The following is a 45,111-nucleotide window of genomic DNA, read 5'->3' on the forward strand; positions in this document are numbered from 1 at the left end:
GAGTCTGCGATTCGGGGTGCGCGGGCTCCGGCGCCGGCGTGGTCGGCCGGTCGCCGCCGGGCTTCGCCTCCGCCGGCGTCTTGCCCTGGTCGTCGGACGGCGTGCCCTGGAGCGGCTGCGTCGCCTGCGCCAGTTCCGACCGGCCCTGCGCGCGGATTTGCGCCAGCGACAGGCCCGACACCACCACGCCTGCCGCGAACAGCGACCCGGCGATCATCAGATCGAGCTTCAGTCTGCGCTTGTCATCTTGGCCGGGCATATCGATCACCGCCTTTGTCCGCGGAATCAACGAAACCGAGGCGCGCCGGTTCCGAACCGAAGACGCGGGAACCCATCCCTTGCGCGCCAAAACGGCGCACTCACTCGGTCGTGCTGACTTCCCACGTGGCGTGGCGCACGCCCGGCAGATGCTGAAGGTCGGTCGCCACCGTGTTCAGTTCGTTCGGATCGACAGCGGTCGCCACCAGCTTTGCGGCAATCTCCAGAATGTCGTCACCGATTTCGACCACATCGATATCGGCCACCGAATATTTCGCAGTCTCGAGCTTCTCGACCAGCCGGTCGCGCATATCCGGCAGAGCGTCGGCCGCAACCGCCAGCTTGAAATAATAGGTCGCCTCCAGTGCCTTCTCGTTCAGGGGAATGCGGTTGATGGCATTGACCAGCGGGCGCAGCATGGTGTTGCCGGCGATGACGAACACAGTCAGCGCGGCGGCCTGCGCGATCATGTCGGCCCCGGCGCAGGAGCCAACCGCAGCCGAGGCCCACAGCGTCGCGGCGGTGTTGAGCCCGCGCACGTCCATGCCCTGCTTCATGATGACGCCGGCCCCCAGGAAGCCGATGCCAGACACGACGTAGGCGATCACACGCACCGCACCGTCCGCGTCTGCCAAATTCATGGCGAGATCGACGAAGGCGGCAGCGCCGACCGCGACCAGCACGTTGGTGCGCAGGCCCGCAGTGCGCTGACGGTATTGCCGCTCGGCGCCGATCAGCGTGCCCAGCACGAAGGCTGTGGTCAGGCTGACCAGCGTGTCGGCGAAATCCGCAAGCTGGAAGGTCGTCAGAAGCCGCATGGCTCCCTATACGGCCGGAACCATGACAGATTAAAGCTCCAGCAGACCGCCGTCCCCATTTTCATCGGCAAAGGCCAGCAGCGTGCCCTTGGCGTTCCAGCCGAGCGCGGCCACGGCCGGAGTGCCGTTACGGCGCACCAGGATCTCCGCGCCGTCCTCCAGCCGCACCATCAGCACAGTGCCGTCGCTGTAACCGGCGGCGAGGATGTCGTTCTTCGGATGGCAGGCGACGACCGACACGCGGGCCTGGAGCGGCGCCAGCATCGCGGGCTCCTTGCCCATCGGACCGTCCTTGCTGCCGAACGGCCAAATGATGACGGTGTCGGCGCCTGAGGTCGCCAGACCCTTGCCGCCCGCGCTCCAGGACATCGAGCGGACACGGCCGGGGTAGCCGGTCATGCGCATGTGCCTGTTGTCGGCAAGCCGCCAGCCATGCAGCGCCGGCTCGTGCATCGCGGTGACCAGGAACTTGTTGTCCGGGCTGAAGGTGACGCCGTGATGCGAACCGGCCCAGGGCAGGAATTCGGCCGATCCCGCCATGTTCGGAAACCACAGCGTCACGCCGTTGTAATGCGCGATCGCGAGCCGCAGGCCCTTCGGCGCGAACGCAAGTCCACCGACGGTCGAGGGCGCCTCGATCGACTTCTCCTCGGCCTTGCCGCTTTTGACGGTGGCCGTCTTGCCGGCCGACCAAGCGAAGGCGCCGTCGGCGTGCAGCGCCACCGCATCGATCCAGCGCCGCTTCGGGTCGGTGGCGAGCAGCGTCACCTCGCCCTTGGCATCGAGCGACACGACCTTGCCGTCGTCGCCGCCCGTCACGAGGCGCTTGCCGTCGGAAGCGGCGGAAAGAATGCCGCCGCCATGCACGGCGACGGTGGCGGTCTCGCCCTTGCCATCGACGAACGCGACGTTTTCCTCGCCACCGACGAAGACAGCACGGGGGCCAAGGAAATGCACCGAGGTCACGGGCATGCCGAGCGCAACAGGCTTGACGCGGTCGGTGACGGAGACGATCGAGGCGGAATCGGGAGGCGGCGTAAACTCTTTCATCACGAGACGATGCAGCTCTCGAAGCCCTTGCGGATGGCCTCTTCCGGCAATTCGCGGCCGATGAACACGAGACGACTCTCGCGCGGCTCACCCTCCTTCCACTTCCGCTGGTGATTGCCCTCCAGCATCATGTGGACGCCCTGGAAGACGTAGCGGTCGTCGTCGTCATGGAACGCGAGGATACCTTTGGAGCGCAGGATCTTGCCGCCCTCGACCTGCACCAGGTTCTGGAGCCAGGGCATGAACACGTTCGGATCGAGCGGCTTGTCGGTCTTGAGCGAGAGCGACTGCATTTCCTCGTCGTGATAGTGCTTCAGGCCGTGGCCGTGATCATGGTGATGATGGTCGTGGCCGTGATGGTGGTGATGATCATGGTCGTGGTCATGATCGTCGGCCTCCAGGAAATCCGGCTCGATGTCGAGGATGCGGTCGAGATCGAACGCGCCGCGATCGAGCACGTCGGCCAGCGCCACCGAACAGCGCTCGGTGCGGTGGAGTTTCGCATAGGGGTTGATGCCGCGGATCCGGGCCTCGACCTCGGCGAGCTCGCCCTTGTTGACGAGATCGGTCTTGTTCAGAACGATGACGTCGGCGAAGGCGATCTGGTTCTTGGCCTCGGGTGCATCCTTCAAACGGTCGGACAGCCACTTTGCGTCGGCCACCGTGACCACCGCATCGAGGCGTGCGTTCTTCTGCACGTCCTCGTCGACGAAGAAGGTCTGTGCGACGGGTGCCGGATCGGCGAGGCCGGTGGTCTCGACGATGATGGCGTCGAACTTGCCCTTGCGCTTCATCAGGCCGTCCATGATGCGGACGAGGTCGCCGCGCACGGTGCAGCAGATGCAGCCATTGTTCATCTCGAAGACTTCCTCATCGGCGCCGATGATGAGGTCGTTGTCGATGCCGATCTCGCCGAATTCGTTGACGATGACGGCGTACTTCTTGCCGTGGTTTTCGGACAGGATGCGGTTCAAGAGCGTGGTTTTGCCGGCACCGAGATAGCCGGTCAGGACAGTCACGGGAATCTTTTGGGAGGTCGCTTCAGACATAACAACTCCGAACTTTAAGGCTTATTCGCGCGACGCGAGGCGGGGTGGCCCCTGCCCTAATGGTCAAGCGCGCTGGTCAGGGCCTTTATATTGTGCCTGACCATGTCAATGTAAGTGGGTGCAGTCCCCTTTTCGCCGGTCAAACTGTCCGAAATCAGGGTCCCGCCGACCCTTGCCCCGGTCTCGGCCGCGATCCGCCGGATTAGCCGGTCGTCGCTGATATTTTCCAGGAATACGGCCGGGATTTTCTGGGCCTTGATCTGGCCGATAATGGCCGCAATGTCGCGCGCGCTGGGTTCGGTTTCCGTGGAGACGCCCAGGGGAGCGATGAAGCGGATACCGTATTCGGCTGCGAAATAGCCGAAGGCGTCGTGGGTGGAGATCACCTTGCGCCGCTCCGGCGGGATTTTCGCCACGGCGTCGCGGACCTCGCGGTCCAGCGTTTCGAGCTTTTCCAGATAGGCCTCGGCCTGGGTGCGGAAGTAGTCCGCCTCACTCGGGACGGCGCCGGCCAACGCTTTGGCGATGTCGGTCACGTAGATCTTGGCGTTGGGGATGGACTGCCAGGCGTGGGGATCGGCCCCTGAGCCGAGTTTCAACGGCGCAATGCCGGCGCTTGCCGTGATCACCTGCGCCTTGCTGCCCGCGGACTGCACGAGGCGCGGCAGCCAGCCCTCGAGCCCGAGCCCGTTGACGATGACGAGCTTTGCATCGGCGATCCGCTTCGCATCGGCCGGCGCCGGCGTATAGACGTGGACGTCGCTGTCGGCGCCGACCAGCGTCGTCAGATTGACGCGGTCACCGCCAACGTTGTGGACGAAATCGCCGAGAATCGAGAAGCTTGCGACGACGTTGAGCCGTTCCGCGGCATGCAGCGGCGGGGCGATCAGCAACAGCGCACAAAGCAGGATGAGCCGCATCGTCACGCTTCCAGATGCCGGCCGGGAAACAATTGCCGGACGATACCGCCGATGCGGCCGAACAGGACGGAGACGATGTAGAGCACCGTCGCCACGAGAATGATCGCGGGACCTGACGGCACACGGGTCTGGAACGACAGCACGAGGCCTGCATAGCCCGAGACAGCAGCAGCAACGACGGCGATGCAGATCATCGCGGTGAGATCGCGCGACCAGAACCGGGCAATGCCCGCGGGCAGGATCATGAGGCCGACCGCAAGCAGCGTGCCGAGCGCCTGAAAGCCGTTGACGAGGTTGATCACGACGAGCGCGAGGAAGGCGAGATGCGCAGGGCCCCCGGCGCGGCTCACCGTGCGCAGGAACAGCGGATCGACGCTCTCGATCACCAGCGGACGGTAGATCACCGCGAGCACCAGCAGCGTGATTGTGGCGTTGAAGGCCACCACCAGCAACGTCTGGTCGTCCATCGCGAGGATATTGCCGAACAGCACGTGCAGCAGGTCGATATTGGTGCCCTTGATCGAGACGATGGTGACGCCGAGCGCCAGCGAGGCCAGATAGAAGGTCGCCAGCGAAGCATCCTCCTTCAGCCCGGTCGACCGAGCGACCACACCAGCGAGGATCGCGACGGCAAAGCCGGCGATCAGGCCGCCCGCCGTCATCGCGAACAGATTGAGGCCCGACAGCAGGAATCCGACGGCCGCACCGGGCAGGATCGCGTGCGCCATGGCATCGCCGACGAGGCTCATCCGCCGCAGCATCAGGAATACGCCGATCGGCGCGCCCGCCAGCGCCAGCGCGATCACGGCGGCGAGCGCCCGCCGCATGAACTCGAATTCGGTGAACGGGCCGATCAGTGCGTCATGGAGCATCTGAGATCAAGCCGCCCGCGAGCCGATGTCATCGGCCGCGCAGGCCGCGGCGGTGTCGTCGAAGGCCTCGCACATCCGCATCGCAACGATCAGATTTTCCGGCGTGAGCACCTCCGCCGTGGGCCCCCACGCCACCGGGCCGCGCGCCAGCACCAGCGTCTCGCTGAAATGGTTGCGCACCATCTCCATGTCGTGCAGCGCGGCGAGCACGGTGCGGCCCTCGGCGTGCCAGCGCTTCACCAGCGCGAGCAGATCGGCCGTGGTCTTGCTGTCGATGGCGTTGAAGGGCTCGTCGAGCACGATCAGGCTGGCGTCCTGAAGCAGCACACGCGCGAACAGTACGCGCTGCATCTGACCGCCCGAGAGCGTGCCGATCGGGCGGTTCTCGAATCCATTGAGGCCAACGGAGGCGATCGCACGGAGTATCCTTTCGCGAGCGGCCTTGCCGATGCCGCCGAACAGGCCGGCACCGCGCCACAGCCCGGTGCCGACGAAGTCGAACACCGAGATCGGAAAGCTGCGGTCTATCTCCGCGCTCTGCGGCAGATAGGCGATGTCCCTACTGTCGAGCCCGCCGAGATGGATGCTGCCGTCGAGCGGCTTCAGGATGCCGACGATGCCGCGCAGCAGCGTCGACTTGCCGGCGCCGTTCGGGCCGATCACAGCGACCAGCGCCCCTCGCGTGATCTCGCCATTGAGATGATGCACGGCCGGATGCCGATCATAGCCCAGCGTGACGTTGTGGAAATGCAGCGCCGCCATGGTCACCCCATCGCCAGGAAGACGATTCCCCAGAGCACGGCGCAGACGGCGAGCGCGGCCGCGAGACGGCCCGCCATGGTCATGCGCAAAATCGACCAGGGCGCCGCCTGGGCCGGATGCGGCGAGGCCGCATCGTGGACATGGGCGTGGGTGTGGTCGTGCCCATGCGAATGCCCGTGGCCATGGGAGTGGCCGTGGGCATGGTCGTGACGGTGGGCGTGGGACGCGGCGGGAACCATTCCGGAATGTTATATTATAACATACCCCCTGTCCACACCCCAGTTGTCATTCCGGGGCGGCTCGAAGAGCCGAACCCGGAATCTCGAGATTCCGGGTTCGATGCTCCGCATCGCCCCGGAATGACGTCCGAAACATCGGCCGGGCTCAGGGCTTGCCGATCACCATCGCGATGGCGGCCGCCACGAACGGAAACGGCACCGAAACGGCGCAGCGGAACCAGACGAAACGGGCCGGCATGAACGGGATCTCCCACAAGATCACCCGCTGGAAGGCGAACAGTGCCCAGGCAACGACATAGGCCACCACCTGGGGCACGCCCCCGCCGGACTTGAGCGCCACGGTGCCAATGGAGAAGCCGATCACGGGTCCTCCGGGCGTGGCGGCGCCGGCGATCACGGCGCTGGCAACCCCGAGCCAGCCGCTGTCCGGGCCGAGCCAGCCAGTGATCACCTCCTGCGGGATGATCGCGGCGATGTAGCCGGAGCCGATCACGCCGAGCGCAATCCGAGGCACGATGTTGATGAAGTCCATCGAACCTTCGCGCAGGGATGCCTTGAACACGGGAGGGCCGCGACGGAACGCGATCAGGCCGACGCCGAGTACCGAGCTCCATAACAGGATGTCGATGAGAAGTGCGGCGCTCAATTCTCGTCGTCCCTCGCGAACGGCTTCGGATAGAGCCTGACATAAACGAAGCGGCCGAGGGCGCCTGCGAGCACCGGCAGCGGCAGCGAGATCACGATCCGCCACAACGTGAAATCGGTGCCCATGATCGGGATTTCCCAGGCGACCGCCCGGCCGTAGCCGATCAGGGTCCAGCTCACGACCATGGCGATGGTGGCGCCGAAATCGGCGCCGACCGCGAGCAGCGCGCTCGCCACCGGATAGGCGGTGAAGGGACCGCCGGGAAGGATCGCACCGAAGGCAGTGCCGATCAGAAGGCCCATCAGGCCGGATTTCGGCCCGAGCGAGCGCGAGACCCTTTCGTGCGGCAGGATCTCGGAGATGAAGGCCCCGAGCAGGCAGCCGGCCAGCACACGCGGCAGGATGCCGCCGAACAACGAGAGATCGTGGGTGAGAATGGCGAGAACGCCGTCGGCGCCGTCACGCCGCCAGACCAGACCTGCGCTCACCGCCACCAGCACCGCGATGATGATGGTCGACCAGCCGATCGGCTTGCGCACACGCCCCGGCCGCGGCTCGGACTCCGCGTCCTCGGCAGGCGCCGGGTCTTTCGGGGAAGGTTCTGACAACGGGTGTGGGGCGGCTCGAGGGGGGGGCTTGATCTGATTAAGGGCGCCGCCCGGACGATGCAAACGGAACGATGACAGGCCGATACGCGCGCCGCGCAGGACTCGTTCGACGAATTCCGCACAGCAAAAAGGCGGCCGCGCACGCGACCGCCTTTTTGACTTCCGTCATTCCGGGGCGGCGAAGCCGAACCCGGAATCTCGAGATGCCGGGTCTGGTGCTGGCGCACCATCCCGGAATGACGAGGTGAGGACTCACGCCTTATCGAACAGGGACTCGACGTATTCCCAGTTCACGAGGTTCTCGACGAATGCCTTGAGATAGTCGGGGCGGCGGTTGCGATAGTCGATGTAGTAGGAGTGCTCCCAGACGTCGCAGCCGAGGATCGGGGTGGCGCCGTGCACCAGCGGATTCTCGCCGTTCGGGGTCTTGGAGATCTCGAGCTTGCCGTTCTTGACCTGGAGCCAGCACCAGCCGGAGCCGAACTGGCCGACGCCGGCCGCCTGGAAGTCGGTCTTGAACTTCTCGAAGCCGCCGAGGTCCTCGTTGATCTTCTTCTCGAGCTTGCCCGGCAGCTTGGTGCCGCCACCATTGGGCTTCATCCAGCTCCAGAAGTGGATGTGGTTGTAGTGCTGGCCGGCATTGTTGAACACCGCGGGGTTCTTGCCGAACGAGCCCTTGACGATCTCTTCAAGGGACTTGCCTTCCCATTCGGTTCCCTTGAGCGCGTTGTTGCCGTTGGTGACGTAGGCCTGATGATGCTTGTCGTGATGATATTCCAGCGTCTCCTTCGACATGTACTGGCCGAGGGCGTCATAGGCGTAAGGGAGTGGGGGCAGCGTAAAGGTCATGGGTTCTTGTCCGCAACTGGTGGGGAACGAGTTCTAACGGTTACCCCTTATAGAAGGTTCCGCCGCCGTTAAATACCTCAGAATCTCGAAAACGCGTGATGGGGGACGCTTGGCACGATTGCATTAAGTCGTCGCAGCACGCGGACAACCGCGCGGTCATGGTAGGTTGATGCAAAATATCGTTGCCTTTGAGGTGCTTATGGCAGAACGAATTCCCTGCGCACCGACGTTGCGAAAGGCAAAGCCATGAGCATCGAAATCGACATTTTGAACGGCGACGCTTCGTGGCCGATTGCGGAGCCGCTGCATCAGGCGGTCTGGGGACCGCATATGGTCGCGAACAAGCCCTGGGCTCACATCAAATGGGAAAACGCCCATCTTCGTGTGCTGCTCGAAACGCCCGAGGACGGCCTCGTCTGCCATGTCGGCATCTACTTCCGGACCGTCAGCTGGAACGGACAGAAGGTCCACATTGGCGGTATCGGCGGCGTCTGCACGCGTGAGGACCGGCGCGGCCGCGGCTACGCGACGATCGCGATCGACGCGGCGGTGCATACCATGCGCGCCAACGAGGCGGTCCGCTTCGGGCTGCTGTTCTGCGAGCCGCACAATTTCGCGTTTTACGAGGCCCGCAAATGGCAGCCCTTCAGGGGCGAGGTCTATTGCGAGCAGCCGCAGGGGCGGATCCGCTTCGACTCCATGACGCCGTACGTCTTCGACATCGTCCGCGCGCCGACGCTGGGCACGATCGACCTATGCGGCCTGCCCTGGTGAGCCCTGCGTGAGCAAGGGCTGCGCCGGTCCGTCCCACGCCCTATGATATGTCGATCATCATTCAATATTCCGTCCGGTGAACATGACGATCGACGCCCCTGTAGACGCCGTCCCGCCGGTTGCGCCGGTCGCATCCCCCATCGCCAGCCTCCTGACGGCGCCAATCCTTCCAACATTGCTGCGGCTCGCGATCCCCAACATGATCGCGATGGTCGGCAGCACGCTGGTTGCGGTGGCCGAGACCTCCTATATCGGCCGGCTCGGCACTGTCCCGCTCGCCGCGATCGCGCTGGTGTTTCCGTTCGCGATGCTGACGCAGATGATGAGCGCGGGCGCGATGGGCGGCGGCGTCTCCTCCGCAATCAGCCGCGCGCTCGGTGCGGGGAATCGCGACCGCGCCGCGACGCTGGCGCTGCATGCCGCCATCATCGGACTCTGCGGCGGGCTGTTCTTCACGGTGATGATGCTCGTCTTCGGCCGTTCGTTCTTCGCACTGCTCGGCGGCCGCGAGCGCGTGCTGGAAGAAGCCAGCGGCTATTCGCAGGTGCTGTTCTCCGGCGCAGTCGCGATCTGGCTCGTCAACACGCTGGCCTCGGTGATCCGCGGCACCGGCGACATGCGCCTGCCCTCGATGACGCTGATCGGAGCGAGCGTACTCCAGATCACGCTCGGCGGCACGCTCGGGCTCGGCCTGTTCGGAGCGCCGCAATTCGGCATGCCGGGTGTCGCGAGCGGCCAGCTGATCGCGTTCAGCTGCGCGGCGATCTTCTTCCTCTGGTATCTGTTGTCCGGGCGCAGCCGGCTGCCGCTCGATTTCCGCGCGTTTCATTTCGAGCGCGCGATGTTCCTGGACATCCTCAAAGTCGGCGCGGTGGCCTGTTTGTCGCCGCTCCAGACCGTGCTCACCATCCTGATCTTCACAAAAATTCTCGCGACCTTCGGCACCGAGATGCTGGCAGGCTACGGCATCGGATCGCGGCTGGAATTTCTGCTGATCCCGATCACCTTCGCCTTCGGCATCGCCTCGGTGCCGATGGTCGGCATGGCGATCGGCGCCGGACATGTGAAGCGCGCGCGGCGTGTGGCCTGGACTGCGGCTGCAGCCTCCGGACTCACGGTCGGCCTGATCGGCCTCGCTGTCGCGCTCGCTCCGTCGCTGTGGGTCGGGCTCTTCACGCGGGATCCCGGCGTCACCGCCGCCGCGCACAGCTATTTCCACTGGGCAGGTCCGGCCTTCGTGTTCTTCGGCATGGGCGTGTCGTTATACTTCTCGTCACAGGGCGCGGCGCGTGTCGGCGGACCCGTGCTCGCCTCCACGGCGCGGCTCCTGATCGTCGCGATCGGCGGCGTCGCACTCATGACCGCGCAAGCTCCGGCCTGGACCCTGTTCGCGCTGGTCGGCGGCGCAATGGTCGTGTTCGGTCTGTCGACCGCGGCCTCGGTCGCCTTCGTGCGATGGGGCAAATGATCGCAGGCGAATATTCAGGCAGGTAAACGCAGGAATGTGATTCCAGCCAGCGTTGCACTATCCTGCCGGGCTGCTATGGAGGCGCTCCATTTTCGGGGGCCTTCATGACTTCCAGATTCGCAGCTCTCATCGTCCTCCTCGCCGCGCTGCTCGGCGCATCCGCCGCTCGCGCGCAGGATGCCGACGGGACCTGGCTGACCCAGGCGGGTGATGCGCGCGTCAAGATCAGCAAATGCGGCGGCGGAATCTGCGGCCATATCGTCTGGCTGCGCGAGCCCTATGACACCTCGACCGGCCAGCCCGCCACCGACAGCAAGAATCCCAATCCCGCACTCGCCAGGCGTCCGATGATCGGCTTGCCATTGTTCAGCGGCATGGAGCCCGCCGGACCGAACAAGTGGGCGGGCCAGATCTACAATGCCGACGACGGCAGCACCTATGCCAGCAACATCAGCCTGACTGGCGCGGACTCGCTGCGGGTCGAAGGCTGCGTCGGCGCGCTCTGCGGCGGCGAAACCTGGACGCGCGCGGGACGCTAAGATCGACCAACTCTCGTGCCCCGGCTCTGCGCAGCGTCACTGCGTGCCGCAGCGCGTCCGGGACACGAAGATCTTTCACGCGGCCATCGCCTTCAACGCCGTCGCCGCCGAGGCATAGCCACCCTGCGCGCCGTCGATAAAGTGCACGTGGTCGCTGCGCAGTAGCGACGGCGTGAAGCAGGTCATCATGGCGGCGTCCTGCCGGTGGAGGCCGTAGCGCACGATGCCCTCGCGCGCGGCCGCCTCAAGACGATCGCTGAGGGCGCGTTCGAGCTCCGGCGTGCAGTCGAGGATCATGCGCAATCCATCGTCGTATTTCCTGAAGTCCGAGTTCTCCACCACCTGACGCCTGTAGACGTTTGGCACGAAGCGGCCGACATTGATGTCGAAGCGCATGATCAGATAAGCGAACAAGGTGTAGGCCAGGACGGCGGCGCGGCGCGCAAGCAGCGGACCGCCGCGCCTGGTGCGGGCTTCGAATTCCAGCCCCTGCGGCGGCCATTTCAGCGGCGGCCCCTGCGGCGGCACCGGGCGGCCGCCCTGCGGGCTGCGCTCGACGAGATGGATGATGTCCTCGATCACCTTGCGGAAGGCGTGCGGATCGCCGCCGCGCGCGGGCATCGCCAGCACCGACAGGATCGATCCACGGGAGGCTGGAATCACCTCGAAGCGGCAGGACAGGCCGGAGAGATCCGGCTGCGTGCCGGCGGGCGCCTCCGTGACCGCAAACTCGCCGCGCTTCATCGCAGCGTCGGCCCAGGCGAGTCCGCCGCCCGAGAACATCGCATAGGACAGGTTTGCCGACGGCCCAAAGCGGGCGACGCGCACGTCAAGGCCCTGAGCGCGAATGACGCTGACCGGCACCAGGGCGACGCGCATGGTCAGATCGAGATCTTCCCGCACCCAGGTCGCGGTCGCGGCCAGCGCCTCGCGGGCAAGTTCGACATCGTCCGGCGCCACCGCGAAGCTTGCGCCGTCGCCGCCGAACACGAAGGGGAATTCGCGTCCCGCCAACGCGTTCGTCACCGATGCGATCACGGCGGCACCGGCCATGTTGACCGCCTTGTAGCGCTGCGCCGCGATCGCCTTGGTCGAATCGACGATGTCGGCAACACCGATGCTCCAGTCGTCCGGCAGCGGCGAATAGAGCGCGGGATCCATCAGGCTGGTGAAGCCTCGGAAGACGGGAATGCCGCCATAGAAGGATGGGCCTGAGGTCATCGGGGGCGCCGGATGGTTGGAATGCGAAATAAATACGTGGCAGGATCGATCCGGGTTCGCTGGCCGGCGCCCTCGTTCAATCATTGGCCGAAACGGCCCCGGACGACAAGATGCGGCCGCGTTGCAATGCCGCGGCGGGTCATTGATCGGCATCAAACGACCGCCGCGGAAGAGCGGCTATCGTCGGATAGTTCCAAGGGTTGCATGGGATGATCGAGGTGCCCGACTTCAGCAGGGACTCCACTTCTCCGGTCCGCCGGCGCACGGGCATCGACCCGATCAGCGCGGTGAAGATGCCCGAAAGACTGACGGCAGCCGTCGATGCCTGGGCTGAAGCTCATCACATGACCCGCGCGGATGCGATCTGCAAGCTGATCGAGCTGGGCCTCGACATCGCGCCCCCGGCCCTCACATCGGTGCACCCGATCACATCGGACGCCACCAGGAGCGAAGAGATCGCAGTCCACGAGATCGAGACGCTGCTCGATCCCGCATTGCCGGTGGACGAACGTGAGCGCCGCATCCGCCGCCTCACCGAAGGGCCGCCGGAATTCTCGCACGAACGAATTGATCTGCCGAAGGACTTGCCGAAGCCGCGGACGTGAGCAGCTAGTGAAGCTTCTCGTCTTGACGCTTGCGCAGGGTATCGAGAGAGGCATCATGGCAGCCGATCAGGCGGACGAATTGCTGCGGGTACATTTCATGCCCGTGACTGCCGGAATTCTGATGCGTCATTGGCGTGCAGTGGACATCGTCCGGGTTCGCACGGGATTGCTGCGTACGCCCCTGACTTGAAGCCGTCATGCTTGGCGCGGTCATGGACTGCTCCCTGGGATTAGGGCAGATCGATTGACGTAACCCAATCGTGGGACATCTTACGACCAAATCCGGCTGAATGTCATTGTGCCGGATCAACGGGAACATGACGGCAGAGTTCCGCTTATGCCGTGTTCCCCGCGTCGACAGTGAACACCGTCCCGGTGACATTGCGGCCGCCTTCCCCCAGCAGATATTCCACCATGCGCGCGACGTCGTCCGTCTCCGGCAAGCGACGCAGCGCGCTGCGGCCGGCGATGCGCTTGCGTCCCTCGTCGGAAAGATTGTGCGTAAGCTCGGTGTCGATGAAGCCCGGTGCGATCGCGTTCACGGTGATGCCGAGCCTGCCGACCTCACGCGCAAGAGAGCGGGTGAAGCCGGTGGCGGCCGCCTTGGTTGCGCCGTAGACCGACAGGCCGTTGTAGCCCGTGGTCGCGATGATCGAGGAGATGTTGATGATGCGGCCGGCGCCATCGGCCATCATCTGCCGCGCCACATATTTGGTGAGAATGATCGGCGACAGCACGTTGAGCTGCACCAGTGCCGCGATCTCGGAATTATGCATGGTGGCGAGCAGGCCTTCGGTGCCGAGGCCGGCATTGTTGACGAGGCCGTAGATCGGCCCGAATTCGTCGCGCACGAGTTTTGCGAAGGCCGGGATCGCATCGATCACGGCGAGATCGCAGGCACGGAAATGCAGGCGCCCGCCGGATTCGGCGATCGCCGCCTCGAGCTCATCGCTCTCGCGCCGCGCCGCCGCGGTCACGTTGAAGCCACCGCCGACGAGGCGCTTCGCGATCGCGAGGCCGATACCGCGGCTGCCGCCGGTCACCAGAACGTTACGCATCGGTGCGCGCCAGCTTGCCGGCCGGGGTGACGTCGAGCGTCTCGACGAAGCGGATCACCGCCGGCACCTTGTGGGATGCGAGCTGGGCGCGGCACTGATCCAGGATCTGGTCGCGAATCTCTTTCGCGCGCGCCGGATCGGTGCCCTCAGTGAGTATCGCGTCGGCGACGACGATGCCGCCGGTGATCGGGCTGCGGCGCGACTTGGCTCGCGACATCCGCACGTCGGGATGGCGGTTGATCACTGCCTCGATCTCCTCGGGGTGAACCTTCAGCCCGCCGATATTGATGATACCGCCGCGACGGCCGACAAAATAGTAGCGGTCACCGCGCAGCTCGACGATGTCGCCGCTGTCGACAAAGCCGTCGGCGTCGGTGAGCGCCGCCGCGCTGCGGCCGACATAGGCATGGGCCGTGCGCGCCGAGCGGATCCGCAACGAGCCGTCGACGACCTTCATCTCGACGCCGTTGCGATTGCCGAGATAATCGGCCGGAAAGCCCTCCAGCCCGTCATTCACGGCGAAGCCGACGCCGGCTTCGGTCGAGGCATAGGCATGACCGACGGAAGCATTGGGGAACGCCGCCTTCAGGCCGTCGAGCACGGCCTGGTCGGCGATCTCGCCGGAGAGACGGACGTAAGCCGGGGCGAATTGCGCGGCCGAGCCGCTCATCAGGAGCTTGCGCCAATGCGAAGGCGTGCCGGAAATATGCGAGACGCCGCGCGCGTTCAGCCGCGCGACGTGATCAGCGAGCGCCTCGTGGGGATCGGACAGCACCATCGAGCCGCCGGAGAGAATGGCGCGGAGGAAGATTTGCAGGCCGCCGTAGCGGCGAATGTCGTAAAACGTCGCCCAGACCGGCGCCTGACCACGCGTTGGACCTTCGGCAACGATCGCTCCGGTCAGCGCCTCCAGCGTATGGCCGACAATCTTTGGCACGCCCGAGGTGCCCGAAGTCAGCATCAGCCATTCTGTGGCGCGTTCGCTTGTGGCGGGCGCAGTCATTTGAAGCGGCAATTGCGCGGTGACGACCAGCGGCACGCCGGTGCCGGCCCAGCGACCCGGCTCGTCCGTCACGACGGCATCGATGCCGGCATCCGCGATCAGCGCGCCGAGATGCGCCGGATTGAGATCAGGCGCACACAGCAGCATCCGACGGGCGATGCCGTCGAGCTCGATCATGGCAAGGCCCGACCGGAGCTGGTCGGACAGCTTGAGCAGCACGGCGCGGCCCGACAGCTCGCGCAGGCGGCCGCCCAGAACCGTGTGCCGCAGGACGTCGGTCAGCGACACGACATCCTGCGCATCGGAGATCGTGCGGCCCTTCAGCTCCGCGCCGAGATGGTCGCGAAGCGCAAAGACCTCACGCGGGGACATTTTCGTAGGCCCGCACGAAATCACCCACCGTGGCCGGGAACGCGGCATCCTCGGAAATGGTGAAAGGATCGACGCCGGTCTCGTCCTCGAGGCGCGCCACGAGAATGGCGAAGGCGAGCGAGTCGAAGCCCGTCTCGTGCAGGGACAGATCGTCCGACAGTGCGGGCAGCGTGACGTGCTGCTCTCTGGCGATCTGCTGGATCGCTTCAATGACCTTTGACCTTACCGACATGGCTGGCTCGCTTTTCGTTATCGTTCATGTTGCGGCGGCTCTTGATGACCGCCTCCCCGTGGCCGCCTGCTTACCCGACAGAGGTAAATGGCTTCTTGGACAATTCAGATAAAATTGGACGCATCTCGCGGATTTTTGTGCCGCTACAGCCGGATCGTACCCTCGACGATCTCGACAAATGTACTGGAATCGAGCGCGACATAGGCACCTGACTTCGGCTCGAGCATGAACAGCGGATCGGAGATCGCGCCCGGATCAAATCCCTCGCGCCCGAGTTCGCTCTTTTTCTGCTTGAAGGTTTCGGTAGCATCGAGCTCGCGCGCGATACGGATGAAGACCGGGCGGGCATAGGCCGGCAGGCGCCGCACGAGATGAGCGGGCAGAGCGGTGATGTCAAAACCCTCGTTCACCACGATCGCGCTCATGCCGGCGCGGCCGTCGGTACCGGGAATGCTGACGCCGTAGGTGGTGGCGTCGACCACGCCGGTGAAATCGCGCACGGCGTCGTTGACCTCCGAGGTAGCGACATTCTCGCCCTTCCAGCGGAAGGTGTCGCCGATACGGTCGACGAAATGGAAAAAGCCCTTGTCGTCGATCCGCATCAGATCGCCGGTGCGGAACCAGGCATCACCTTTGGCGAAGACGTCGCGCAAAATCTTCTTCTCGGTTTCACCGGCATCGGTGTAGCCCTCGAAGCGACCGCCGCCTTCGTTCGCGGTGCCGATACGGCCGATGGCTTCGCCGGGCTCGCCGCGGCCGCAAGCGATGCAGAAGCCCTCGTCGTTGCGCAGCGGCACGCCGCTGTCGGGGTCGAGCTTCACGATGCCGGCAGGAAAGCGGTGCGCGAGCAGCGGCGGGACGCGGCCGATCGCGCCCGGTTGCCCCTCGACATTGAACAGCGAGAAATTGCCTTCCGTCGCCGCGTAGAATTCGAGGATGCGCGGAATGGCGAAGCGCGCCTGGAAATCCTCCCAGATGTCGCCACGCAGGCCGTTGCCGCAGGCGAGCCGCAGGCGGTGCCGGTTCTCGTATTCCGACGGCGCCGCCTTCAGCAGGTAGCGGCAGAGTTCGCCAATGTATTGGAACAGCGTGCAGTCATGCCGAACGATGTCGGACCAGAAATGCGAGGCCGAAAACCTTTCCGCAATCACCACCGAGCCGCCGGCAGCCAGCATGCTGCACGGCGCGACGATGCCGCCGACCGAATGAAATAGCGGCAAGCAGTCGTAGAGCCGGTCCTGGGGCGTCGCGCCGGCGAGGCCGGCGAACCAGAAGCCCCAATTGAGGATGCGGCGGTGGCTGATGCTCGCCGCTTTCGGCAGACCGGTGGTACCTGAGGTGTAGATCAGCAGCGCCCGGTCGTCGATGGTAACGTCGCCACGTTCCTCCGGCGAGAGCGGGCTGTCGTCGAGGACGGCAAGAGCGACGTCGATCGCGCGTTCGCTGCGGGAATCGCCGTGAGTCCATACCTCGGGCTGCGTCTTCAGATGCGGCGTTGCGCTGTCCAGCATCTCCGTCAGCTCGTGCGCGACGATGATGTGAGTGGGCCTTGCAACGTCGATGCAATGCGCGAGCGACTGTCCCACCAGCCTGGTATTGAGCAGCGCCACCACGCCGCCGACCCGACTGATGCCGAGCCAGGCCGCGACGTAGTCGATGCGGTTCGGCATGATGAGGGCCACGGTATCGCCCTTGGCTACGCCGACCGACCGGGCCCAGCGCGCGTAGCGATTGGTGCGCTTCGACAGGCCTTCATAGTCGACACTCGTGTCAGCCGTGACCAGCGCGACGCGGCCGGGCTCGCGTTGCGCCCAATCGTCGATGACGTCCGCGAACAAACGTCCCGGCAACGCCTCGATCCGCGCAGTGAGCTCGATTGCCTTCAGCCAGATCTTCGAAGCCGACGGCGCGCGCACGGCTTTCGGCTGCTCGATGACGCCGGTGGTCATATTGTTCACTCTTTCGGGCCGTCTGCTGGTTTCCCGCAGCTTAGCTCGCGCGCCCTGCCCAGGTGTTAAGAGACAAGGTAAAACCCGGTTAGTGCGCGATTAACTCTAGTGATCCTTTACCAAGCCGCAGATCGATGACGCCCTGCCGGACGCCGAGATCAGAGCCCGCATCGCCGAACTCGGCGCGATCCCGCTGCACGGCAACGCCGATGAGTTCGGCAGCATGCCGACGGCGGAAACCGATCGCTGGCGCAAGTTGATCGAGCTGTCGGCCATGAGGAAGGAGTAGCGGAGGCGCACGCCGCGCTAGGCGACCTTCGCCAAACAGGATATTCTCTGCTCTACCTTGCGTTGTTCTGACTACGACAGGTAGGCAACCCGTGGCACTCGACCCCTCGCAGATTCCCGTCAACGCAACACCATTCGGGCAACCGCTCACCAACTTTGCCAACCGGCTGAAGGGCGGACAGGTCAAGGTGGTTGCGATCGGCTCGTCGACGACGGCGGGCGAAGGGGGTATCGCGCCCTATCCGCAACGGCTGCTGGCGGACCTCCGGATACAATTCCCGAAAGCCACGATCGATGTCGTCAACCGGGGCGTCGGCGGCGAGGAGGCTCCCCAAGAACTCAAGCGATTCAAGCATGATGTCTTCGCCCAGCATCCGGATCTCGTGATCTGGCAGGTCGGCACGAATGCGGTTTGGCAATCGAATCCGCCGTCCTTCAAGGACACCACGAAGGCCATCTCCGGCGGCGTCGATCAATTGCTGGCCACCGGACGGATCGACGTGATCCTGATGGACCTGCAATATGTACCGGCGCTGCTGACACCGGCCAAGCTCGAAAAGGCGAATGCCATGGTGGCGGCGATCAGCGAGATCGCACATGCGAAAGGCGTCAACGTCTTCCGTCGTTTCGAGTTGATGCAGGGCTGGCACGATATCGCGAAGATCCCGTTCGACCGGATGGTCGACCCCGGCGATGATGCCAGGCTGCACGCAAGCGACTGGACGACGGACAAGATGACCTGGCAATTGACCGCCGCAATCAACGAGGCGGTCAACAAGGCGCAGCGATCCCGAGGCGCGCACGGCGACTCAGCCCGCACACTCCACCGGATTGGCGGCCGGAGATCCCCTCGACGCTAACCGCTTCGCCTGTGGCGCCGGTGCGGCGGCGCGTTGACCGGATAATACGGATTGAGATCGCAGGTCGCGGCACGGCCCGACGCGGTGGCGCGGCACTGCGGCAGCGAGGTGAAGGAGCAGTCGTACCAATCCCCGCCACCGCCATTCGCACCGGAATAGACGTGCATGCAGACGGGATAGCTGGGATCGAAGGTTTGCCCATGCGACGGCGCCGCGGCGAGCAAGACACCGACGGCCATGGTCAGGCCGTGCGAACGGCGCGACGCGAATATCCGAGGAGACCACATCGCGGACCGCTAGTGCTGTTTCTTGTGGCGCCGGCGCGGCTGCGACGGCGGTTGGTCGAAGGCGTAATAGGGGTTGAGGTCGCAGTTCGCCGAGCGGCCCGACGCGGTCGCGCGGCACTGTGGCAGCGAGGTGAAGGAGCAGTCGTAATAGTCACCGCCGCCACCGCCGAAGCCGCCGGGCGTATAGACATGCATGCACACCGGATAGCGCGGATCATAGGTCTGGGCGCTGGCATCTGCCGCCACGAACAGCGCGGCAATCGCGGTGAGAGTCAAGATCGGCAAGCGCATGGACGCATCCTCGAGTCAGTGGCCGCCGGCGGATCGGGGGCCGGCGGCTCCATATGGCACAACACAGCGGCGGACGCGACTGTTCCTGGAGATAGATGACGGCAAGGCGAGCACGGTGGGCTGCGGCGCTACGCGCCGAGCCCCTGCAGCACGAGCCGATTCAGCCTCGCCGCGAACGCCGCTGGATCTTCCGGCAATTCGCCGTCCAGGATCTGCGCCTGCTCGAGCAGCAGCAGGCTGAGATCGTCGACGGTCTTGGAGCCCGCTTGCGCCTTGGTGACCGCGGTGACCAGCGGATGGCGCAAATTTATCTCGAGGATCGGCTTGGTCTTCATGCCGCGGTTCTGCTGCGACAAGATGCGCTCGAGCTCGCGGCTGGGGCCCTGGCTGTCGGCGACGAGGCAGGAGGCCGAGCTGGTGAGGCGCGTCGAGGCCTTGACGTCGCTGACACGCTCGCCGAGCGCGGCCTTGATCACAGCGATGGTCGCGGCTTCATCCGCGGCCGGCTCGTCCTTCTTTGCCTCGTCCGCCTCGTCGACGCGCGGAATCAGGTCGAGATTGAGATCGCCCTGGCTCAGCGACTTCAGCGGCTTGCCTTCGAACTCCGACGGCATCGAGGTCCAGAAGGCATCGACGGGATCGGACAGCAGCAGCACCTCGATGCCGCGCGCAGTCGCCGCCTCGAGCCGCGGATTGGACTTCAGCCGTTCGATGCTGTCGCCGACCAGATAATAGATCTCGGTCTGGTTCGGCTTGAAATCGGCGATCACCTGCTTCAGCGACCGCTTCTCGCCCGACGTGGTGGTGAAGCGCGACAGCGCGAGCAGCTTTTCGCGCCGCTCGAAATCCTCGTAGATGCCTTCCTTCAGCACCGCGCCGAAGGCGTCCCAGATCTTGGCGAAATTCTCCGGATCCTTGTCGGCAAGGCTTTCGAGCTCGGATACGACCCGGGTCGCCACGGCTTTGCGGATCTGCGCAAGCTGCGGATTGTTCTGGAGCATCTCGCGCGAGATGTTGAGCGGGAGATCCTCGCTGTCGACGACGCCACGGATGAAGCGCAGATAGCCCGGCAACAGATCGGCATCATCGGTGATGAAGACGCGCCGGACGTAGAGCTTCACCCGCCCCTTGCGGTTCGGCTCGAACAGGTCGAACGGCTTGGTCGAGGGCGCGAACAGCAGCACTGCATAGGAGTAGCGGCCCTCGGCGCGGTAGTGCAGTGTCATCGCGGGATCGTCGAAGGCGGAGGCGATCTGCTGATAGGCTTTCTTGTAATCCTCTGCCGTCAGCTCGGATTTCGCGCGCTGCCAAAGCGCGCTGGCCGAATTGATCTGGCGTGGCTCCCCCCCTTCCGGCACGAGCTCGATGGGGAACAGGATGTTGTCGGAATAGGCCGTGACGATGCGCTCGATCTCGTAGGGCTCGAGATATTTCTTGGCGTCGTCCTTCAGGTGCAGGACGATCTCGGTGCCGCGCGTCATGCGCGCCGCTTCCTCCCCGCTGGCCCGGGCGATCTCGAAGCCGGAGCCCCCGGAGGAGGTCCAGGTCCAGACATCGCTCTCGCCGGCACGGCGGCTGATGACCACGATCTTCTCGGCGACCATGAAGGCGGAATAGAAGCCGACGCCGAACTGGCCGATCAGGCCGAGACCGTCCTTGGCCTCCTTCAGCTTGGACACGAACGCCTTGGTACCGGATCGGGCGATGGTGCCGAGATGGTCGATCAGCTCCTGCCGCTCCATGCCGATGCCGTTGTCGGCGACCGTGAGGGTCGAGGCCTGCTTGTTCGGGATGATGCGGATCTTGAGCGCGTCGCCCTCGCCCAGCAGAGCGGGGCTGGCGATCGCCTCGTAGCGCAGCTTGTCGCAGGCATCGGAGGCATTGGAGATCAGTTCGCGGAGAAAGATGTCGGTTTCCGAATAGACGGAGTGCACCATCAAGTGCAGCAGTTCGGAAACTTCGGCCTGGAAAGGCTGCGTATGCACAGCCGTATCTGACGTCGTCATGCGCTTACCCGGTCAAAACAAAGGGAAGGAACCCGGATATAGCGCGAGGCAGCGGCGGATCAAGAGGATGTGAAGCATCCGTCCGGAGAGCCACCGCCGCAAAAAGGCGCGGATCAGGTCACGCAGCGGCCGGGCTGGAGCAGCCTTGCGACCTCGGTCAGGGAGCTGACCATCGGCTCGCAGGCGATCGTCGGCTTGCTGCGAACCTTCTTCTGGTTCTGGAGCAGCAGTCGCGGCTTGGCGTTGCCGGTCTCAACCACCGCGGGAACCCGCAGCAGCACTGACGTATCGGCGAGGTCGTTCAGCCGCATCGACACCGTGCGGGTGGGGACCGGCGCCGGCTTGATTTCGGCTAGCCGATCCGCCTTGGCGGCGCGATTGACGTTGTGGCCCGGCTTGTCAGCCTTGTCGGCGACCGCTTGCCAGCGGTCGGCCAGATCGTGCCCGGAGGCCAATTGCACGGCACCGAGCGTCGCGACGATCGCGACGGCACTCAAAAATACCCTCTGAACCTGTGACATGGCTGCCGATCCCTCGCCCCATGGCGATCGCGGGAACAACGCCGCCAGAGGATCGGGGGTTCTCAGCCGTTACGATCACTTAACCGTGTGCGAAAAATGCCGCAGACCCGCAAAATATTTCGTGCCTGTTGGAACGACTTTCGCAGGCAGGAGTCGTCTCAGCAGCCGGCTATTCCCCCCTGCCCCATAAGCCGGCGACGTAGGGCGCGACTGTGGTGATGCCGGTCGCGCCTTACTTTTGTCCGCACAGACCCCCCCCACGAGATTCCATTGAAAGCCCCGGAGCGCGCTCGGCGGGAAGCCGGCATTGCGCTCATTCGCTGCGCCGTCGCGACGTCGGGAATTTCCTGACTGCCCGGGGAGTCAACCCGACTGGTCCCGAAGTCATTTGAACTCCAGCTTTACTGAGCACCGCTGCCATCCCGGGAGACTGGATATGACAATGTTCGTGCGATCGACAATCGGCAGCAGCCCATCTACCGGCCGAAGTGACGGCCCCGGCGTTTTGTTGCCAGGACCGGGAGGCCCCCGGCCCGCGCGCAAGATCCCGGCGCGTGCCGGGAAATCATGGCGTCGGACGCCTATCTTCCAAACCATTCTCGACCGGGTTTGGGAAGCGGTTCTGGCGAGCTACGTGTCATCCCGCACATCGGAGGCACGAGAATGATCGGAATTGTCGTCGCCTGCATGATGTTCTTCAGCGTCAGCATTCTTGTGGCGCACCTGATCGACGCCATCAACGATCCGGCCGAGGATTCCTCTTAGGCGTCGTCCGCCTCGTATCGCTACGTGGCGGCACGCGATCAAGTACGAGGAGCACGGCAAGCCGACGTCGGACCAACCGAGGTACCGCTCACGAACTTCTTGCGGTGGGGCGAAACTGCATCCTGGCCAGATCCGCGTTCAAGAGGCAGGTCCTTCCCAGAAAGAAGTAGCCTGCGGCGCAAAGCGCGTTCGGTCGCCTCATTCCGCAATATGCTGAGTGGATCGACGGCGCAAAGTCGGTCAGACGACCGCTTTCAATCGTGCACGCAGCTTCAGCCGCTCCGCGGCCCGCGCGACAGCCGGATCATAAATTATGAACTCGATCATATTCAGGAGCTCACGCTGCTCGAACCTGCATGTCGGGCCGGCAGCTCCGGCCGACGCAAGGAGGCGCTTGGTCTCCTCAAGTGCCTCTACAAGAATTTCCGCATCAGACTGCAATTTGCTCTTTCCAACGATCATGGCCGCCAAACTCATGCCGCATGGCTCCTTTTGCATGAGCCCCACGCAAAACCCTGAGGTCAAGGATGCGCGACGCGCAACGCGATCGGCCCCAACAGAGAATTCTCGTGGGCAGATCGAATGACGCGGAAGCAGTCGCAGGATGCCTGCTCCAGGCGGGCCTCGTCGACGATCACCGTTCGCCCGCGGCTCCGCCGGATCAGACCGTTTGCCTCCATGTCCCCCACCGCGGTCGTGATGCCGGCACGGCGTACGCCGAGCGCTTGCGCCATGCATTTGTGAGTCAATGCAACCTCGTTCTCTCCGATCCGGTCGCGCGCGACCAGCAGCCATCGGGCCAGCCGCTGGGACAGATTGTGCCGCGAGTTGCATGCGACCAGCTGAGCGCTGTGTATCAGCGTTGCCTGGACGTAGCGCAGCAACAGCTTTTCCACCTCTGTGTCCGTCTTGATCAACGCGATCAACGCGTCGGTTTGGATCCGCAGCGCCGTTCCAGGGACGTGAACAGTGCACCGGTGCGGAGAGACCCGCATTCCCAGCACCAGGGGGACACCGACGAAGTCCTTTTTCCCCAGGGTATGGATTTCAACAGGCGGGCAATCTCCGGCCCGGGTCGTGAGCGACGCCGCGCCGGACTCGATGAAGTATGCGAATTGCAGGGGAAGACCTCGCTCCTGCAGCACCTGTCTTGCCGTCAAGCGAATCGAATCGCAGCGGTCCAGAAGCAATCGACGCGACCGAGGCGAGAGATGCGCGATGAGATCGTTGCCCAGGGAGGGAGACGATGCGTCGCACGCCTGGGGAGCGATCCCCGACACGATCGGCGAAGCAGTCCCCGAGTTTCGCGCGTCTATCTTTGCGAGATCCAATTCCAGCATGTGCCATCTCTCGGTTGCCGTTTGACCAATCATGGGGAGCGGGTCACGTTTGGCCCAGTCGGGCTGAAGGACGGTTCCCGTCAGGAAAAGCCTGACAAGCGGGCTTCGGCGGGTTGCGGCGTTTTTCGAACCGCGTCTATGCTAGCGTGAGGCACCGAGAGTGAAAGCAGTTGTCCAACCAGGCTCGGCGCGGGCCGCGCAACGTCCGCTGATCCTGCTCGTCATGGCAGCGGCCATTCCGCTCGTTCTGTTCGCGGGCTGGGTCGTTTTCCTGAATGCCCGCCAAGAGCGGACCGACTCGCGCCTTGCCGCCCTCGAAACGCTCGACCGTGTCGTGACGCGAATCTCTTCGGATTTGGCGCTTCAGGTCCAGATCGCGGAGACGCTTGCTGCCTCGGCCAGCCTTGATACTTCGGATCTCGCATCGTTTTATGTCGAGGCTCTGCGCGTCAAGGAAACCAGGCCTCTCTGGGAAACGATCGAGCTGGTCGATCCCAAGGGCAATCAAGTGCTCAATCTGCTACGCCCCATCGGAGCCGATCTCGGGGCAACTGCAGATCGGGAGAATTTCGAGAGAATCCTGACGACCCGCAAGGCGGCGATCGGGGGAATTGGACCTCTGGGTCCGATTTCGGGTAAACGCCTCGTCGCCTTGCGAGCACCCGTCGAACGGAACGGCGACCTCAGATTCGTCCTGACTGTCGCGCTGGTACCCGACGCGGTCAGCCAGATTCTGAAGAGCGCGGGGGCGCCGCCTGGATGGGTCGGCGTCGTCGTCGATGGCAAGGGCAACATCGTGGCGCGGACCGTCGCGGAGCAATTTGAGCTCGGCCGTCCAGCCAGCGCATCCGTGCGGGAAGCAATCGCCGAGGGGTCCCAGGGCAGCTATGTCGGTACGACGCTCGAAGGAGCCAAGGCCGACTCCATCTATAAGGAACTACCAGGCACAGGCGGTTGGTCGGTTCATCTCGGTATCCCGACGGACCAACTCGATGCTCCGGTCCGCCGGTCGGCGATTTTTCTCGCCAGTGGAGGCGCCGTAAGCTTGGCCCTCGGGCTCGCGCTCGTCTGGTTCACGGCGCGTGACATATCGCAGCGACGCGTCGAGCAGGAGGCCCAGGCCGCGCTGGCCCTGAGACAGAGCGAGGAAAGACGACGGCTCATGGTCGATGCGGCGGATCTCGGAGTATTCAGCTGGAACGTATCGACTGGCGAAGTCATCGCCTCGCAACGGGCCCTGGACATGCTCAAGATCACCAAGAGCGTCGCCACCGGCGACGTGAGCCTGCCCTTCGAGATGCTCCTGACCAGCATCGATCCGGCGGACCGCGCCCGGTTCGAGAAAATATTGCTGCAATCCCGCAAGAGCGACGCCGTCGCCGCAGAATTCCGCACCGCTCCTCCGGACGGCCGCTGGCTGCGCGCCAGCGGGCGCAGCTCGCGGATCGACGGGCACAACGCCGAAGTCGTCATCGGCGTGCTCCTGGACATTGACGAGATGAAGCGGGCGGAGTTCGATCGCCAGCGCCTGCTGCGGCGGCTCGGCGACGCAGAGGAGAACGAACGCCGGCGAATCTCCCGTGAATTGCACGATCAGATCGGTCAGACAGTGACCGGGCTGCTGCTGGGGTTGAAGAATCTCGAACGATCGCTCGCGACGACGTCCTCCGATCCGGCTCAGGTCGATAAGTTGCACTGGCTGCAGGGGCTCGCCAGCGGAATCGGACGAGACATTCACGAGATCGCTGCAGACCTTCGTCCTACGGCCCTCGACGATCTCGGACTGTACAGAGCCATCGAAGCATTCTGTGCGGAGTGGACCCGGCGCTTCGGAATCAGTACCGACGTCCAGTTGATCGGACCGGCAGATCGTCTCCCGCTCGAGGTCGAGATCGCCCTTTACCGTGCGATTCAGGAAGCTCTCAACAATGTGGCCAAGCACGGCAATGCGCGCAACGTCAGTCTCGTCTTCGACCGGCGAAAGGACGAACTTCGCGTCATCGTCGAAGACGACGGGACCGGCTTCGATCCGTCGAAACTGTCGAGCCTCAACGCTTCCAGACTCGGCCTTTCCGTCATGGAGGAGCGGCTGTCGCTGCTCGGAGGATCGCTTACCGTCGAATCCGCGCCCAATATCGGGACGACACTCTTCATGACGATACCTCTTTCCGGACAGGACGCAGGCTCGTGAAACCGATCCGAATCACGCTGGCTGACGATCATCCACTTGTTCTTGCAGGCATGAAGGCCTTGCTCGAGCCCGTTCAGGACATCTCCATCGTTGGCGAGGCGACCGACGGGCAGAACGCGATCGACGTCATCGGCAGGGAGCGACCGGATATTGCCGTGCTCGATATCTCGCTTCCGATCGTTGGCGGCATCGAACTGGCGCAACGAATTGCGATCGAGTTCCCCAACGTTCGACTGCTGGCACTCACGGTGCACGAGGATCGCGCTTACGTTCAGCCGATGTTGCAGGCCGGCGCACGCGGATATCTGCTCAAGCGATCCGCAGCGGATGAGCTGGTGCGTGCCATCCGAGCGATCGCCGAGGGCGGGATCTATCTGGACCCCGCGATCGCGGAGAAAGCGCTGCCATCTCCAGCGGGCGATCACGCACCTTCCGAGAGCGCAACTCAGCTGGAGCTCACGCCGCGCGAAGCCGAGGTCCTGCGCTTCATTGCCCAGGGATTTAGCAATAAGGAAATCGCTGCGCGTCTGGACGTCAGCATCAAGACCATCGAAACCCATAAATCGCGAGCCGTCGAGAAACTGGGGCTGCATAAGCGGGCCGACATCGTACGCTACGGCGTCTCGCAAGGCTGGCTCGATCATCTATCCAAGGAATGACGACGTGACGATGCCGTGGCAGTCCTCGTCCGCGGCAACGTCGCGGCGCTCGCTCGCATGTCGAAGGGCGCAGCAAAGACCCCGGCTCGGGGGCTGAGCCGGGGTCCCTGCAGCAATCGAGGCCGACACCGGACCTGGGATCCATCAAGTCGATTGTGATGCCCGGCTCCCCACTTTTCAATGCACGGCGGTACGCTTCCGCGCCGTCCTATCTGGTTCGGCACCGCACGCTGCGCTTCTTGCGGGGCAGACGTCGGCTGGGCGGCGGTTCAAGAAGAGAGGAGTGGGCGAGCTTTTCAGCCTGACGGGAAAACGGCTCCGGCATAAGCGCCGGAGCCGCACTCGCTTCTGGAAGTGATTCTGACGGCTCGAATTTTTGTCTTTCACCGCGACGACATCTTACGACGGCCCCTCGCAGATGTCAGTGCATATCGGCTCGGAACGTACGCTTCGGTACGCACTCTTGCCGGACCCGCGATGGACAGCTTGCTTCGGTACGTGTCTGTACCCGCCTTGACTGAACCTCAGGCTAGCCAATGAATTTACCTAGCGCAAAACGAAACCAACGGAGATTGAAAATGCGACATTTGCAGGGGCCAACTGCTGCAGGCGCGCTGCTTGCGGCCACTCTTTGCGTCAATGGTGCGATCGCCGCGCCTCTCGCGATGCAGAGCAAGCCCGGCGCGCCCTCCGACATCGTCGCCGTTCAATGGCGGGGAGGTTGGGATCATCGTTATCACCATCATGGATGGCGCTATGGGTATCCGCACCGCTACGGTTGGGGCCCGGCGCTAGGCGGATTCGCGGCCGGCGCCGCCATTGGGGGAGCAATCGCTAACAGCCGCGCCCAGGCTGCGGAGAACGCTGCATATTGCTCGCAACGCTTCAAATCCTACGATCCGGCTTCGGGCACGTATCTTGGATACGACGGGCAGCGGCATCCCTGTCCGTGATTTTGTGCCTCATGCGGGCGACGGCGCTCGAGCAACCCTTCCTGATACGCGCAACCCCGATCGGAACGTGGTGCTGCGACGGGGACGGGATCGGTCGATAGGCGGTTTCCGTCGCCCGCCACATCGACATTCGTGCGCATCGGCGCACGATCGTGTCAATCGAGAGAGAAAACGACCTGAGCCGTACCGATCGCGATGAACACAAGGATCAGGGGTGGATACAGGATGGATGCGGCCTCGAAACGTAGAAAACGCGGACTGCCGCCCTGCCGGTCGGGCAGCCCGACGTAAATCAGCACCACGGCAATCACCAGCATAGCCAAGCCGATCGCGAGTTCCATGATCTCCTCCTCGACGGTCCCGGCTGAATTTTGCGTGTCCTGACGTCCTGTCGTCAGTCAGGTAAGGTCCGTCCGATGTCGGGAAATGCCCGACCCGCATGCGTCGCATCCGGTTGTCAGGATCGTAGCCGATCGTCCGACGCTCAGTTCGCTGTCCCCGCCAGCCAGTCCCGTCCCTCGCCATAGAGCTTCTCGACCTCAGGTCCGATCAGGCCCGGCATGTCACGCTTGACCTTGTAGCCGATCAGCTCCTGCATGTAGGCGAGATGGCGATAGCCTTCAGGCAGCGCGGCGAGCGCCCTCTGGTCGAGTTGGACCGTCGCGGCGGGATCGACCGGGTCGATCCGGTCCTTCTCATAGATCGGCTGGCGGCGGACGATGCCCCACTTCCCCTGCCGCTTCTCCAGGAAGTCGTAGAAGCGGCCGGTACAGACGACATCGCAGAGCACGTCGTGCACGAGGGCGCGCTGCGAGATCGTCATCTTGGTCTGCGCGATGGCCCGCTCGCCCGCGAGGTCGATGCTGGTGCCGCCGAGGAAATGCAGAATGCGCACGCCTTTCGCGAACCCCTCCTGGCTGACGCGCATGAAATCCCGCGCCGGTCCCTGAAACCAGGTGGCGGACATCCAGCCCTCGTCATGCCAGACCGAGGCAAAGCGCTCCCAGTCGCCGGCGTCCCGCCACACCGCCCAGTTCTCGACGAGGTCGCGGATGGCGAGGCGATCGAGCAGCGGCTGGTCCATGGGCACATCTCCGATTGGTGCGGCCGCAGGCGCAGCCGCTGCATCAGGTATGGGCGGTGAATTCAACGGCCGTCAAGCATCGCAGCGGACATGAAAAATCCGGCGTGCCTTACGGCACGCCGGATCAGATCGCTTCGCCCATGGCGGGGCTACCAGGGCGTCATTACGCCGCCGGTGCCTTCGGCGCCCGATTGCGCGAGTTGCGCTGGAAGAACAGCGCCTGGCTCGCCACCGCCGACACCATCGCCGGCTGGAACGGCTTTGAGATGAGGAACGCGGGCTCGGGGCGCTCGCCGGTAAGGAAGCGCTCCGGATAGGCGGTGATGAACACCACCGGCACCTCGAAGGTCCGCAGCAGTTCGTTGACCGCATCGAGCCCCGACGAGCCATCGGCGAGCTGAATGTCGGCGAGGATCAGGCCGGGCCGCCTGTTCTTGGCCAGCGCCACCGCATCGGCATGGGTGCGCGCAACGCCGACGACGTTGTGGCCGAGATTCTTCACCAGGCTCTCGAGGTCCATGGCAATGAAGGTCTCGTCCTCGATGATCAGCACGTCGGTCGCGATCTCGGCCGCCATCTCGCGTCCGGCAGCGTCCGCAAGCCGCCGCGTCTCCGCGACATCGGTGCCGAGGATGAAGGCGACTTCCTCTTCCGAAAAGCCCTCGAGCGAAAGCAGCAGGAAGGCCTGACGCGGCAGCGGCGTGATGTTCGACAGCCGCCGCTCCGGCGGCATCGGCAGGGGGGGGCCAGGGTCGTCACTTCGGCATCGTCGTTGACCGAGACCGAATTCCAGATCTGGGTGAACAGCCGGAACAGGCCGGCCCGAGGCCCATGGCTCTCGTCGAGCACCGACGGATCTCCCAGCATGGCTTCCAACATGGCTGCGACATAGGCGTCACCGGAGGCCTGGCTGCCCGTCAGGGCGCGCGCGTACCGGCGCAACAACGGCAAGTGTTCAGCAACAAGCTGTGAACGGGACATCCCCACTCCATTCATCTTCGGGCCAACCTTGAGGTCCAATCCTGAGGTCAGGCATCGCGCGGGGGGCCCGGGTTCCCCTGGGCTGATTACGCATCAGGTCAAGAAAAGTTCCGCCGGGCTGGGAACTTTTTAGCGCACCTGGAATTGTGCCTATCCAGGGAACGGCTCCCGGTTGAGAAAACCTCTCGATTTTGCAGTCACTTAACTCGGGGAAACGTGGAACAGGTCATGAAAGATCTCAAGTCTCAAGCCAGCAGAAGCACGACCCCCGGCAAGGGAGGGCTCACTCCGGAAATCCAATCCCGGATCGGCCACCAGTTGCGCGCCATGTACGACGATGTGGTGCGACAAGGGGTTCCAGATCGATTCGCAGAACTGATCAAGAAGCTTGATGCGCCGGGAGCGACACCCCACGTGGAAAATGAGGGCGGATCCAACGACAACAACAATGGGAGGGATTGATGCCTCTCACGGACTCGCTGCGTAACGACATCCTGGCGGCGGTGCCTAGCCTGCGCGCCTTCGCCATCTCGCTCAGCGGCAATGCGGACCGCGCCGACGATCTCGTCCAGGAGACCCTGCTCCGCGCGCTCGCCAACATCGACTCGTTCCAGCCCGGCTCCAACCTGCCGGCCTGGCTGTTCACGATTCTGCGCAACCTGTTCCGCTCCGACTATCGCAAGCGGCGGCGCGAGGTCGAGGATGCCGAAGGCAACTACGCCAAGACGCTGAAGACACAGCCTTCGCAGAACGCGCATCTCGAATTCGAGGAGTTTCGCACGGCGCTCGACAAGCTTCCGCAGGATCAGCGCGAAGCATTGATCCTGGTCGGCGCGTCCGGCTTCTCCTATGAGGACGCGGCCTCGATCTGCGGCTGCGCGGTCGGCACGATCAAGAGCCGCGTAAACCGCGCGCGCTCGAAGCTCGCCGCGCTGCTCTATGTCGATGGCGCCGAGGATTTCGGGCCCGACGAGACCGTACGCGCCGTGATCGGCGGCAGCGGCGGCTGATCGCGGCGTCAATCGGGCTGCGACGAGACGAAGACGGCCGTTTCCACGGCCGTCTTCGCGCGTCCGACACCGATGGCGTCGAGCTTACAGGACTCGATCAAACGTCCACGAAGGTCGCTGTGTCGGCCACGCGCGCACGCGAGGTGCGGTAGCTGTTGACCTTGTGCGCATTGTCCGCATAGCCGAACGAGATGCCGCAGACGACGCGGCGGTCGTCGGGCAGATTGAAATGCCGGCGGATCAGGCCGGAATGCCGCGCGAGCGCTGCCTGCGGAATCGTCCCGAGCCCGAGCGCCTGCGCGGCCAGCATGAAATTGCCGACATAAGCGCCGCAATCGATCGCACCGTAGATGCCGAGCGGCTCGTCGGTGTGGACGATGGCGACATGCGGCGCGCCGAAGAAATTGTAGTTCTCCAGCGCCTGCCTGGCGTAGGCGGCCTTGTCGCCGCGGGCGATGCCGAGCGTGTTGTAGAGCTGAAAGCCGCTCTCGCGGCGGCGTTCCAGATAGACCCCGGCATATTCGCGCGGCGGCGTGAAGTCGTAATCGTCGCCGAGGCCCTTCGAGGCCTCGGCGTAGATCGCCTTGCGAAAACGCTCCTTGGACTCGCCGCTGGCGATGATGACCTGCCAGGGCTGGCTGTTGCACCAGGACGCCGTGCGCTGCGCGGTGGTCAGCACATGCTCGATGGTCGCGCGATCGACTTCCTTCGGAAGAAACGCGCGGACGGAGTAGCGCTCGTTGAGGAGCTCTTCGAGCACGCCGATGCGGTCCTGGGTGGAGTATTTGGCGTTGGGCACTTTGGCGTCCATGACTTGCCTCGTTTTCGCGCCCCGGACGCAGCGCTTCTTCAGCGCTGCCGAGCCGGGGCCCATTGCAGCTTTTGGGTCCCGGCTCTGCGGCGCGTCCGGGACACGACAATCATCACCGCCCTTTGGTCGGGATCTTGTTGTACGGCACGTCCTTGTCGACGCGGATGTCGCCGGGAAGGCCCAGCACGCGCTCGGCGATGATGTTGCGCAGGATCTCGTCGGTGCCGCCGGCGATGCGCATCGAGGGCGAGGACAGCAGCATCTGCTGGAACTGGCCCTGCACCGTCTCCTCGTCGTTGCCTGTGAGAACACCGGCCGCGCCTTGCAGGTCCATGGCGTAGGTCGCGATATCCTGCAGCATCATGCCTGACACCAGCTTGCCGATCGAGTTCTCCGGACCCGGCCGCTCGCCCTTCGACAGCGCCGAGATCGTGCGGTAGCTGGTGTATTTCAGCCCGCTCGACTTCGCCGCCCAGCTCGCGAGCTTCGAGCGCACGGCGGGATCGTCGATCGCGAGCCCGTCTTCGAGCATCAAATTGGAGCAGAACTCGAACATCTCAGGCACGCCCGTCGCAAGCCGCGCGCCGATCGACATGCGCTCGTTCATCAGCGTGGTCAGCGAGACGCTCCAGCCCTCGCCGACGGCCCCCAGCCGCTGGCTGTCGGGGATCACGACGTCGGTGAAATAGACCTCGTTGAACTCCTGCATGCCGTTGGCCTGCCTGATCGGGCGAACCTCGACCCCCTCGCTCTTCATGTCCAGGAAGAACATGGTGAGGCCCTTGTGCTTGGGCACGTTCGGATCGGTGCGCGCGATCAAAAGGCCGTAGTCGGAATAATGCGCGCCCGAGGTCCAGATCTTCTGTCCGTTCACGACCCAATTGTCGCCCTTCTTTTCGGCGCGGGTGCGCAAGCCCGCTACGTCCGAGCCAGCCGATGGCTCGGAGAACAGCTGGCACCAGATCTCCTCGCCCGAAGCGAGCTTCGGCAAATAGCGGCGCTTGGCGTCCTCGCTGCCGAAGGCCATCACGGTCGGGCCGCACATGCCCTCGCCGATCTGGAACGGCTGCGTCAGCTTGCCGTAGACGCCTTCTTCCTGCTGCCAGATCACCTTCTCGATCGGCGTCGCGCCCCGGCCGCCATATTCCTTCGGCCAGTGCAGGCAGGCCCAATTGCCCTCGAACTTCTTCTTCTGCCAGGCCTTGCCGACATCGACGATGTCGTGGTGAGCGAGCCGGATCCGGCCGAGCGAGGATTTCGACAGCTCGGCATGCAGCTCCTTCGGCGCATTGGTCTCGATCCATTCGCGAGCGGTTTCGCGGAATGCGGCTTCCTGTGGCGTATCATCGAAATTCATCTTCGAACTCTCCTCTCTCGTGCCCCGGACGCTGCGCAGCGCGAAGCGGTGCGCTGCAGAGCCGGGGCCCATTGCGGCCTCTGGGTCCCGGCTCTGCGGAGCGGTACTCCGTACCGCACCGCGTCCGGGACACGATCAGCCTCTTCCCTTGGTCGGGATCTTGTTGAACGGCACGTCCTTGTCGACACGGATGTCACCGGGCAGGCCCAGCACCCTCTCGGCGATGATGTTGCGCATGATCTCGTCGGTACCGCCCTCGACGCGGGTGCCCGGCGCGCGCAGCAGCATGGCCTGGAAGCGACCGGCGACTTCGGCGTCTTCCGGGCCGCTGACCACACCGGCCGCGCCTTGCAGATCCAGCGCGTAGGTCGCGACATCCTGGATCATCGAGCCCGCCACCAGCTTGCCTATCGAGTTCTCCGGCCCCGGCCGCTCGCCTTTCGACAGCGCCGAGATCGCACGCATGCTGGTGTAGCGCAGGCCGCTCGCCTTCACCGCCCAGTTCGCCAGCTTGGAGCGCACCGCGCGGTCCTCGATCGCAGGACCATCCTCCAGCATCAGGCTGGAGCAATAGTCGAACAGTTCCGGAAAGCCGGTCGCAACACCCGCGCCGATCGACATGCGCTCGTTCATCAGGGTGGTCAGCGACACGTTCCAGCCGTCACCGACCCCGCCGAGGCGCTGATGATCGGGAATGCGGACATTGGTGAAATAGACCTCGTTGAAGTCGGAAGCGCCGCTCGCCTGCTTGATCGGCCTGACCTCGACGCCCGGGCTCTTCATGTCCAGGAAGAACATGGTGAGCCCCTTGTGCTTGGGCACGGTCGGATCGGTGCGGGTCAAGAGGATGCCGTAGTCGGAATAATGCGCGCCTGACGTCCAGATCTTCTGGCCGTTGATGACCCATTCGTCGCCATCCTTCTCGGCACGCGTGCGCAGTCCCGCGACGTCGGAGCCGCCGGCGGGCTCGGAAAACAGCTGACACCAGACCTTCTCGCCGGACGCGAGCGGCGGCAGATATTTGCGCTTATGCTCCTCGCGCGCGAACGCCATCATGGTCGGCCCGCACATGCCATGGCCGATGATGAACATGTGCGAGAGCTTTCCGAACGGGCCCTCCTCCTGCTGCCAGATCACGCGCTCGATCGGCGACGACCCACGGCCACCATATTCCTTCGGCCAGTGCAGACAGGCCCAGCCGGCATCGGCTTTCTTCTTCTGCCAGGCTTTTGCGACCTCCAGAATATTGGCGTTCTTGAGCTGCGTGCGGCCGAGCGAGGATTTGCGCAGCTCGTCCTCGTATTGCTTCGGCGCGTTCGCGCCGATCCAGGCGCGTGCCGTGGCGCGAAATTCGGCTTCCTGCGGAGTATCGTCGAAGTTCATGGTCTTTGCTTTCTGTCATTCCGGGGCGATGCGAAGCATCGAACCCGGAATCTAGAGGTTATCCACTCATCTCGAGATTCCGGGTTCGCCGCTGTGCGGCGCCCCGGAATGACATCACGCCGCGTTCTTCTTCCTCATCCGGTCTATCAACTGGTCTTCCCAATAGGACAGGCTGCCGAGCCCCAGCGCCATCGCATTGGCGCGGCGATAGTACATGTGGCAATCGAACTCCCAGGTGAATCCCATGCCGCCGTGAACCTGGATGTTGTTCTTGGCGCAGTGCTGGAATGCCTGCGTCGCGCTGATGCGCGCGGCGGCGGCGGCTTCCGGCAGCTCGGCCGCATTGGTCGAGAGCGCCCAGGCGCCGTAATAGCTGTTGGAGCGCGCCAGCGTCGCCGAGACGTACATGTCCGCGAGCATGTGCTTCACCGCCTGGAACGAGCCGATCTGCCGGCCAAAGGCGATGCGGTCGAGCGCGTAATCCCTGCCCATCTCCAGCGCGCGATCGGCACCGCCGACCTGCTCGAAGGCGCACAGCACCGCGGCGCGGTCGAGCACCCGGGTGAGGATGCTCCAGCCTTCGCCCGCCGCGCCGAGCGGCTCGGCCTTGGCGTCCTTGAAGGTGATTTCGGCCTGGCCGCGGGTCGGATCGAGATTGGTGAGGCCTTTGACCTCGACGCCGCCTGCCTTGAGATCGACCAGGAACAGCGAGATGTCATTGTCGCGCCCGCTCGATCCCGTGCGTGCGGCGACCACCGCGAAATCGGCGATGGCGCCGTCGGCGACCGGCTTCTTGACGCCGTTGAGCACGCCGTTCGCAGCCGTCAGCTTGACGTTCTTCGGCGCCGGATTGCCCTTGCCCTCGAACAGCGCCAGCGTCCCGATCGCCTCGCCCGAGGCGATCGCCGGCAACCATTTCTTCTTCTGCGCGTCGCTGCCGGCGATCAGCAGCGCCTCGGCGGCGAGGTACACGGTCGAGGAGAACGGCACCGGCGCGTTGGCCCGGCCCATCTCCTCCGCGATCACGCAAAGCTCGAGATGGCCGGCGCCGGCGCCGCCGAACTCCTCAGGAATAGCGACACCGAGGAAGCCCATCTCGGCGAGGCCTTTCCAGAGCTCCTTGTCGTAAGGAGCCTTGCCGTCGAGCACGATGCGCACTGCCTTGGGCGCGCATTTTTCGGCGAGGAACTTGCGCGCCTGGTCGCGGAGCTGCTTCTGGTCGTCGGAGAAGTCGAAGTTCATGGCGGGCTACCTTCTTATTCATTCATTGTCGTTGAGACCGTCATTCCGGGGCGCGACGAAGTCGCGAGCCCGGAATGACGAGTTGAGAGAGTTGCGCACTCATCGCAGCACGATCACATCCTGATCCGGCGTGTCCGCATAAAGCCGCTCGACCAGCGCCGCGCGGCGCTCGAGGCCGGCGCGCTGGTTGATGTAGCCCTTGTCGGTAAGCTCGTTGCCGTCGATCGAGGGCGGCTCGACCATCAGCATGGCGCGGGCGATGATGCGGCTGCTGGCGCCCTCGCACTCCCGGTTGTGAGCTTCCAGCCCGCGCCTGAAGCAGGCGATCACCTCGGGGTGCTTCACGGCCTCAGCGAAGCTCAGACCGGGATTGCCGACGAGTTGGCGGCAGGCATGCAAATTGGGCCAGGCCAAGAGGCCGATGCAGGCACGGTCCTGCCCCGCGACCAGCGCGTCATGCACCACAGGCGTTGCCGCCGCAATCGTATCGGTGCGCAGCGAGCCGACATGCACGAAGGTGCCGGTAGTGAGCTTGAAGTCCTCCACCACGCGGCCAGCGAAGATGATGCCTTGCACCGGATCGGAATCGTCGACGAAAATACCGGCATCGCCGATGCAGTAAAATCCTTCCTCGTCGAACATCTTCCTGGTCAGCTCCGGCTGGCCGAAATAGCCGGGCGTGACGTTGACGCCGCGCAGGCGCAGTTCGTATTTCGAGCCGCACGGCACCATCTTCAATTCGACGCCGGGGAACGGCAGGCCGATCAGGCCGACGCGCTCGGTATCCCAATAGGTGCCGGTCGAGGTCGGCGCGGTCTCGGTCGAGCCCCAGCCGGTATAGAACACGATGCGCTCGCCGGTGGTCTTCACCGCGAGAGCCTGCATGCGCTCATAGAGATCGTCCGGCAGCCGCGCGCCGCCATAAGCCATGATCGAAAGGTTCTTGAAGAAGGATCGGCAGAGCGCATCGTCCTTCTCCATGGCGGCGGCGAGCGCGGCGTAGCCGGCCGGCACGTTGGCGTAATAGGTCGGCGATATCTCGCGCAGGTTCCGCAGCGTCTCGTCGAACTGGCCCGGCATCGGCCGGCCGTCGTCGATATAGAGCGTACCGCCGTCGACCAGGATCGGGTGAAATGCCGCGTTGCCGCCCATGGTGTGATTCCACGGCATCCAGTCCAGCATGGTCGAGATTGGATCGCTCGGGTCGCGCGGACGAACCTGCATCATCATCGCCGCATTGGCGCACATCATCTCCTGCGTGTTGATGACGGCCTTCGGCATGCCGGTCGAGCCTGACGTGAACAGCAGCTTGCCGACGGTCTGCGGCGCGACCTGTGCAATCGACGCTTCGACATCGGCCGTCGCCGGCGTTGCCGCGAGCTCGGCAAAGCTGACGCTCTTGATGCCGTCGCAAGGCCGCGCGACGTGAACCACGGTGACGCCGCCGAGGTCGAGTGCGTTCAGCGCCTTCTCGAAGGTCGGACCGTCCTGCACCATCACGACAGCCGGCTGGATCAGGTCGAACAGGTACTTCAGCTTGACGTGATCGTGGCTCATCAGGGAATAGGCCGGCGACACAGGAGCCGCGGGCGAGAGCGCTTGCATCGCGGCCTGCGTCATCAGCGCGTGCTCGATCGAATTGCCTGAGAGAATCGCGACAGGCCGGCCGGCGAGCCCGAGATTGAGCAGGCCTTGCGTCAGCGCATCCACGGTGCGCTTGGCTTCGCCATAAGACACCTTGCGCCATTCGCGGTTGGGACCGCCGCGTTGCGCCAGCCAGGTGCGCTCGGGTGCTTCCTTCGCCCATTTCGCCAGCGAGGCCGGAATGTGCTTCTCGTAGGGCTGCAGCGGAATGCGCGACTTCAGCACCACCGTGCCGTCGCCGCGGCGTTCGACGTCGATATCACGCTTGAGCCATTGGACCTTGCGAAAGGCGGGCTTCGTCATCACCGCCGCCGCGCTGCCACTCATTTTTGCGTCTCCCGGAATTACTTGTCCTTCGCGGATCTTCGTCGTTCAGCGCTTGATATAGACAGGCTTTCGCTTTTCAAGGAAGGCCCTGATGCCTTCCGAAAACTCTTCCGAGCGGCTGCACAGGACCTGGTTGCGATCCTCCATCGCGATCGCAGCTTCCAGCGATCCGGCATCGATGCTCATGTTGAGACATTCCTTGGACAGTCGCAGGCCGACTGGCGATGCCGTCATCATCGCCTCGACATAAGGCGCAGCCGCGTCATCCAGACTGTCCTCCTCGACGATTTCCGAGACGAGCCCGACCGCGAGCGCTCGCTCGGCGCCGATGAAGCTTCCCGTGAGGATCAGTTCGGATGCCACGGATACGCCGACGAGCCGCGGCAGAAAATAACTGGTGCCGATGTCGCAGCCGCCGAGGCCGAGCTTGATGAAGGCGCAGTTCATTCGCGTCGACCGCGTCGCGATGCGGATGTCGGAGGCAAGCGCCAGTGCAAAGCCGCCGCCGGCTGCCGCGCCCTGCACCAGCGCCAGGATCGGTTGCGGACAGCGCCGCATCAGCATCACGATGTCGGCGATGCGGCGCTGCGAATCCAGCGACTCCGTGACGCCGGGCGGCTCCTGTTGCCCGGCGCGGCGTGCCATCGCGGCCTTGAGGTCGAGACCCGCGCAAAAGTTCTTGCCGGCGCCCCGGAGCACCACGACGCGCGTGTCGCGATTGCGCTGCAGGCCCTGGAAATAGACGTTGAGCGCATCGATCAGCGCCGGATCGAGCGCGTTGAGGTGCTCGGGCCGGTTCAGCATCACCCGGTCGACGCCGTCGTCGTGCTCGATCAGCAGCGGTTGGGACATAGGGGCCTCATGCATCGGTCGTGAGCCGGACTGCCACCCTCCCCTAGAGGGGGAGGGTCGATCGCGCGCAGCGCGAGCGGGGTGGGGTGACGGTCTCTCCCACCGAACAGTGCCCGAGTGGAGAGATCACCCCACCCCGGCGCTTCGCGCCGACCCCCCCCTCCAGGGGAGGGTAAGAGATGCACCGCCTAGCGCGGCGCCATGCGGATGGCGCCGTCGAGGCGGATGGTTTCGCCATTCAGCATCGGGTTCTCGACGATGTGCACGGCGAGCATGCCGTATTCGTTGGCGTCGCCGAGACGCGAGGGGTGCGGCACCTGGGCGCCCAGGCTCTTGCGGGCCTCTTCGTTCAGACCCATCAGCAGCGGCGTGAAGAACAAGCCGGGCGCGATGGTGTTGACGCGGATCTTCTGGCTGGCGAGATCGCGCGCGGCCGGAAGCGTGAGGCCGACGACACCACCCTTCGAGGCCGAATAGGCAATCTGGCCGATCTGGCCTTCGTAAGCAGCCACCGAAGCGGTGTTGATGATGACGCCCCGCTCCTCGCCGATCGGCTCCGCAGTGACGAGACGTTCGGCGAACAGGCGCAGGCAGTTGAAGGTGCCGATCAGATTGACGTTGATGATGCGCGCGAACTTTTCCAAGGGATAAACGCCGTCGCGGCCGACGATGCGCTGCGAGCCGCCGATGCCGGCGCAGTTCATCAGCACGCGCGCGACGCCATGCGCGGCTTCCGCCTTGGCGATCGCGGCCTTGATCTGCTCTTCGCTGGTGACGTCCGCATGGAGCGCGACGCCCTTCACTTCGGCGGCGACCTTCTCGGCGTTTTCCTTGCTCTGGTCGATCACGCCGATCTTGGCGCCCTTGGCGGCCATGGCGCGGGCGGTCGCAGCGCCAAGGCCGGAGCCACCGCCGGTGATGAGAACGGCTACGTCTTTCAACTGCATCGCTTGTACCTCTACCTTTTCCTTGGGCGTTTCTTCTCTGGACTTGTCTTCTCTAGAGTTTGGAGTTCGGCCGATTATCCGGCCGCGGCGGCTTCCTCGGCTTGCGTGAGGATGCCGCCGCAGATCAGCGTTTCCATGTGCTTGATGTATTGCCGGCAGACATCATCGGTGACCGGGCCGACGCCGGTCGCGCGGGACATTGCATGCCGGCCGAAGAACAAATGATCGCAGGCCCCGATCAGGCTGGTGTAGAACAACACAGGATCGGTCTGCCGGAATTCGCCGCGGCTGACGCCTTCGGCGAGCAGGCGGCGATGGAAATCCAGCAGCGGGGCGACGAAAAATTTTGAGACCTCATCGGCGGAGCCCGCGCTGGTCTCGTGCAGCAGATAATGAATCAGCCGGTTCATGTAAGGGAACCGGTGATAGGCGCGGATGATGCCGGCGATATGTAGCTTCAGCTTCGCCGTCGACGTGATCGGCTGCGCCAGCAGATATTCGAGATTCGACATCTCGGTCGCCGCATCCCGTGCAAGCAGCGCCAGCAGCAGGCCGTCCTTGTTGCCGAAGTGATATTTGACCAGCGCGGCGTTGGCGCCGGACTTCTGCGCGATATCGGAGAGCGAGATCTCGATCGAGGAGCGTTCGATCATCAGCTCGCTCGCGGCCACCAGCAATTTCTCTGCCGTGGAATTTTTCCCGCCGGGGAGCCTGTTCGGTACGCTGATAGCCACGGAGATCCCTGTTTTCGCCGCTTGAAGCGGGCGCAGATAAGCCCAAGCAGCGCCTCATCACAAGAGTTAATTGATCGATTGACTAAACGATCTCCCGTCCCTTAAATCCGATCCCGACAACCAACCCCGTCAAAAATTCAGGGAGAGACCGACATGGCCGAGGCTTATATCGTCGCCGCTGCGCGTACTGCGGGCGGGCGCAAGGGGGGCCGTCTCGCCGGCTGGCATCCGGCCGATCTCGCCGCGAAGGTGCTGGACGAGCTGGTCGATCGCACCAAGGTCGACCCGGCCCAGGTCGAGGACGTGATCATGGGCTGCGTGATGCAGGTCGGCGAGCAGTCCAACAACGTCGCGCGCAACGCGGTCATGGCGTCGAAGCTCCCTGAAAGCGTGCCGGGCACCTCGATCGACCGCCAGTGCGGCTCCTCGCAGCAGGCGCTGCACTTCGCCGCGCAGGCGGTGATGTCGGGTGCGATGGACGTGGTGATCGCGGCCGGCGTGGAATCGATGACGCGGGTTCCGATGGGCCTGTCGTCGCAGCTTCCGGCCAAGAACGGCTTTGGCAACTACAAGAGCCCGGGCATCGAGAAGAAGTATCCGAACATCGTGTTCAGCCAGTTCACCGGCGCGGAGATGATGGCGGAGAAGTACGGCCTCTCGAAGGATGAGCTCGACGAGTACTCCTACAACAGCCACCAGCGCGCGATCGCCGCGACGCAGGCCGGTCACTTCAAGAAGGAGATCGTGCCGCTCGAGATCACCCGCGCCGACGGCAGCAAGGACACCCACCACATCGACGAAGGCATCCGCTTCGACGTCAGCCTCGACGGCATCAAGGGCGTCAAGCTGATCGCCGAGAACGGCAGGCTCTCCGCCGCCAGCGCCAGCCAGATCTGCGACGGCGCTTCCGGCGTGATGGTCGTGAACGAGCGCGGCCTGAAGCAACTCGGCGTCAAGCCGCTCGCGCGCGTCCACCACATGACCATGACCGGCGGCGACCCCGTCATCATGCTGGACGCGCCGCTGCACGCCACCAGGCGCGCGCTGGAGAAGGCCGGCATGAAGATCGGCGACATCGACCTGTTCGAGGTCAACGAGGCCTTCGCTTCGGTGCCGACGGCGTGGCTGAAGACCACCGGCGCCGATCCGGAGCGCCTCAACGTCAACGGCGGCGCCATCGCGCTCGGTCATCCGCTCGGCGGCTCCGGCACAAAGCTGATGACGACGCTGGTCCACGCCCTGCACCAGCGCGGCAAGCGCTATGGCCTGCAGACCATGTGCGAAGGCGGCGGCATGGCCAACGTGACGATCGTCGAGCGACTGTAAGAAAAAACAAAAGCGAGTAGTGAGTGGCGAGTAGCCGAATGGTGAGTAGGCGAAGAGCGGTTTTGGCCCTTCTTCCCTATTCGCCATTGGCTACTCGCCATTCGCGTTTTGAGGAAACGCCATGACCCACCCCTCCATCCACGCCCGCACCACGCCCGACAAGATCGCCTATCAGATGGCCGGGACCGGCAAGGCGATCACCTATCGCGAGCTCGACGAGCTCTCGAACCAGGGCGCGCAGCTGTTCCGCTCGCTCGGCTTGAGGGCCGGCGACCACATCGCACTTCTGATGGAAAACCGCCTCGCCTTCATGGAAATCTGCTGGGCGGCGCAACGCAGCGGGCTCTATTACACCGCGATCAGCCGCTATCTGAAGCAGGACGAGATCGACTACATCATCGCCGATTGCGGCGCCAAGGTCGTCATCACCACGCCGAAATGCGCCGACCAGATCAAAGGCCTGATCAAGGGTGCGGCAGGCGAGCCGATCTTCTACATGATGGACGAGCCGTCGCCCGGCTTCCGTTCCTACGACAAGGAAGCGGGTGCGCAGCCGACCACGTCGATCGCGGACGAGGTCGCCGGCTACGACATGCTGTATTCGTCGGGCACGACCGGCCGGCCCAAAGGCATCAAGAAGGCCTTCGAGGGAAACAGGATTGACGTGCCGAACGCCTTCCTGCGCGTGCTCTGCGCCGACATGTGCGGCATGAACGCGGAGAGCACCTATCTGTCGCCGGCGCCGCTGTATCACGCGGCTCCCCTGCGCTTCAACATGATGGCGATCGTGCTCGGCGGTACCTCCATCATCATGGAGCACTTCGATGCCGAAGAGTTCCTGAAGCTGGTCGAGAAATACAAGGTCACCCAATCGCAGCTGGTCCCGACCATGTTCGTCCGCATGCTGAAGCTGCCGGACGATGTGCGCACCAAGTACGACGTCTCCACGCTGAAGGGCGCGATCCACGCCGCCGCGCCCTGCCCCATCGACGTCAAGGCCAGGATGATCGAATGGTGGGGACCGATCCTGATCGAGTATTACGCGGGCTCGGAAGGCAACGGCGTCACCGTCTGCAACTCGCAGCAATGGTTGGAGCATCGCGGCAGCGTCGGCCGCGCCGTGGTCGGCAAGATCAAGATTCTGGACGAGAACGACGAGGAGCAGCCGACGGGCGAGATCGGCACGGTCTACTTCGCCGACGCGCCCGCCTTCACCTATCACAACGACCCCGAGAAGACGAAGAAGGCCTACAACGCCAAGGGATGGTCGACGCTCGGCGATGTCGGCTATCTCGACAAGGACGGCTTCCTCTATCTCACCGACCGCAAGTCCTACATGATCATCTCGGGCGGGGTGAACATCTACCCGCAGGAGACCGAGGACGTGCTGATCACGCACCCTGACGTCGCCGACGTCGCGGTGTTCGGCGTGCCGAACGAGGAGATGGGTGAGGAAGTGAAGGCGGTGGTGCAGCCGCACGACATGACGCGCGCCGGCAAGGCGCTCGAGGCCGATTTGATCGCCTATTGCAAGGGCCGCCTCTCCGCGATCAAATGCCCACGCTCGATCGATTTCGAAGCCGAGCTGCCGCGCACGCCCACGGGAAAGCTGGTGAAGCGGCATCTGCGCGACAAATACTGGCCGAAGACCGCGGCGAAGATTTAGAGGTCTCGTATCCCGGACGCGGCGCAGCGCGCAGCGGTGCGCCGCAGAGCCGGGACCCACCTCGCTTGAGTTCTGGGCCCCGGCTCAGCAGTGCAGCACTTCGTGCCGCACTGCGTCCGGGGCACGAGACCGTTGGCCTCAATCGAACAAGCTCGGCGTGTGGTTTACCAGCGCGCCTTCGATCTCGAGCATCTTCAGCTTCGTCACCACGCCGCCATTTGCCGAGAAGCCGCCGGGCTTGTTGCCGGCCGCCAGCACACGATGGCACGGCACGACAATGGGGCACGGATTGCGGCCGAGCGCCTGGCCGACGTCGCGCGACAGCTGGACGCCGCCGAGCTGCTTGGCGATGTCGCCATAGGTGATGGTCTTGCCCGGCGGAATCGCGCGGGCGATCTCGTAGACGCCGCGATTGAACTCGGGCACCCCGTCGAGATCGAGCGGGATGTCGGTGAGGTCGTCCGGCTCGCCCGCGAGCAGTTTTGTCATGCGGTCGATCGCCTGCTGCACCTCGGCGGTCGGCTCAGCCTCGCTGGCATCAGCGTGGCGCTGGTGGATGCGGGTGCGGATCTTCTGCTCGCCGCCCATCGGCAATTGCGTGCCGTTGATGCCGCGCGGGCCCCAGGCGATCGCGCACAGGCCGATCCGGGTGTCGAACAGGGCAAAATGCTGGTCGGTCATGGCTAGGTTCCTGGCTTGCTTCCGTTGCAGGCCCCCACTTTGAATTCCCGCCAAATCTAGGCTTGGAAATAGTTGCGATCCACCCGGTTTCCGGGAATCTTGCACAGGAGTTCCAATTCCTCGCGAGCCCTGAATGCAAAGCCTCCACGTCAACGGATACGACATGCCCTATCTCGACGTGGGCGAAGACAGAGCCCGTCCGCTGGTCTGCGTGCACGGCTCGCTCAACGACTTCCGCGTCTGGGGCTGCGTGCTCGGCCCGCTGTCGCGGCGGCATCGGGTGATCGCCGTCAGCCTGCGGCACTTCTTCCCGGAGCGCTGGGACGGCCTCGGTGACACCTATTCAATCGCCCAGCACGTCGAGGACGTCATCGCCTTCATCGACGAGCTCGATCTCGGCCCCGTCGATCTGATGGGCCATTCCCGCGGCGGGCACATCTGTTTTCGCGTCGCTCAGCAGCGCCCCGATTTGTTGCGCCGGCTCGTTCTGGCCGAGCCCGGCGGCGAGCTCGATGCGAGCCTCGACCCTGATTATGTCGGCGGCCCCTCGCCGCTGCTGGCGCGCTTCACCGCCTCGGCCGAGAAGATCGCGGCGGGCGACGTCGACGGCGGCCTTGCCGTCTTCGTCGACACGCTGGAGGGCGCCGGCACTTGGCCGCGCCTACCGGCGATGGTGAAGCAGAACCTGCGCGACAACGCCATGACACTGATCGGCCAGGTCCGCGACGACCGCCCGCCATTCTCGAAGGCGGATGCGGAGTCCATCAAAATTCCGACACTGTTCATCCTGGGCGCGCGGACCAAGGGCCTGCTGCCGAAGGTGCTGCACGCGCTGGCCGCGCATGTACCCTATTCGAAGACGGCGATCATCCCGAATGCGACGCATCCGATGTTCGAGCAGGCGCCGCAGAAATACTCCGAAGTGGTTCTGGATTTTCTGGCGAGCTGACCATGCAGACATTGCGCGTCAACGGTTACGACATGGCCTATCTCGAAGTCGGAAGCGGCCCGCCGCTGGTTTGCGTGCACGGCACGCTCGGTGATTTCCGCACCTGGTATTCGGTCCTGGGCCCACTTTCGAAGGCACATCGGGTGATCTCGGTCAGCCTGCGGCACTTCTTCCCCGAGCATTGGGATGCCGTCGGCGACGACTACAAGATGGCGCAGCATGTCGCCGACGTGATCGCGTTCATCGAGCAGGTCAGGCCCGGCCCGGTCGATCTGATGGGCCATTCGCGCGGCGGGCACATCGCCTTTCGCGTGGCGCAGGCGCGGCCGGATCTGCTGCGCAAACTGGTGCTGGCCGAGCCGGGCGGCGATCTCGACTCATCCCTGCCGGTCCCCGAAGGCACACCCGCGCATCCGCCGCTGGCGGCCCGCACCGCGCGATCGGTCGAGATGATCCGCGGCGGTGACATCGAGGGCGCGCTGCAAAATTTCTACGAAGGCATCGAAGGCGACGGCTCCTGGCGGCGCGTGCCCGCCGCGGCGAAGCAGCAACTCCGCGACAACGCACTCACCTTCATCGGTCAGATCAACGAGCAGCGCCGGCCCTACACGCTCAGCGACGCGCAGGCGATCAGGACGCCGACGCTGCTGATCGGCGGGGGGGC

Annotated in this window: 48 protein-coding genes and 1 pseudogene; 14 read left to right on the forward strand and 35 right to left on the reverse strand. The window is 64.5% G+C overall.

Annotated features, from left to right (window positions below; translation table 11 throughout):
* From IC50_RS17100 to IC50_RS17150, 11 genes are all read right to left on the reverse strand, one after another.
* Positions 1–259, reverse strand: a 259-nt coding sequence (locus tag IC50_RS17100) for a hypothetical protein (RefSeq protein WP_035707146.1), incomplete at its 3' end; no start/stop codon positions are given.
* A 100-nt stretch (positions 260–359) separates the two neighbouring features.
* Positions 360–1,076, reverse strand: a complete 717-nt coding sequence (locus tag IC50_RS17105) for an MgtC/SapB family protein (RefSeq protein ID WP_035707055.1) — start codon at positions 1,074–1,076, stop codon at positions 360–362.
* 30 nt (positions 1,077–1,106) lie between these two features.
* Positions 1,107–2,126: a WD40 repeat domain-containing protein gene (locus IC50_RS17110; RefSeq protein WP_035707057.1), complete on the reverse strand. Its 1,020-nt coding sequence runs from the start codon at positions 2,124–2,126 to the stop codon at positions 1,107–1,109.
* On the reverse strand, positions 2,126–3,175 hold the full coding sequence (locus IC50_RS17115) for a CobW family GTP-binding protein (protein ID WP_035707059.1): 1,050 nt from the start codon (positions 3,173–3,175) through the stop codon (positions 2,126–2,128). Before IC50_RS17115 ends, IC50_RS17110 begins: the two co-directional genes overlap by 1 nt.
* A gap of 56 nt (positions 3,176–3,231) precedes the next feature.
* A complete protein-coding gene (locus IC50_RS17120) occupies positions 3,232–4,095 on the reverse strand; it encodes a metal ABC transporter substrate-binding protein (RefSeq protein WP_035707061.1) in 864 nt (287 codons plus the stop codon).
* A gap of 2 nt (positions 4,096–4,097) precedes the next feature.
* Entirely contained in the window at positions 4,098–4,967 is an 870-nt protein-coding gene (locus tag IC50_RS17125; protein WP_035707063.1) for a metal ABC transporter permease, read from the reverse strand.
* Between the two features lie 6 nt (positions 4,968–4,973).
* Positions 4,974–5,729 (reverse strand): metal ABC transporter ATP-binding protein, encoded by a 756-nt coding sequence (locus tag IC50_RS17130; RefSeq protein ID WP_035707065.1) that lies wholly within the window; start codon positions 5,727–5,729, stop codon positions 4,974–4,976.
* A 2-nt stretch (positions 5,730–5,731) separates the two neighbouring features.
* A complete protein-coding gene (locus IC50_RS17135; RefSeq protein WP_035707067.1) occupies positions 5,732–5,968 on the reverse strand; it encodes a hypothetical protein in 237 nt (78 codons plus the stop codon).
* Between the two features lie 145 nt (positions 5,969–6,113).
* Positions 6,114–6,614, reverse strand: coding sequence for a hypothetical protein (locus IC50_RS17140; RefSeq protein WP_035707069.1), 501 nt, complete (start codon positions 6,612–6,614; stop codon positions 6,114–6,116).
* Positions 6,611–7,222 (reverse strand): permease, encoded by a 612-nt coding sequence (locus IC50_RS17145; RefSeq protein WP_035707071.1) that lies wholly within the window; start codon positions 7,220–7,222, stop codon positions 6,611–6,613. The genes IC50_RS17140 and IC50_RS17145 overlap by 4 nt, the downstream gene beginning before the upstream one ends.
* 252 nt (positions 7,223–7,474) lie before the next feature.
* Positions 7,475–8,071, reverse strand: coding sequence for a superoxide dismutase (locus tag IC50_RS17150; RefSeq protein WP_026312923.1), 597 nt, complete (start codon positions 8,069–8,071; stop codon positions 7,475–7,477).
* Between the two features lie 246 nt (positions 8,072–8,317).
* Between IC50_RS17150 and IC50_RS17155 the strand changes: the two genes are divergently transcribed.
* The 3 genes from IC50_RS17155 (at position 8,318) to IC50_RS17165 (ending at position 10,852) form a co-directional block, all read left to right on the forward strand.
* Positions 8,318–8,845, forward strand: a complete 528-nt coding sequence (locus tag IC50_RS17155) for a GNAT family N-acetyltransferase (RefSeq protein WP_035707073.1) — start codon at positions 8,318–8,320, stop codon at positions 8,843–8,845.
* A gap of 82 nt (positions 8,846–8,927) precedes the next feature.
* Positions 8,928–10,313: an MATE family efflux transporter gene (locus tag IC50_RS17160; RefSeq protein ID WP_035707076.1), complete on the forward strand. Its 1,386-nt coding sequence runs from the start codon at positions 8,928–8,930 to the stop codon at positions 10,311–10,313.
* Between the two features lie 104 nt (positions 10,314–10,417).
* A complete protein-coding gene (locus IC50_RS17165; RefSeq protein ID WP_035707078.1) occupies positions 10,418–10,852 on the forward strand; it encodes a DUF2147 domain-containing protein in 435 nt (144 codons plus the stop codon).
* Between the two features lie 75 nt (positions 10,853–10,927).
* Here the strand turns inward: IC50_RS17165 and IC50_RS17170 are convergent, their stop codons facing one another.
* Entirely contained in the window at positions 10,928–12,073 is a 1,146-nt protein-coding gene (locus IC50_RS17170; RefSeq protein WP_035707082.1) for a DUF3095 domain-containing protein, read from the reverse strand.
* A 209-nt stretch (positions 12,074–12,282) separates the two neighbouring features.
* Between IC50_RS17170 and IC50_RS17175 the strand changes: the two genes are divergently transcribed.
* Positions 12,283–12,678 (forward strand): hypothetical protein, encoded by a 396-nt coding sequence (locus IC50_RS17175; RefSeq protein ID WP_035707084.1) that lies wholly within the window; start codon positions 12,283–12,285, stop codon positions 12,676–12,678.
* Between the two features lie 4 nt (positions 12,679–12,682).
* On the opposite strand, the gene IC50_RS17180 is transcribed toward IC50_RS17175, so the two are convergent.
* The 5 genes from IC50_RS17180 to IC50_RS17200 form a co-directional block, all read right to left on the reverse strand.
* Positions 12,683–12,892 (reverse strand): hypothetical protein, encoded by a 210-nt coding sequence (locus tag IC50_RS17180; protein ID WP_035707086.1) that lies wholly within the window; start codon positions 12,890–12,892, stop codon positions 12,683–12,685.
* A 121-nt stretch (positions 12,893–13,013) separates the two neighbouring features.
* Positions 13,014–13,736, reverse strand: a complete 723-nt coding sequence (locus tag IC50_RS17185) for an SDR family NAD(P)-dependent oxidoreductase (RefSeq protein ID WP_035707088.1) — start codon at positions 13,734–13,736, stop codon at positions 13,014–13,016.
* Positions 13,729–15,111, reverse strand: a complete 1,383-nt coding sequence (locus IC50_RS17190) for a class I adenylate-forming enzyme family protein (RefSeq protein ID WP_035707089.1) — start codon at positions 15,109–15,111, stop codon at positions 13,729–13,731. Before IC50_RS17190 ends, IC50_RS17185 begins: the two co-directional genes overlap by 8 nt.
* The gene (locus IC50_RS17195) at positions 15,098–15,343 is read right to left on the reverse strand and encodes an acyl carrier protein (protein WP_008135396.1); all 246 of its coding nucleotides are present in this window, start codon (positions 15,341–15,343) and stop codon (positions 15,098–15,100) included. The genes IC50_RS17190 and IC50_RS17195 overlap by 14 nt, the downstream gene beginning before the upstream one ends.
* A gap of 143 nt (positions 15,344–15,486) precedes the next feature.
* A complete protein-coding gene (locus IC50_RS17200) occupies positions 15,487–17,301 on the reverse strand; it encodes a long-chain-acyl-CoA synthetase (RefSeq protein ID WP_035707091.1) in 1,815 nt (604 codons plus the stop codon).
* A 371-nt stretch (positions 17,302–17,672) separates the two neighbouring features.
* On the opposite strand from IC50_RS17200, the gene IC50_RS17210 reads away from it, so the two are divergent.
* A complete protein-coding gene (locus tag IC50_RS17210) occupies positions 17,673–18,440 on the forward strand; it encodes an SGNH/GDSL hydrolase family protein (protein WP_081492459.1) in 768 nt (255 codons plus the stop codon).
* Here IC50_RS17210 and IC50_RS17215 read toward each other — a convergent pair.
* From IC50_RS17215 to IC50_RS17240, 6 genes are all read right to left on the reverse strand, one after another.
* Positions 18,437–18,679, reverse strand: a complete 243-nt coding sequence (locus tag IC50_RS17215; RefSeq protein ID WP_035707095.1) for a DUF3551 domain-containing protein — start codon at positions 18,677–18,679, stop codon at positions 18,437–18,439. The two genes, IC50_RS17210 and IC50_RS17215, sit on opposite strands and share 4 nt — an antisense overlap.
* A gap of 57 nt (positions 18,680–18,736) precedes the next feature.
* The gene (locus IC50_RS17220) at positions 18,737–19,018 is read right to left on the reverse strand and encodes a DUF3551 domain-containing protein (RefSeq protein ID WP_035707097.1); all 282 of its coding nucleotides are present in this window, start codon (positions 19,016–19,018) and stop codon (positions 18,737–18,739) included.
* Positions 19,019–19,146: 128 nt separating this feature from the next.
* Positions 19,147–21,024, reverse strand: coding sequence for a molecular chaperone HtpG (htpG, locus tag IC50_RS17225; protein WP_035707099.1), 1,878 nt, complete (start codon positions 21,022–21,024; stop codon positions 19,147–19,149).
* Between the two features lie 113 nt (positions 21,025–21,137).
* A complete protein-coding gene (locus tag IC50_RS17230) occupies positions 21,138–21,545 on the reverse strand; it encodes a hypothetical protein (RefSeq protein ID WP_035707101.1) in 408 nt (135 codons plus the stop codon).
* Positions 21,546–22,550: 1,005 nt separating this feature from the next.
* Positions 22,551–22,787: a hypothetical protein gene (locus IC50_RS17235; protein ID WP_157460988.1), complete on the reverse strand. Its 237-nt coding sequence runs from the start codon at positions 22,785–22,787 to the stop codon at positions 22,551–22,553.
* A gap of 44 nt (positions 22,788–22,831) precedes the next feature.
* Entirely contained in the window at positions 22,832–23,650 is an 819-nt protein-coding gene (locus tag IC50_RS17240; RefSeq protein ID WP_050991019.1) for a Crp/Fnr family transcriptional regulator, read from the reverse strand.
* Positions 23,651–23,810: 160 nt separating this feature from the next.
* Between IC50_RS17240 and IC50_RS17245 the strand changes: the two genes are divergently transcribed.
* From IC50_RS17245 to IC50_RS39155, 3 genes are all read left to right on the forward strand, one after another.
* Positions 23,811–25,841, forward strand: coding sequence for a sensor histidine kinase (locus IC50_RS17245; RefSeq protein WP_035707105.1), 2,031 nt, complete (start codon positions 23,811–23,813; stop codon positions 25,839–25,841).
* Positions 25,838–26,500 carry a response regulator gene (locus tag IC50_RS17250; RefSeq protein WP_035707107.1) on the forward strand — a complete coding sequence of 221 codons (663 nt, stop codon included), beginning with the start codon at positions 25,838–25,840 and terminating at the stop codon, positions 26,498–26,500. The genes IC50_RS17245 and IC50_RS17250 overlap by 4 nt, the downstream gene beginning before the upstream one ends.
* A 665-nt stretch (positions 26,501–27,165) precedes the next feature.
* Complete coding sequence (locus tag IC50_RS39155; RefSeq protein WP_085973814.1) at positions 27,166–27,453, forward strand: BA14K family protein; 288 nt, start codon at positions 27,166–27,168, stop codon at positions 27,451–27,453.
* A gap of 155 nt (positions 27,454–27,608) precedes the next feature.
* Here IC50_RS39155 and IC50_RS17255 read toward each other — a convergent pair whose 3' ends face one another.
* The 3 genes and pseudogenes from IC50_RS17255 to IC50_RS17265 form a co-directional block, all read right to left on the reverse strand.
* Positions 27,609–27,794 carry a hypothetical protein gene (locus IC50_RS17255; protein WP_035707109.1) on the reverse strand — a complete coding sequence of 62 codons (186 nt, stop codon included), beginning with the start codon at positions 27,792–27,794 and terminating at the stop codon, positions 27,609–27,611.
* A 143-nt stretch (positions 27,795–27,937) separates the two neighbouring features.
* Positions 27,938–28,537 carry a nuclear transport factor 2 family protein gene (locus IC50_RS17260; protein WP_035707111.1) on the reverse strand — a complete coding sequence of 200 codons (600 nt, stop codon included), beginning with the start codon at positions 28,535–28,537 and terminating at the stop codon, positions 27,938–27,940.
* Positions 28,538–28,700: 163 nt separating this feature from the next.
* Positions 28,701–29,518 (reverse strand): annotated as a pseudogene (locus IC50_RS17265) (response regulator).
* A 228-nt stretch (positions 29,519–29,746) separates the two neighbouring features.
* Between IC50_RS17265 and IC50_RS17270 the strand changes: the two are divergent.
* Both IC50_RS17270 and IC50_RS17275 read left to right on the forward strand, forming a co-directional pair.
* Entirely contained in the window at positions 29,747–29,980 is a 234-nt protein-coding gene (locus IC50_RS17270; protein ID WP_024337325.1) for a NepR family anti-sigma factor, read from the forward strand.
* Positions 29,980–30,528: a sigma-70 family RNA polymerase sigma factor gene (locus tag IC50_RS17275; protein WP_018316216.1), complete on the forward strand. Its 549-nt coding sequence runs from the start codon at positions 29,980–29,982 to the stop codon at positions 30,526–30,528. Before IC50_RS17270 ends, IC50_RS17275 begins: the two co-directional genes overlap by 1 nt.
* Before the next feature lie 97 nt (positions 30,529–30,625).
* On the opposite strand, the gene IC50_RS17280 is transcribed toward IC50_RS17275, so the two are convergent.
* The 8 genes from IC50_RS17280 to IC50_RS17315 form a co-directional block, all read right to left on the reverse strand.
* Positions 30,626–31,339: a nitroreductase gene (locus IC50_RS17280; RefSeq protein WP_035707113.1), complete on the reverse strand. Its 714-nt coding sequence runs from the start codon at positions 31,337–31,339 to the stop codon at positions 30,626–30,628.
* A gap of 112 nt (positions 31,340–31,451) precedes the next feature.
* On the reverse strand, positions 31,452–32,696 hold the full coding sequence (locus tag IC50_RS17285) for an acyl-CoA dehydrogenase (protein WP_035707115.1): 1,245 nt from the start codon (positions 32,694–32,696) through the stop codon (positions 31,452–31,454).
* A 135-nt stretch (positions 32,697–32,831) separates the two neighbouring features.
* Positions 32,832–34,079, reverse strand: coding sequence for an acyl-CoA dehydrogenase (locus IC50_RS17290; RefSeq protein WP_035707117.1), 1,248 nt, complete (start codon positions 34,077–34,079; stop codon positions 32,832–32,834).
* Between the two features lie 114 nt (positions 34,080–34,193).
* Entirely contained in the window at positions 34,194–35,321 is a 1,128-nt protein-coding gene (locus tag IC50_RS17295) for an acyl-CoA dehydrogenase family protein (RefSeq protein ID WP_035707118.1), read from the reverse strand.
* A gap of 99 nt (positions 35,322–35,420) precedes the next feature.
* On the reverse strand, positions 35,421–37,292 hold the full coding sequence (locus tag IC50_RS17300) for an AMP-binding protein (RefSeq protein WP_035707120.1): 1,872 nt from the start codon (positions 37,290–37,292) through the stop codon (positions 35,421–35,423).
* A gap of 45 nt (positions 37,293–37,337) precedes the next feature.
* On the reverse strand, positions 37,338–38,144 hold the full coding sequence (locus IC50_RS17305) for an enoyl-CoA hydratase/isomerase family protein (RefSeq protein WP_035707123.1): 807 nt from the start codon (positions 38,142–38,144) through the stop codon (positions 37,338–37,340).
* A gap of 188 nt (positions 38,145–38,332) precedes the next feature.
* A complete protein-coding gene (locus IC50_RS17310) occupies positions 38,333–39,091 on the reverse strand; it encodes an SDR family NAD(P)-dependent oxidoreductase (protein ID WP_024337318.1) in 759 nt (252 codons plus the stop codon).
* A gap of 74 nt (positions 39,092–39,165) precedes the next feature.
* Positions 39,166–39,768 carry a TetR family transcriptional regulator gene (locus tag IC50_RS17315; protein WP_035707126.1) on the reverse strand — a complete coding sequence of 201 codons (603 nt, stop codon included), beginning with the start codon at positions 39,766–39,768 and terminating at the stop codon, positions 39,166–39,168.
* Positions 39,769–39,978: 210 nt separating this feature from the next.
* Between IC50_RS17315 and IC50_RS17320 the strand changes: the two genes are divergently transcribed.
* Entirely contained in the window at positions 39,979–41,151 is a 1,173-nt protein-coding gene (locus IC50_RS17320; protein WP_035707129.1) for an acetyl-CoA C-acetyltransferase, read from the forward strand.
* Positions 41,152–41,272: 121 nt separating this feature from the next.
* Positions 41,273–42,817, forward strand: a complete 1,545-nt coding sequence (locus tag IC50_RS17325) for an acyl-CoA synthetase (protein ID WP_035707132.1) — start codon at positions 41,273–41,275, stop codon at positions 42,815–42,817.
* 138 nt (positions 42,818–42,955) lie between these two features.
* Here the strand turns inward: IC50_RS17325 and IC50_RS17330 are convergent, their stop codons facing one another.
* The gene (locus IC50_RS17330; protein ID WP_035707135.1) at positions 42,956–43,498 is read right to left on the reverse strand and encodes a methylated-DNA--[protein]-cysteine S-methyltransferase; all 543 of its coding nucleotides are present in this window, start codon (positions 43,496–43,498) and stop codon (positions 42,956–42,958) included.
* 133 nt (positions 43,499–43,631) lie between these two features.
* Here IC50_RS17330 and IC50_RS17335 point away from each other — a divergent pair, with 133 nt between their 5' ends.
* A complete protein-coding gene (locus IC50_RS17335; protein ID WP_035707138.1) occupies positions 43,632–44,447 on the forward strand; it encodes an alpha/beta fold hydrolase in 816 nt (271 codons plus the stop codon).
* Positions 44,448–44,449: 2 nt separating this feature from the next.
* Positions 44,450–45,111: alpha/beta fold hydrolase (locus IC50_RS17340; protein WP_035707143.1), on the forward strand; the 662-nt coding region annotated here is incomplete at its 3' end.

This window comes from Bradyrhizobium genomosp. I (2014), assembly GCF_000261685.1.
In the GTDB taxonomy this organism is placed as follows: domain Bacteria; phylum Pseudomonadota; class Alphaproteobacteria; order Rhizobiales; family Xanthobacteraceae; genus Bradyrhizobium.

Coding starts and splice junctions, on each gene's coding strand:
- IC50_RS17105 (WP_035707055.1), bottom strand. CDS start 1,076: ATGCGGCTTCTGACGACCTTCCAGCTTGCGGATTTCGCCGACACGCTG.
- IC50_RS17110 (WP_035707057.1), bottom strand. CDS start 2,126: ATGAAAGAGTTTACGCCGCCTCCCGATTCCGCCTCGATCGTCTCCGTC.
- IC50_RS17115 (WP_035707059.1), bottom strand. CDS start 3,175: ATGTCTGAAGCGACCTCCCAAAAGATTCCCGTGACTGTCCTGACCGGC.
- IC50_RS17120 (WP_035707061.1), bottom strand. CDS start 4,095: ATGCGGCTCATCCTGCTTTGTGCGCTGTTGCTGATCGCCCCGCCGCTG.
- IC50_RS17125 (WP_035707063.1), bottom strand. CDS start 4,967: ATGCTCCATGACGCACTGATCGGCCCGTTCACCGAATTCGAGTTCATG.
- IC50_RS17130 (WP_035707065.1), bottom strand. CDS start 5,729: ATGGCGGCGCTGCATTTCCACAACGTCACGCTGGGCTATGATCGGCAT.
- IC50_RS17135 (WP_035707067.1), bottom strand. CDS start 5,968: ATGGTTCCCGCCGCGTCCCACGCCCACCGTCACGACCATGCCCACGGC.
- IC50_RS17150 (WP_026312923.1), bottom strand. CDS start 8,071: ATGACCTTTACGCTGCCCCCACTCCCTTACGCCTATGACGCCCTCGGC.
- IC50_RS17155 (WP_035707073.1), top strand. CDS start 8,318: ATGAGCATCGAAATCGACATTTTGAACGGCGACGCTTCGTGGCCGATT.
- IC50_RS17160 (WP_035707076.1), top strand. CDS start 8,928: ATGACGATCGACGCCCCTGTAGACGCCGTCCCGCCGGTTGCGCCGGTC.
- IC50_RS17165 (WP_035707078.1), top strand. CDS start 10,418: ATGACTTCCAGATTCGCAGCTCTCATCGTCCTCCTCGCCGCGCTGCTC.
- IC50_RS17170 (WP_035707082.1), bottom strand. CDS start 12,073: ATGACCTCAGGCCCATCCTTCTATGGCGGCATTCCCGTCTTCCGAGGC.
- IC50_RS17175 (WP_035707084.1), top strand. CDS start 12,283: ATGATCGAGGTGCCCGACTTCAGCAGGGACTCCACTTCTCCGGTCCGC.
- IC50_RS17180 (WP_035707086.1), bottom strand. CDS start 12,892: ATGACCGCGCCAAGCATGACGGCTTCAAGTCAGGGGCGTACGCAGCAA.
- IC50_RS17185 (WP_035707088.1), bottom strand. CDS start 13,736: ATGCGTAACGTTCTGGTGACCGGCGGCAGCCGCGGTATCGGCCTCGCG.
- IC50_RS17190 (WP_035707089.1), bottom strand. CDS start 15,111: ATGTCCCCGCGTGAGGTCTTTGCGCTTCGCGACCATCTCGGCGCGGAG.
- IC50_RS17195 (WP_008135396.1), bottom strand. CDS start 15,343: ATGTCGGTAAGGTCAAAGGTCATTGAAGCGATCCAGCAGATCGCCAGA.
- IC50_RS17215 (WP_035707095.1), bottom strand. CDS start 18,679: ATGGCCGTCGGTGTCTTGCTCGCCGCGGCGCCGTCGCATGGGCAAACC.
- IC50_RS17220 (WP_035707097.1), bottom strand. CDS start 19,018: ATGCGCTTGCCGATCTTGACTCTCACCGCGATTGCCGCGCTGTTCGTG.
- htpG (WP_035707099.1), bottom strand. CDS start 21,024: ATGACGACGTCAGATACGGCTGTGCATACGCAGCCTTTCCAGGCCGAA.
- IC50_RS17230 (WP_035707101.1), bottom strand. CDS start 21,545: ATGTCACAGGTTCAGAGGGTATTTTTGAGTGCCGTCGCGATCGTCGCG.
- IC50_RS17235 (WP_157460988.1), bottom strand. CDS start 22,787: ATGAGTTTGGCGGCCATGATCGTTGGAAAGAGCAAATTGCAGTCTGAT.
- IC50_RS17240 (WP_050991019.1), bottom strand. CDS start 23,650: ATGCTGGAATTGGATCTCGCAAAGATAGACGCGCGAAACTCGGGGACT.
- IC50_RS39155 (WP_085973814.1), top strand. CDS start 27,166: ATGCAGAGCAAGCCCGGCGCGCCCTCCGACATCGTCGCCGTTCAATGG.
- IC50_RS17255 (WP_035707109.1), bottom strand. CDS start 27,794: ATGGAACTCGCGATCGGCTTGGCTATGCTGGTGATTGCCGTGGTGCTG.
- IC50_RS17260 (WP_035707111.1), bottom strand. CDS start 28,537: ATGGACCAGCCGCTGCTCGATCGCCTCGCCATCCGCGACCTCGTCGAG.
- IC50_RS17270 (WP_024337325.1), top strand. CDS start 29,747: ATGAAAGATCTCAAGTCTCAAGCCAGCAGAAGCACGACCCCCGGCAAG.
- IC50_RS17275 (WP_018316216.1), top strand. CDS start 29,980: ATGCCTCTCACGGACTCGCTGCGTAACGACATCCTGGCGGCGGTGCCT.
- IC50_RS17280 (WP_035707113.1), bottom strand. CDS start 31,339: ATGGACGCCAAAGTGCCCAACGCCAAATACTCCACCCAGGACCGCATC.
- IC50_RS17285 (WP_035707115.1), bottom strand. CDS start 32,696: ATGAATTTCGATGATACGCCACAGGAAGCCGCATTCCGCGAAACCGCT.
- IC50_RS17290 (WP_035707117.1), bottom strand. CDS start 34,079: ATGAACTTCGACGATACTCCGCAGGAAGCCGAATTTCGCGCCACGGCA.
- IC50_RS17295 (WP_035707118.1), bottom strand. CDS start 35,321: ATGAACTTCGACTTCTCCGACGACCAGAAGCAGCTCCGCGACCAGGCG.
- IC50_RS17300 (WP_035707120.1), bottom strand. CDS start 37,292: ATGAGTGGCAGCGCGGCGGCGGTGATGACGAAGCCCGCCTTTCGCAAG.
- IC50_RS17305 (WP_035707123.1), bottom strand. CDS start 38,144: ATGTCCCAACCGCTGCTGATCGAGCACGACGACGGCGTCGACCGGGTG.
- IC50_RS17310 (WP_024337318.1), bottom strand. CDS start 39,091: ATGCAGTTGAAAGACGTAGCCGTTCTCATCACCGGCGGTGGCTCCGGC.
- IC50_RS17320 (WP_035707129.1), top strand. CDS start 39,979: ATGGCCGAGGCTTATATCGTCGCCGCTGCGCGTACTGCGGGCGGGCGC.
- IC50_RS17325 (WP_035707132.1), top strand. CDS start 41,273: ATGACCCACCCCTCCATCCACGCCCGCACCACGCCCGACAAGATCGCC.
- IC50_RS17330 (WP_035707135.1), bottom strand. CDS start 43,498: ATGACCGACCAGCATTTTGCCCTGTTCGACACCCGGATCGGCCTGTGC.
- IC50_RS17335 (WP_035707138.1), top strand. CDS start 43,632: ATGCAAAGCCTCCACGTCAACGGATACGACATGCCCTATCTCGACGTG.